The organism is Streptomyces sp. NPDC003393, from assembly GCF_053589015.1.
In genome coordinates this window covers 113,629-169,746 of sequence record NZ_JBSFRB010000001.1, presented here as the reverse complement: position 1 = coordinate 169,746, position 56,118 = coordinate 113,629, and the positions used below count along the sequence as shown (strand labels likewise).

Here is a 56,118-nt window from a genome sequence, read left to right as displayed (position 1 = left end):
CCCGCTTCGCCTGCGCGACGGCCGTGGCCTACATGTACGTCAGCGGCGTGGGCATCGACCCGCCCTACGGCGCGCTCGTCGACCTCGCCCGCGACCTGATGAACGGCAAGACCGACGTCTACGGCGCCGCCGACCGGCTGCGCTCCTGGGAGATCTGACGGCGCGACCGCCCGCGTCACGACCCCGTCCGTCGTGAGGGCCGCCCCCGGGCCGCCGACCGAGGGCGGGAGAAACGGGGTCGGCGGCCGTCGCGCGCAGAAGAGCCGCCGTCCTGCGCGGGGCCCCGGGCGACGGGGCCGGTTCCGAGAGGCCGGCTCCAGTGCACCGCCCGGACGACCGCGCCGGGAGAGTGCGCGGCCCGCCGACGCGTGCGCGTCCTTCACACGGGGCGTGTCCTTCACACAGGCTCACGTGGTGCACACGAGGGCGTGTCCTTCACGCGGCGGCGCGTCCGTCGTGCAGGGTGCACCCGCCACACGGACACCACCGCAGCTTCCGGGACCTCCGGCCCGGGCGGGGGTCAGGCGGGGTCCTCCACCAGATCGGCGGCGCCGACGGTGGCCGGGGCGGCGTGCCCGGAGAGGGCAAGGGTGAGGTCGAACTCCGCGAGCAGACAGCGGATGACGTGCTCCACGCCCGCCTGACCGTCCAGGCCGAGACCGTAGGCGTACGGCCGGCCCAGCAGCACCGCCCGGGCGCCCAGTGCGAGTGCCTTGAAGACGTCGTCGCCGGTGCGCACACCGCTGTCGAACAGCACGGTCAGCCGGTCGCCGGCCGCGTCCACCACCCTCGGCAGCGCGTCGGCGGCGGCGATGGAACCGGCCACCTGGCGGCCGCCGTGGTTGGACACCACCACGCCGTCCATCCCGGCCTCGGCCGCGCGGCGGGCGTCGTCCGGGTGCAGGACGCCCTTCAGGACGATCGGGCCGTCCCAGTTGTCCCGCAGGAACGCCAGATCCGGCCAGGTCTTGCCGGGGTCGGCGAACATGCCGACGAAGTGCAGCACCGCGGCGTTCGGGTCCTCGTGCACCGGCTTGGCCAGGCCCGCGCGGAAGGCCGGATCGGAGAAGTAGTTGGCGGTCCCCACCCCGTGCAGGAAGGGCAGATACGCCTGGTCCAGGTCGCGGGGCCGCCACGCCAGCAGCGGGGTGTCCAGGGTGACCACCAGGACGCTGAACCCGGACGCCTTCGCCCGGTTCAGGAAGCTGCGCGTCACCTCGCGGTCCTTGGCCCAGTACAGCTGGAACCAGCGCTCGGCGTCCCCCATCGCCTCGGCGACCTGCTCCATGGGGGTGCTGGAGGCCGACGACAGGATGAACGGCACACCCTGCGCCGCGGCGGCCCGCGCGGCCGCCGGCTCCGCGTCCGGATGCATGATCGACAGCACTCCGACCGGTGCCAGGGCCAGCGGCGCGGGCAGTGCGCGGCCCAGCACCTCGACCGACAGATCACGCTCGTGCACGTCCCGCAGCATCCGCGGGACGATCCGGCGCCGGTCCAGCGCCGCCCGGTTGGCGCGGGCCGTGCTGCCGTTGCCCGCGCTGCCCGCCACATAGCCCACCGGTCCCGGGCCGAGCCGCCGCTCCGTGAGTTCCTCCAGCCGGGTCAGATCCGTGGGCAGCCGGGGTACCGCGCCCGTCATCCCATTCAGATAGATCTCGTACTGGAAGTCCGCCCAGTGCTTCGCCATCCGTGCCCTCCCGCGTCCGACACCGGTCCGGTCCGGTGCCGCACGCCGACCATACTGGCCGGTAGGCAGGGGTGGGCACCCCGGGGAGGCCTGCCGGCGGCCTCCTTTCGGCCCGGCGGGTGCGCTCCCGGATGCCGGGGAACTCTCGAACGTGAACACAAGGGGTCGCGCAGGGGTTCGCCCGGGGCCCGAGCGGAGTGTTTCAGGCCGATTGACGAACACCGGAGTTTCGGCCAACCGGCCGGAATCCGTGATCGGCGGGCCCGTGGTTCACGGGTTGGAACGTTCGAATTCCGTGACTTCGCGCCACTGATTCAATACGCAATGTTACTGAAACGCGCGGGTCCGATTGGGCGTTCGGCGGCGGACTCGGCAGACTCCCGCTCGCCGGTCCGGCTCCCGTCCGAGTCGGCCCCGGCGTCTCTCATCGAACCTGCGGAAGGAAGCACACAATGCGGAACACCGCGCGCTGGGCCGCCACTCTCGGCCTGACGGCCACCGCCGTCTGCGGGCCCCTCACCGGGGCCGCCCTCGCCACCCCGGCCGGCGCTCCCGCCTCCCTGTACGCCCCGTCGGCCCTGGTGCTCACCGTGGGTCACGGGGACAGCGCCGCCATCGCGACACCGGAGCGTGCGGTCACCCTGACCTGCGCCCCGTCGGCCTCCGGCACGCACCCGGCGGCCGTCGAGGCGTGCGCCGAACTGCGCGGCGCGAGCGGCGACTTCGACGCCCTGACGGTGGGCGGTGACGTGCTGTGCACCAAGGAGTACAACCCCGTGGTCGTCACCGCCGCCGGCGTCTGGCAGGGCAAGCGAGTCTCCTACGAGCGCACCTTCGCCAACGAGTGCGTGAAGAACGCTTCCGTCACCAGCGTCTTCGCGTTCTGACAGACCGGGATCGCGCGGTTCCCGCGCAGCACCGAAGGGACCCGTGACTGGGGAGTGCGGGCCCCGGCGCGGCGATCCGCGGCGATCTCGCACCAGGGGCCGGACGGGCGGAGTGGGGCCGCCCGCCGGCCCCTGGCATCGTCGCGACGACAGCAACCGGCGAGGGGGACTTCGGGTGCCCTACGCCCGCGCGCGGTGACTGGTGTCGCACCAGGGCCAGCGGCGGCTGCGACGGCAGGTGCACAGCGCGACCCGGAACCGGTCGGAGCGGACCGTGGTGCCGTCCTCCAGTTCCACCTCGACCGGGCCGTCGACGAGGATCGGACCACACCGCTGCATCGTCACCCGGCGAGGCGGGCCGGAGCGCCGCTCACCCCGCGGGGCCTCAGAGGGGACGTTCGGCACGGATGACCACCAGCTCTTCCTTCGCGTCGGCCGGGCCCAGCAGGCCCCGCTCCCGCAGCCATCCCTGCCGGGAGCGCAGCACCGGACCGAACGCGATCCAGCGACGGCTCACCACGGCGGCCTTCAGGCCGGCCGCGCGCAGCAGGAGCAGGCTGCGGCCGGGGCCGCTCAGCGCGGAATGGACGAGCAGCAGCACACCGCCGGGCCGCAGGAGTTCGGGTCCGTCCCGGCAGATCCGGTCCAGCACGAGACGCCCGTCGTCTCCGGCGTCCCAGGAGCGGGACCTTCCGTGGAGTGCGCGCCGGGCGTCGGGGGAGGGCATGTACGGCGGATTGGCCAGTACGACGTCGAAGGACAGCCCGCGTACCGGTGCGAAGAGATTGCCCCTGAGGGCGCGGATGCGGACACCCGCCCGCCGGGCGTTGAGGCGGGCCGTCCACACCGCCCGCCGGGACAGGTCCACCGCCGTCACCTCGGCGCCCCGACGCGCGGCCGCCAGCGCCAGCGCGCCGCTGCCGGTGCCCACGTCCAAGACCCGGGCGCCCGGCCGGAACGGTTCACCGGACAGGACTTCGGTCAGCAGCGCGGTGTCGTCCTGGGGGGCGTAGACACCGGGAAGCACCAGTTCAGTCACGGTGCGCGAGTACCCCGCAGATCACGAGATATGGGCTGATTCACGAAATACGCATCGCGCGTTCCGCCGGTGTGCCGAGCGGGACGCGCAACGACGACCGGCCCGCGCGCCAGTCGGCGAGCAGCCGATCGCCGAAGCGGTCCTCCAGATGCCCCGTCGCCTCGATGCCGAAGACGACGTCCGGTGCCAGCCCCGGTTCCTCCTCGAGCAGCCCGGCGATCACCTCGTGGCGTACGACCTGCTCGTGCACGGCGTCGGCCTCGACGTGCTCGTCGTAGAAGAACTCGGCGGCCGGGCCGGCGCCCGTGCGGCGCATCGCCTCGGCCAGTCGCCGGGAGCCGGGGGAGGAGGTTATCTCGACCGCGGCGAAGTGGCCCACCAGGGCGCCGCGCAGCTCCCGGTGCAGACCGAAGAGGGACATCAGGTTCACCGTGGCCAGGGCCTCGGCGGAGGCCGCGCCCAGATAGCGGCCGTACGTCGTGTCCAGGTCCAGGTCGGCCATCAGGTCGGCGAACAGCCGGGCGTGCACCCGGTCGGCCCGGCCGCCGCCGTACTCGTCGAACTCCACCGCCGCCATGGCCGCCTTGGCCCGGCCCCACAGCCGGGGCAGTACCCAGGCGTGCGGATCCGCCTCCTTGAGGTGGTACAGGGAACGCTGGGCCGCGTACTCACGCAACTGCCACAGCTCGCCCTCGTCGCGCAGGTAGTGCGAGACGCCCGTGCCCCGCACCGGCTCCACCAGCAGCTCGGCGAGGGCGTCGTCGAGGCGGGCGTGCCCAGGGGCGCCGGCGCGCAGGGCGGCGAGGAAGCGCTGCTCCAGCGCCGCGCGCACCCGCAGCAGCGCGGGGTCCCACTCGTGGTCCGGGGTGACGTCCGCGAAGCCGCGGTAGTGCAGTTCGTAGCACAGATACAGGGCGAGCTGGAGGTCGTCGCCGTACGCCTCCGCGCCGGCGGCGTCCTCGGCGCGGGGCGGCGGTCCGGCGCCGCGCAGGTACGCCGTCACGGCCGCGGAGAGAGGTCCCCGGGCCGGCGGCAGTGCGGGCCCTCGGTGATCGTGCTCCATGCGACGCGGGTACCCCCGAGGTTCCCGGCCATCCACCGGCCGTCCACGGGGCCGGGTGCGGTGTCCGTCTACCGCCCTTGGTCGCCGCCGGCTTCCGCCCGGGACTCCTCCTGGGCGCGCTCGTTCGGAGTGGTCGCCTCCGCGGCCTCGCCCAGGTGCCGCCGCTCCCGGGAGTCGTCGACGTCCGTCTCGGCGTTCTCGATCTCGTGCAGGATCTCACCGGCCGCGCTGTCGGGGCGGTCCTGGCGCCGCCCGCCGTGGTGCTCACCCATGGCGCTCTCGTCTTCCCTTCGCCGTCGTACGCGCACCGTGCCGGTGCGCTCGGGTCGGTGGGGTACCCGCTGCGGGACCGTCCACGCCCGCGTGGCGGGCTTCCGCCCGTGCGTGCATGCCTTGACGGGAATATAACCGTAGAGGCATATTGGACCGGTGTCCGACGCCGTTCTCTGGTCCGCGCTCGCCGACCCCCATCGGCGCGCCATCGTCGACCTGCTCCTTCGGGGACCGCGGCCGGTCGGCGAGATCGTCCAGGCCTGCGGTCTGAGCCAGCCGAGCACCTCGAAACACCTGCGGGTGCTGCGCGAGGCAGGGCTGGTGCGGGTCCGGCAGGACGCGCAGCGCCGCGTCTACGCCCTCGACCCGGCCCCGATGGCCGCCCTGGACGCCTGGCTCGCCCCGTACCGCACGCTCTGGAACAAGAGCCTCGACGCGCTGGAACGCCGTCTCGACGCGGCACCGGACGACACCGAGAAGCCCCCACCGCACGCCCAGAAGGACTGATCCCATGTCCGCCGACCTCACCGGCACCTACCTCACGCTCGACGACGGCCGCCCCGCGATCCGCTTCAGCCGGACCTACGCTCACCCCGTGGAGCGCGTCTGGCACTTCGTGACCGACCCGGACGAACTGACGGAGTGGTTCCCCGCCCGCGCCGAGATCGACCAGCGCCCCGGCGGCACCGTCACCTTCAGCGGCGACCCGAACCTGCCGGAGTCGACCGGCCGGGTGCTGGCCGTCGACCCGCCCCGGCACCTCTCCTTCACCTGGGGCGGCGACGAACTCCGCTTCGACCTCGAACAGCTCGACGGCGGGCGCACGCGCTTCACCCTCACCCACGTCCTGGCCGCCGAGGACACCGCGGCCCGCAACGGGGCCGGATGGGAGGTGTGCCTGACCGCCCTGGACGCCAGGGCACGCGGTGAGCGCGTCGAGGGCGCGCATGCCGGGCCGAGTGCCGCCTGGAAGGGCTTCTACGACGGCTACGTCGCGGCCGGGGTTCCTGCCGGGGCCTTCGTCCCGGGCATGGACTGACCCGGGGCGCACCCGCCGGGCGGGCCACTCACGCCAGTTGCCGCCGCACCAGCTCGTGCAGCCGGCCGCCGGGGTCCGCGAGCAGTTCCGCGGGCGCGCCCTGCTGGACGATCCGGCCGTCCTCCATCACGACGACCCGGTCCGCGTCCAGCACCGTGGACAGACGGTGCGCGATGACGACGCGCGTGGCGTCGAGCTTGCGCGTGCTCTCGATCACGATCCGCTGTGTGTCGTTGTCCAGCGCGCTGGTCGCCTCGTCGAAGAAGAGGATCCGCGGGCGCCGTACCAGGGCCTGGGCGATCATCAGCCGCTGGCGCTGGCCGCCGGAGACCGCCGAGCCGCCCGAGACGATGGTGTGCAGCCCCATCGGCATCCGCCTGATGTCCTCGGCCAGACCCGCCATCTCCGCCGCCGCCATCGCCTCCTCCGGCGAGCACGGCTCGGTTCCGCGGATGACGTCCAGGATGGAACCGGTGAAGGGCTGGGCGTTCTGGAGCACCACCCCGCACTGCCGGCGCACCGCCGACGGGTCGAGCGCGGCCAGGTCCTGGCCGTCGTACAGCACACTGCCCGACAGCGGCCGGTCGAAGCCGATCAGCAGCCGCAGCAGCGTCGACTTGCCGCAGCCGCTGGGCCCGACGATCGCCACGAACTCGCCCGGCCGCACCCGGAACGACACGTCGTCCAGGACCAGCGGCCCGTCGTCGGCGTACCGGAAGGACAGCCGCCGCGCCTCGATCGCCCCGGACAGCGGACCCGGCCGGGTGCTCGCCGTGCGCACCTCCGGTGCGGCGTCGAGCACCGGCCGGATCTCCTCGAACAGCGGCAGCGCGGCCACCGCGGAGACGAACGCGCCGGTCAGCTGGGTGACCGAGGTCAGCACCATCGTCACCGAGGTGCTGAAGGTCAGGAAGGCCGCCGCCGACATCGAGCCGCGCGCCGGACCGGCCAGCAGCATGAACATCAGCAGGGTGCACACCGGCAGGTACACCGCGCCCAGCACCGTGGTGAGGTTCTTGATCCGGCCCACCTTCTGCTGCAGTTCGCGGCTGTCGGCGAACCGTTCGGCCCAGGCGGCGTACGCGTAGTTCTCGGCCGCCGCCACCCGCAGCTTCGGCAGCCCGCGCAGGGTCTGGAAGGCCTGGTTGTTCAGCTTGTTGGTGAGCACCACCAGCCGCCGCTGCCAGCGCACCTGCCACAGCCCGAGCCCCAGGAACACGGCCGCGATCACCACCAGCATGCCGATCGCCGCCAGCGCCATCGACGCGCTGTACCAGAACAGCAGCGCCAGGTTCATGGCGCCGACGGTCACCGACTGGACGACGACCGGACCGACCCCGGCCAGCAGCCTGCGGATGGCGCTGATGCCCATGGCGGCACTCGCCAGCTCACCGGTGGACCGCTCGGTGAAGAACTTCGTCGGCAGCCGCAGCAGCCGGTCCCACACGGCCGGCTGCAGGGTCGCCTCGATCCGCCCCTCCAGCCGGAGGATGGTCAGGTTCTCCATGAGCATGAAGGCCGCCGCCACCAGGCCGCCGACCATCACCGCCAGGCACACCCGCGCGATCAACCCTTGCTCGGCCCGCGGCACGAACTCGCCCAGCACCTTGCCGGTCGCGATCGGCACCAGCGCCCCGATCGCGACCGTCACCAACCCGCTGACGAGCAGGTTCACCAGATCTCCGCGGGTGCCGCGCAGACTGAAGCGGAGCAGCCCCAGAGGGCCGAGCCGGCCCTCGGGCAGCGGCCGGTAGAACATCACCGCACGGGGTTCGAACTCCTCCGCGTTCGCCTTCTCGATCGGCGTCTCCCGCCCGGTCGCCGGGTGCACGGCGACGTACCCGCCGCGCCGCCACAGCAGCGCGACCGGGGCGCCCGACAAGGCCCGGTGGCCCACCAGCGGCCCGACGTTCTCCCGCCACCAGGTGCCGTGCAGACGCACGGCCCGGGTGCGCACCCGGGAGGCCAGGGCCACCCGCTCCACCGGATCCAGCCGGTCGCCGCCGGTGCCGGACTGCGGCGGAGCGGAGAGCCGGATCCCGGCGGCCAGGGCGACCAGGCGGCAGGCCGCGTACGTGGCGTCCGCGTCCGCGGCCGTGGCGCGCTTGCCCGAGGACCGGCCGATGGAGGCCAGCAGGGTGCGGTCGGCCTGGGCGCGGACCGCCTCGCCGGCCGCGATGCCCGCCGCCGTCCGGCTCTCGTGGGTGCGCTCCAGCTCCTCGATCCAGCGGTCCAGCGAGGTCAGCAGCCGGTACTGCTGGTCCACCATGGACTGCCACAGGCCCGGGTCCATCAGCAGGTCGGCCGCCGCCTCGGCGCCGTACAGCGCCCCGTACTGAACACTGCCCGGCGGCACCTGCATCCAGAACACGTCGTCGTCGGCGGGCGCCGCGGACCGGTCCTCGGCCATCGGGGCCTGGAAGAGGACGGACAGGCTGCGGCCCACGCCCAGTGCGAGCGCGTACTCCAGCGGGCTGGTCGCGGGCGGCACGTACTGGGGGTTGCCGTACTCGTCGTAGGACCAGGTCTGGCCGGCGGCCGGCTGGTACAGCTCGCGCAGCCCGATGCGGTGCACCACGCAGTCCCTGAGCGGGCGTGCCACCAGGGTGTGCCGGGGCCCCGCGACCGGCCCGAGCAGCAGCGAGCCCGCCTCCAGCCGGCCCAGATGGTGCCAGTGGCCCTGCTGCGCCGCGTCCACCGCGAACAGGTCCACCGCGCCGGACGCGACCAGCCACAGCACCTGCGGCCCTTCCAGGTCGAGCCGGTTCAGGCCCGTGCAGTCCACCGGCGTGCCCACGGGCGCCAGCGCCCCGAGGACGAGATCGCCTTCGCCGACGGTCGTCATCTCACCGCTCCCTGACCAGCGCCGCGTACGCGCCGCCGCGCGCCACCAGCTCCTCGTGCCGTCCGCGTTCGACGACCGTGCCGTGCTGGAGCACCACGATCTCGTCGCTGTCGCGCACGGTGGACATCCGGTGCGCGATCACCACGCACGCGCAGCCGCGCCGCCGCAGGCTGTCCATGACCACCTGCTCGGTCTCGGCGTCCAGCGCGCTCGTCACCTCGTCCAGGACGAGGATGCTGGGCCGGCGCACCAGTGCCCGCGCGATCTCCAGGCGCTGGCGCTGCCCGCCGGAGAAGTTCCGGCCGTCCTGCTCGACCCGGCTGTGGATGCCGCCGGGGCGGCGCATCACCACGTCGTACAGGGCGGCGTCGCGCAGCGCCTCCACCACGGCGTCGTCCGGGATCGACGGGTCCCACAGGGCCACGTTGTCGCGGACGGTCCCCTCGAAGAGGAACACGTCCTGGTCGACGAAGGACACGGAGGCGGCCAGGGCGCCGCGGGGGATGTCCTCCAGACGCTGCCCGTCGATGCGGATCACACCTTCCCACGGCGTGTACAGCCCGGAGATCAGCCGCGACACCGTCGACTTGCCGCTGCCCGAACCGCCCACCAGCGCCACCTGCTGCCCCGGCCCCACGGCCAGGTCGAAGCCCGAGAGCAGCGGTTTGTCCAGCGGGCTGTAGCCGAAGCTGATGTTCTGCAACTCCACGTGGCCGTGCAGCCGACGGGTGGAGTCGCCGGCGCCGGGACGGGCGTAGAGCGGGTCCGTGCGGAAGTTCTCCACGTCCTTGAGCCGGGCCACGTCGGCCGCGAAGTCCTGGATACGGCCCGCGACACCGTTGAGGCGGGTCAGGGGCGCGGTGAAGCGGGTCACCAGTGCCTGGAACGCGACCAGCAGACCCACCGAGATGTGCCCCTCGATGGCCCGCATGCCGCCGATCCACAGGATCAGCGCGCTGTTCAGCGTGGCCAGCGTCGGCGCGACCACACCCAGCCAGGCGCTCGGCACCCCCAGCCGCTGCTGCTCCTCCAGCGTGGTGGCGTGCTGCCCGGCCCAGGTGCGGAAGTAGCCGTCCTCACCGCCGGTCGCCTTCATCGTCTCGATCAACTGGAGCCCGGTGTAGGCGGTGTTCGTCAGCCGAGCCGTGTCCGCCCGCAGCTTCGCCGTACGGGTCGCGCGCAGCCGTACGACCACGCGCATCGCCACGATGTTCAGCAGCGCGACACCGATGCCGACGAACGTCAGTTGCGGGTCGTAGGTGTAGAGGAGCACCGCGTACAGCACCACGACCACCGCGTCCACGCCCGCCGCCGCCAGGTCGCGGGCCAGCGTCTCGGCGACCTGGTCGTTGGACTGCAGGCGCTGCACCAGGTCGGCCGGGCTGCGCTGGGCGAAGAACGTCACCGGCAGCCGCAGCAGATGGCGCAGGAAGCGGGCCGCGGCCAGGGTGGAGGAGATCACCCGGCCGTGCAGGAGATTGGCCTGTTGCAGCCAGGTCAGCACGACGGTGAGCAGCACGCACGCGCCCATCGACGCGAACAGCACGCCCAGCAGCGACGTCTGTCCGCCGATCAGGTAGGTGTCGATGTAGGTGCGGCTGAGGGCGGGCACCGCCGCGCCGACCACCACCAGCAGCAGACTCGCCAGCATCGCCGCGGGCAGCGCGCCGGCGGTGCCGCGCAGCCGGGCCGGCAGGGCGCCCAGGATCCCCGGCCTGCGCCCGCCGCGGGTGAAGCCCTCGCCCGGCTCCAGCACCAGCACCACACCGGTGAAGCTGGTGTCGAAGTCCTCCATGGGGACGAAACGGCGGCCCTTGGCGGGGTCGTTGACGAACACCCCGCGCCGGCCCAGGCGGCGGCCCATGCCGTCGTAGACGACGTAGTGGTTGAACTCCCAGAACAGGATGGCCGGCGCCGTCACCTCGGCGAGGGCGGCGGTGTCCATCTGCATGCCCTTGGCCGTCAGGCCGTAACTCCGCGCGGCTTTCAGCAGATTGCTGGCGCGCGAGCCGTCGCGGGACACGCCGCAGGCGATGCGCAGCTCCTCCAGCGGGACATGGCGGCCGTAGTGGCCGAGCACCATGGCCAGCGAGGCGGCGCCGCACTCCACGGCCTCCATCTGGAGCACGGTGGGCGTACGGACGGCACGGCCCCGCCCCTTGGGGACCGGACGCCTGGTCGGGGCGGCGCGGCGGCGGCTCCGGGGCCGGGTGGTGGTCGTCACGGCAGCAGCCAATCGACGGGACGCTGGTCGGCCAGGCGGATCGAGGCCGTGGCCAGGGTCATGGAGTCCGGCCGGAACGGCGGGCCGTCCGCGGACGACCACCGGTAGCCGCTCTTCGTCGCGGGTGCCGCGTTCAGCCGTACGAGTACGGCGACGGGGCGTCCCTTCCTGGCGAACTGCTCACCCAGCTGGCTGTCCCCGAGGTACGCGGCGATCTGCTGGGCCGACTGCGCCGAGCGGTCCACGGACTTCACATGGCCGCGCAGCACGCCGTAGCGCTGGGCCGGAACGGAGGAGACGGTCAGGTCGACGGCGGCGTCGGCGGGGATGGCGGCGGCGTTCTGGGCGGGGACGTAGACGGTGGCGTACAGCGGGTCGGAGGCGTGGGCGACCTTCTCGACGGCGGCGACGTTCGTACCGGTGGAGACGATCTGCCCGACGGTGGCGGCGAGCGTCGTGATCCGCCCCGCGGCGACCGTACGGACGACCGACTCGCCCCGAGCCGTGCGCACCTTCAGCACGGGCGCGTCCGCGGGCAGCCGCCGGCCCTGCTCGGCGAGCACCGCGGTGACCTGCCCGGCGACCGGGCTCTGCAGGACGTAGCTGCCCTGTGCGTGGGTGAGGACGGCCGGCGCGGACACCGTGGAGGCCACGGACCCGGTCACGGCCCACACCGAGGCGGCGGCCATCGCCACGAGCGTGACGGACAGCACCAGCCAGCCCTGCGGGCGGGCGAGCCGCACCGGAAGGTCGAGCTCTTCGGGTGACTGCAGCTTGGCGAGGGCCTGTTGGCGGAACTGCACGGAACCTTCCCTCACCTGGGAGAGATGTCTCAGGGGATGTTTCACGGGGTGTTTCGGGACGCCGGGTTTTCCGGACGCCCGAGAGTCCCGGAACCGGGGCAGGTTCCGGGACTCAGGGATGACGCGGTGCGATCAGAGACCGGCGACCAGGTTGGTGACCGGGGCGGTGTTCAGGCCGGTCACACCCTCGACGGTGCCGACAGCCATGTCGACCAGGCCGGACACCGGGGCGAGGCCGTCCACCAGGCCGCTGGCGGTGCCGAGAGCGTTCACCGACAGACCGCCGGAGACGTTGTCGAGCTCGGCGTCGGAGATCTCGACGGTCTCAACCTGGGGGGTGGAGTTCATGATGGAACGTCCCTTCCTATGGGATTCACAAGGGGGAAGCGGCCCCCTCTGAGGACAGATGGACGGCCGCGACCACGGGTGCCGGACACCGGAATCAGCTGTGTCCGGCGGGCCCCGCGGTGCGATGGATCAAAGCACGCCGCGACCCGTCGGTTCCACTCAACCAGGCCTCTCACCTGGGAACTTGTCGCTCCGCCCACCCCATCCGTGCATGTGCGGACACGACTTGTCGGCCACTTCTTCACATGCCCCACGGCATCGGCGCGTTCAGCCCCTTGCTCCGGTTGCGACGAATCCGGCACTCCGCGCCAATGCCGCCCGAGGGGGCGTGCGGTTGTGCAGATCCACGGCGCACGGTGACTTCGTTGGGCATTCGCTGTGCAGATTCGCTGAAGCCATGCTTCCGCTCTTGATCGACGGCGGTTCGTCGACGGAACGTCGCCGGTCGATCGCCCGGTGTAGTCCGGCCGCCGTGCGCGTCCCGGCCCATGCCCCCGAGCGAGTCGCCGAATCCGCGCGCCGCGAGGCCAGTTGGGAGCGGACCACGGGGCAGGACGGGAAACGTAATTGAACGCCCCGCCCGAGGCCTGCGTACCAACAGCCATCCAGGCGCCCCCAACCCACTGCCGGACGGCGGTCCCGGCCCCGTCCCCAGGAGGTCGAGAAGTTTGAGTCACAAGCGAATCCCGAAGCGCAAGGCCGCGATAGCGGCGGGCGGCGTGGTGGCGCTCGGCGCGGCGGCGATACTGCTCCCCGGCGCCCACGCCTCCCAGGACGGCGCGGCGGACGGCGCCACCCCCAGAACCCTCAAGGCGACGGACGCCTCGGACCTCGCCGCACAGCTGGCCACGTCGCTCGGCGACGCCGTCGCCGGCTCCTACTACGACAGTGCCAGGCAGCAGCTGGTCGTGAACGTGGTGAGCGGCGACAACAACGTGATCGTCCAGGCGAAGAAGGCGGGCGCGGCCGTCCGCCGGGTCGAGAACAGCACCGCCGAACTGACCTCCGCCGCCCGGACGCTGAAGACCCGGGCCACCATCCCCGGCACCTCATGGGCCGTGGACCCGCGGACGAACAAGGTCGTGGTCACCGCCGACCGCACGGTCACCGGCGCCAGGTGGGACAGACTCCGGTCCACCGTCCAGAGCCTCGGTTCCGGCATGGCGGCCCTGAAGAGGTCCGCCGGGACCTTCAAGACCTTCGCCTCCGGTGGCGACGCCATCTTCGCCCAGGCGCAGGGCGGCACGGTCCGCTGCTCCCTCGGCTTCAACGTCACCGCGTCCGACGGCAGTCCGGCGTTCCTGACCGCCGGTCACTGCGGCGTCGCGGCCGAGCAGTGGGCCGACTCCCAGAACGGGCAGCCGATCGCCACGGTGGACCGGGCGACCTTCCCCGGCAGTGACTTCTCGCTGGTCAAGTACGACGACCCCGCCACCCAGGCGCCGAGTGACGTCGACGTCGGCAACGGGCAGACCGTCCAGATCACCCAGGCCGTCGACGCCACCGTCGGCGAGACGGTGTTCCGCATGGGCAGCACCACCGGCCTGCACAACGGGACCGTCACCGGCCTCGACGCCACCGTCAACTTCCAGAGCGAGACCGACCCGAGCGGCGTCGACACCGTGAACGGCCTCATCCAGACGGACGTCTGTGCCGAACCCGGCGACAGCGGCGGCTCACTGTTCACCCAGGACGGGGGCGCGGTCGGCCTCACCTCGGGCGGCAGCGGCGACTGCACCCAGGGCGGCGAGACCTTCTTCCAGCCGGTCACCGCGGCCCTTCAGGCGACCGGAGCGACTCTGGGCGCCGGCAACGGCGGTGGTGGTGGCGGTGCGGGCGACGGCGCCGGGCAGCAGGGTGCCGGTGACCAGGGCGTCGGAGACCAGGGCGTCGATGCTCCGGGCAGCGGGGACCAGCAGGCCGGGGGAGACCGGTCCGGCGCCGGCTCGCAGAGCGCGCCCGGCGACCCGTCGGGCGCCGGGGACGGCACCGGCGCCGCGGACGACCCTGGGGCGGCAGACGGCTCCCGGGGCGCCGGCGGCTCCGGGACGGCCCTGAACCACTGACCGGTACACCCGGCGGTTCCCCACCGGTCAGTGGATCGGTCCGGCCCTCCGGCGGGACGGCCGGACCGATCCGTACCCCCTCGGCCCCGCCACCGCCGTCCCGCCCGCCGCCCGGGCGTCAGCGGTTCCCGCGCGCCCGCAGCAGCAGCACCGCCACGTCGTCGATCCGCTCCCGTACCACCGCCGACTGCTCCACCAGGACGTGGGCCAGCTGACTCAGCGGCACGTCCCCGGCCGCGCCGAGCCGCTGTCCCAGCTCGGCCAGCGCGTCCTCGATGTCCGCCCCGGGCGTCTCGACGAGCCCGTCGGTGTAGAGGACGAGCACCGAGCCGGGGGCGAGGTCCACGCGCGTGGTCGGATACGTGGCGGCCGGGTCGATGCCCAGCAGCGGGCCACCCGCCAGGTCGAGCACGCGCACCCGTCCGTCCGGCCGTCTCAGCAGCGGCGGCGGGTGCCCCGCCCGGGACATCACCGCGGAGCCGTCGGACGCGTCGAGCCGCAGGTACAGACAGCTCGCGAACAGCTCGACCCCGAGGTCCATCAGCAGCCCGTTGGTGCTCCGCATGACGTCCTGGGGTTCCTGCCCGACCGTCGTGTAGGCGCGTACAGCCGTACGCAGCTGTCCCATCAGGCCGGCGGCGGTCACGTTGTGCCCCTGCACGTCCCCGATCACGGCGGCGGCGGTCGGCCGGGCGGGTACCAGGTCGTAGAAGTCGCCGCCGATCTCCATGCCCTGGGTGGCCGGCAGATAGCGGGCCGCCGCGTCGAACCCCGGCAGCCGCGGCAGCGAGTGCGGCAGCAGCGCCTGCTGGAGGCCGTGGGCCAGCCGGTGCTTGGCGTCGTAGAGCCGGGCCCGCTCCAGCGCCTGCGCGATCAGCCCGCCCAGGCTCGTCAGCACCGCCCGCTCCTCCGCGGCGAAAGGGTGCGGGTCGGCGTAGGACAGCACACAGGTGCCCACCGGGCGCCCGGACGCGATCAGCGGCAGGTACGCCCAGGCGGCGAAGCCGTCCCGGATCGCCTGCCGGACCGGATACAGCCGCTCCAACTGCTGCCAGGAGTCGAAGAACGCCGGTGCCCCGGTCGTCAGCACCCGTGTGGTCGGCGCCGGCGCGGACAGCGGAGTCCCGTGGAACTGCTCGACGGCCCGCGGATCCCGGTAGCCGCGGTGCCCCAGCACGTGCAGCCGCCCCGACTGGCAGGCGAGGATCATCAGACCCTGGCTGCCGACGGCCGGGACGATCTCGTCCGCGACCAACTGCACCACGTCCTCCACGCCCACCGCCTCGGTCAGTGCCCCGGCCAGGTTCAGGACCTGGGAGATGGTCACCAGGCTGGGCGCTGCGGAGGCCCCGCCGGACGGGGGCGCGGCGCGGCCGAGCTCCGCCACCGCCCGGGCCCGGCTGATCCGGATGCTCAGCCCGGTGGTGTCGGGGTACATCCGGAACGACAACCAGTCCGCGGGCGGGCGCAGCGCCACGAAGGACGTGACGCGCTGACTGAGCAGCGCGCCACGATACCGGTCCTCGTACATCGGGTCGTTGAGCCACGGCACCGACGCCCACAGCCGGGTGCCGAGCAGTTCGCTGACGGGCAGGCCGAGCAGCTCGGCCGCGGCGGCGTTGGCGTAGGACACCCGGCCGTCCAGGTCGAGCGAGGCCAGTCCGTAGGGCAGGCGGTGCACCATACGGGCCGCCTCGGCCGAGCCCGGGGCGCCGGCCGCACCGACGACCGACGGGACGGCGAGGAGATCCGGCTCCGGCGGCAGCCTGCGGCGCTCGGCCGCCGCCCCCTCCAGACGCAGCGCCAACCGGTCGCAGGCGCCGGTCAGGTGCTCCCGCTCCCAGTCGGCCAGCACCGGAGGGTGCTCGGCGGGCCAGGTCACGAAGATCGCGCCGTACACGGCGGACGGCGTCGCCAGGGGCAGCGCGGCCAGCGCGAAGGGGTAGGGCAGGACCACGGCGACGCGTGGGAAGCAGCGGGCCATCTCCTCCTCCCCGCCGACCCAGACCAGCCCCCGCTCGCGCACCGCCTGGGCGACCGGGACCGGCGCGCTCAGCCCGACCCGCTCCCAGGGCGCGACGAACGCGCGGGGCATGCCCGCCATCACGGCCATCTGCAGCACCGGCTGGTCGGGCGCGAGCAGGTACACGGCACCCGAGTGGGCGTGGACCTCGTCCATCATGGCCGCCAGCGCCAGGGACAGCAGCGGTCGCCCGACCGCTCCGATCCCGGTCGGCGCCGCCGGTCCGGACGGCTGGTCCTCGGCCACGCCGACCACCTCCTCGTACCCGCACGGCTGCGCGACGGGTCCCCCGGATCAAGACTCCCTCCGGAACGCCGGCCGCGCACGGCGGGCGGCGCCCGCGAGCCCGCTTCCGCGGGCCGCGGCCGGCCCCGTCGGCTCGGTGCTCCGCATCCTTTGCCACGGCAGGCCGCCCGGTGCGGCGAGCGCGGGCGCCGGACGCCGGGCCCCCGCGTCCGCGGGCACTTCACGGAACCGTCACAGGGGCTGCGCGACGAGCCGATACGCGCTGTAATGGCCAACGTGGTCAGTGAGGGCGCTACGACACGCAGAACAAGGTCTCTGCGGGCCGAACTTGCCCTCAGGACGGTCGCCGCCACCACCGCCCCGGGCGACCGGTCGCGCCGCGTCCTGGAACAGGCCCTGGTCTTCACCTCGGCGGCCTTCGCCGGCGTCTACACCCGTGCCGAGACCGGTGACGTGCTGTGCCTGGCGGAGTCCGTCGGCGCCCCGCGGACCCTGTACGGGCTGCGGGACACCTACCCCCTGGCCGGGCGGTCCCCGATCACCGACGCCCACCGCACCGGGCGGGCCCAGTGGCTCGGGCCGGAGGAGGTCGCCGACTGTTCCGACGCCCGGCGGATGCCCGAGTGCGACGTCTTCATGGCCGCGCTGCCGCTGCCCGGGGAAGGGCGCGGCTGCCTGCTCGCGGTCACCGAGAGCCCCGGCGGCTTCGACAGCGAGGACCGGGAGTGTCTGGAGCGGGTCGCCGAGGCGGTCGCCTGCCCCGCGCCCGACGAGGCCGCACCGGGCGAGGAACTGCCGCCGAACGCGTTCAGCCTCGCCATGGACACCGGCCGGGTCGAGGTCGGCGACGACCTCCTGGCCCTGTTCGGCATCGACCGCGCCGACTTCGACGGCAAGGTCGAGACGCTGCTCGCGCTGACCGTGCCGGAGGACCTGCCCGCGCTGATGTCCGTGGTGGAGGCCGACCACATGACCATCGGCGATCGCGAGCTGGAGTTCCGCGTCCTGCTGCCCGAAGGGCCGCCCAGGTGGCTGCGGCTGCGCGGCCGGCTGGTGGCGGGCGGCGAGGGCCGCCCGCCCCGCCTGGTCGGCACCGTCGCCGACGCCTCCACCCTGCGTCCCGGCGTCACCGACGTGGCCCGGGTCCAGCGTCTGGCCGCCGCCCTGGCGACCGCGGGCACCGTCCGTGACGTCAGCCAGGCCGTGGTCACCGCGCTGCGCAAGCCGCTGCGCGCGGACCGGATCGCGCTCGCCGAACTGGAGAACGACCGGCTGGTCGTCACCGTCCTCGACCCGCCCGAACCGGGGGCCTGGCCCGAGATGTGGCGCCAGGAGTGGCGCAGCGAGTGGCCGGACGCGCCGGTACGGTCCATGCCCACCCTGGCCGCGGCCCTCAGCGAGGGCCGCGCCCAGATCTGGCCCGCCGGGACCGCGCTGGAGCCCGCCCTCGCCGACGTCGGCCCCGGCGGCCTCGCGGTGCTGCCGCTGCCCGCCGCCGGCCGGATGGCCGGCGCCTGCCTGATCGGCTGGGACGAGCCGCACGAATTCGGCCCCGACGAACGCGCTCTGCTCACCGCCTCGGCCGGCCTCGCCGGCCAGGCCCTGATGCGCGCCCACGCCTTCGACGCCGAGCACGAGCTCGTCGGCATGCTCCAGCGGTCCCTGCTGCCCCGCCGGCTGCCGAAACTGCCCGGGGCGGAGGCGGTGGCCCGCTATCTGCCCGCGACGGCCGGCCTGGAGGTCGGCGGCGACTGGTACGACGTGATCCCGCTGCCGGACAACCACGTCGCCCTCGTCATCGGCGACGTCCAGGGCCACAGTGCGGGCGCGGCCACTCTGATGGGCCAGATGCGCACCGCGCTGCGCGCCTACGCCGCCGAGGGCCACCCCCCGGACGTGGTCGTCTCCCTCGCCAACCGGCTCCTGCTGGACATGGAGACCGACCTGTTCGCCACCTGTGCCTACGTCGACGTGGACATGGAGGCCGGCACGGCCTGGTGCGTACGCGCCGGGCACCTGCCCCCCGTACTGCGATACCCCGACGGCCGCGTGGAGATCGCGGAGGCGGAGGGCGGGCCGCCGCTCGGCGTGCTCGGCCAGGCCGACTTCCCGATGAATCCGCTGCGCCTCCAGCCCGGCACGGTGCTCGCCCTGACCACGGACGGTCTCGTGGAGTCACCGACCTCCGACATCGACCAGGGCATGGCCCGCTTCGCCGCCGGCCTGGCCGCCGCCGACCCCGGCCACCTCGGACTGGTCGCCGACACCCTGCTCACCGACGCCGGGCGGAACGACGACATCGCGCTGCTGTTGATCCGCTACGAGGGCCTGGCCGTACGGCCGCTCAGGGAGACCTGGACCGTGTGGCGGGTGCCCGAGGCGGTCAGCCACGCACGCCGCTTCACCCGGCGCACCCTGCGGGCCTGGCAGGTGACCGAGGAAGCCGACACCGTCCTGCTCGTCGTCTCCGAACTGGTCACCAACGCCCTCGTGCACACCGACGGACAGGTGCGCCTGGACCTCGCCCTCGTCAACGACCGGTTGCGCATCGCGGTCGCCGACACCTCGCCGCGTACGCCCGTCAAACCGACCCGCATCGGCTGGGAGGCCACCGGCGGCCGGGGCATCCTCCTCGTCGAGGCGGTGTCGGCCGCCTGGGGCACCCTGCCGGTCAGCGGCGGCAAGCAGGTGTGGTGCGAGCTGGCCCTGGGGGAGTGACCGGCACCCGCGCCCGTGACCTGAACCTGACGGTGACTCGTCACCTGAACCGCGACTGTGACGGTGACTCGTCACCTGAACCGCGACCTGACCCGTGACCGGACCCAGCACGTCGCCGGCCGGCGGGCGGCTCGCACGGACCCGCCACACGGGTGTGCCGCACCCGGCCCCCGGCAGGTCTGAGCAGCCGCGCGGCCCTGTCCTGTCTAGGGTCCTGGGGTGTGTCACACACCTTCGAAGAGCTTGTCGCGAAGCAGCGCGCGGCCGACGAGGCGCACACCCGGGTCGAGCAACTGCGGCAGAACTACGGGCCGCCCGCACAGGAGCGGTGGACCGGACTGCAGAGCGAGACGTACGAGACGGCCTGGCGCGCCTGGCGCGACCTCGCGCGCGATCTGCAGACCGCCCTGAACGAGTACGCGAGCGACGAGGGCAGGCCCCGCACCGAGGTGGAGGCCGACGTGGAGCGGGCCGCGCGGCCGGCCGGGGACGACGGCGGCAGCGGGCCGCGGGAGCCGTGAACGCAGGTCCGGACCGGCCGTCGGGAATCCGCAGGCCCGGGCCGGGTACCCGCCCGACATGGACACCACTGGATATGAAACGGTCGCGGCGAGCACGGGCTACGGGGTCGCCGCCTTCGTCATCGGCGGCCTGGTCGTCGTCGGTGTGCTGATCTGGGCCGTGCGGCTCGGCATCAGAGTGATGCGGAGCGAATCGAGGACCCCCCGTGGCGGCGAACACCCGACACTGCCGGACTCCGGGCCCGTCCACGAGACCCGGCAGCGGCGCGAGGCGGCCGAGGTCCCGCGTGCCGAGGAGACCGGCCGCCGCCTGACCCCGCACGAACTGGGTTCGTCCGGCAGCAGGCGCAGCGACGACCAGAGCCGCCCGCGCTGGAACACCGGATCCAGCGGCTCCTTCGGCGGCGGGGGCCCGGGCGCGACCTGAGCCCGCGAGTTTGTCCCCGGGGCGCCCGGGGACCCGAAGACCGCGGGACCGCAGGGTTCCGGTCGCCGTCCGAACCGGCGGGACCGGAACGGATCGGACAGCTCCCGACAGACCGGACAGGACCGGACGCAGAAGGAAGATGAGCGTCGTGACCGCGCACACCACGGACAAGCCGATGACCCACCGTCTTGAGGAGACAGGTTGGGCGGAGGCCCGCCGACGGGCGGAGAACGGTGTGCGCACCTGCCTCCCGGCGGTCGAGGACCGCGGCGGTCAGCGCGCGGACCACGGCGGTGCCGACTGGAACATCGTGCGAGGCGAGGACTGACCGGCCGGAGGGGCGACCGACGACACCGCGCGGGGCGAGGACCGAGCCGTCCGCGCTCGACCTCGCCCCGCCGCGGGCGCTCAGCCGTGGGTCTTGGCCAGCTCCAGGATCTCCGCGGTGCTGCCCGTCTCGCCCAGGCGCGGGAAGATCCGCTGGAGGCTGTTCGTGTGGGCCTCCGCGTCCAGATCGCTCATGGCGTCGGCGGCCAGCGTGACGTGGTAGCCGTGCTCATGGGCGGCGCGGGCGGTGGACTCCACGCCGATGCTGGTGGCGATGCCGGCCAGCACGATCTGGGTCACTCCCCGCCGGCGCAGCTGGACATCGAGATCGGTGCCGTGAAAGGCGCCCCAGTTGTGCTTGGTGACGGTGATGTCACCGGGGTGGCCCGCCAGTTCGGGCACGATGACGTCCCAGCCCTCGGGCCGCGCCCGCCCGGAGCCGGCCGCTTCGGTGCGCCCGGGCGGCACGTCCCGGAAGTCGGGGGAGAAGGAGACCCGGACCAGCACGACCGGCAGGTCATGGGCGCGGAAGGCGTCGGCGAGCTCCACGGTGCGCGCGACCACGTCGGTGCCGGAGTGGGGAGCGGTCGGCGAGGCGACGATGCCCGCCTGGAGGTCGATCACGACGAGGGCGGTACGCGGGTCGAGGGCGGTGACTGCCATGGTGTCAGGCCTTTCGGGTCTTGCCGGGGATCTCGGTCTTGCTGTTGGTCTCGGTGGTGCCGAGGGTTTCGGTGGTGCCGGGTGTTCCGGCCGCGCGGCGGACGAGAGGGGCGAGTGATCGGCCGGGCACGGTGCTCACCAGGAGCAGGGCCGATCCGGCGATCATGAACAGGGCCAGGCCGTGCAGCCCGGCCGTGTCGGCGCGGTGCGGGAAGTAGCCCGCGGTGCCGGCTGACGCCGCCAGCGCGCCGAGGTACATGAAGGTGCGCAGCAGCCCCGCCGCCGAGGCGATCCGCGCCGGATCGGCCTGCCGGTAGAGCGCGTTCTGGTTGGCGAGGCCGATCAGCCCCTGCGGGACTCCCATCACGGCCCCCGCCGTCAGCAGCAGCCACAGGGGGCTGCCGGAGCCGACCAGCAGCAGGACGGCACAGGCGACGACCTGGACGGCGGCTCCGACGACGAGCTTCACCCGTACGGCCTCGCGGCGTCCGGTCAGGCCCGAGACGGTGAGCGCGGCGGCCGACAGGGGAAGCATCACCAGTCCGGCCGTGGAGGCGCTGAGCCCGTGGCCCTCCTCCAGCCACTGCGCGTAGCCGTACATGAAGGCGTAGGAGGTCGTGTAGCCGAGCAGTTGGCGCACGTACGTGGCCAGCAGCGGCACATTGCCGGCCAGTACCCGCAGGTCGACGAAGGGCCGCGCGACCCGCAGCTCCCGCGCCGCGAACGCGGCGCCGGTGGCGGCGGCGAGCAGCAGCAGGTGCCAGTGATCGGCCCGCGGTTCCATGAGGAACAGCATCAGTGACACGAGCATCCCGGCGAACAGCGCCATACCGAGCGGATCCACGTCCCTGCGGCGGGCGGGCACGGTGCGGCGCTCCCTCGGCAGTCGCGACACGCCGAGGATCAGACAGGCCGCGGAGAGCGGCACGTTGACCGTGAACACCGCGCGCCAGCCACCGACGCCGATCAGCAGGCCGCCGAGCGCCGGGCCGACCACGGCCACCGTCTGGTTGGCGACGGCCAGTGCCGTCAGCACGCCCGTCGGACTGTCCCGGCCCGTTCGTTCGGCCTCGCGCCGGGTGAGCTGCATGGCGGCCGGGTACGCCGCCGAGGTCCCGAACCCCAGCAGCACGCGTGCGCCGACGAGGGCGCCCAGCGTCGGGGCGAGGGCGCCCAACAGCCCCGCCGCCCCCACCAGGGCCGTACCGATGAGGTAGAGCCGGCGGGGCCCGTACATGTCGACGAGCCGCCCGATGACGGGCTGGCCCACGGCGGTCGCCAGATAGAGCGCCGAGACCAGCCAGACCGTGCGGGCCGGCGGTGCCCCGAAGGCGGCGCCGATCGGGACGAGGGCCACCGCGATCATGGAGGAGTTGATCGGGTTGAGGACCGAGCCCAGGACCATCGGGGCGATCAGGCGGCGGTCGAAGGCACCGGGGGGCGGGGCCGTCGCGCCCCTGGTGTCCCCGGGGCGGCCCTCGGCGCGGGCGTGACCGCGCCTCACGGCCGCGTCAGCCGTTCCAGCAGCGTCAGCGCCTCGAGGAGCGTCTGCCGCTCGTCCTCGCTGTACCGGTCCTCCAGGGCCCGGGCCAGCCACTCCGCGCGGACCTGCCGGTTGCCCTCGATGCGCTCGCGGCCGCCGTCGGTGAGGGTGACCAACTGCCGCCTGCCGTCGTCGGGGTCGGGGCTGCGGCGGATCAGTCCGTGCTGCTCGAGGGCGGCGAGGGTGGCGGCCATCGACTGCGGCCGGACCCCCTCGGCCGCGGCGAGGGCGCTGGCCGTGGCGGCCCCGTGCTTGCCCACCAGGGTGAGCGCCGACACCTGGGAGGGCGTGAGGTCCTCGTCCTGCGCCACCTCGCGGATCCGGCGCCGCAGCCGGCTGAACACCACCCGCAGGTCGCGCGCGGCCAGGGCGGCGGACACGGAGACGCCCTCGGGCACCTCGGCGGTCTGGTGATCCATATGGTTCACCGTAAAACCATCAGGTGAAACTGTCCAGTCTGGACTGAACAGTTTCACCTGGAGGTCTTGTGCGGAGACCTTGCGTGAAGACTGTGCGCGGAGACGTTGCGCGGAGATCTCGCCGCGGATCTCCGGCGGATCCGGGACGCGACCCCGGTGGTGCCGCACTACGCTGACCGCGTGCGCCTGCTCCTGACGTCCGACACCCATCTGCCCAAGCGGGCCAAGGAGCTGCCCGCGCCGCTCCTCGCCGAACTCCCCCGGGCCGACGCCGTCCTGCACGCCGGGGACTGGGTCGACACCGCCACGCTGGACCTGCTGGAGAGCCGCAGCCGCCGGCTGATCGGCGTGTACGGCAACAACGACGGCCCCGCGCTGCGCGCCCGCCTGCCGGAGGTGGCCCACGCCGAACTCGGCGGGCTGCGCTTCGGCGTCGTCCACGAGACCGGGCCGGCCCAAGGCCGCGAGCGCCGCTGCGCCGCCCGCTTCCCCGACCTGGACGTGCTGGTCTTCGGCCACAGCCACATTCCCTGGGACACCACCGCCGCCTCGGGGCTGCGGCTGCTCAACCCCGGTTCGCCGACGGACCGCCGTCGCCAGCCGTACTGCACTTATATGACGGCGGAGGTCGCCGACGGCCGCCTCGCGCGGGTGGAGCTGCACCGGCTGCCGCGCCGATGAGGGCGCCGCCCGTCACGGCTGTGTCCGGCGGGGACGGAGTGATTCATTCCGTCATTGTTGCCTCTGTGGCCTGCGAGTTTGCGAAATTTCCCAGGTTTGCCGGATTCGATGGTTGGGTTCCCTCCAGGAGGGTAGGCGGCCGTCAACGGATGAGGCACGCATGCGACGCCTCGCAGCACATGTGCAGCACTTCCTGTCTGGAAGGAGGTCCGTGAGAGCGCATACTCGCAGCTCCCGGGCCGCCACCGCGCACGGAGCGGCCCGGATCTCGCCGAGAAGTCGGAAACGAGAAAGGGAAGAGTGACCCTGGGGCGGCCCGCGATCGGGCCGCCCTCCTGGTGCCCGGCGTGCGACGGTCAGCGGCGCCTCAGCCGCCGTACGCCGACCACGACGAGGGCCACCAGTACGACGGCCCCGGCCGCCGCCCCGGCGCGCTTGGCGACCGGCACCCCGGCGGCGCGCAGCAGGTCGAGCGGTTCCGCCTCCTCGCGGCCCGCCGTGAGGTCCGTCCCGCCGGCCGCCGCGGGAGCCCCGCCCTTCTGCGCGGGGCCGGCCGCCGCCCGGGCTGATCCGGTACCGGGCTCCTCGGTGACCTGCGGCGTCGTAGCGGCCAGCCGCTGCGACAGACAGTCCGCGAACTGCCCCACCAGCCGGTCGCCCACCTCCGCCAGCACCCCGCGCCCGAACTGCGCCGGGCGCCCGGTCACCGTCAGATCGGTGCGCACCGACACCGCCGTGCCGCCCTCGCGCTCCTCCAAGGTGCCCGTGACGGTGGCCCGTGCCGTGCCCTGCCCGCGGGTCTCCCGGCCGCTCGCCACGAGCACCATGCGCCGGGCCGCCTCGTCCTGTTCCTCGAAGATTGCCGTGCCCTTGTACGTCACGGTGATCGGCCCCAGCTTCACCTTGACCGACCCGGTCACCGTCTTGCCGTCGTACTCCTCCACGCTGGCCCCCGGCAGACACGGCGCGACGCGCTCGATGTCGAGGAGCGCCCGCCAGGCGTCGTCGACCGGTACGGGCACCGTGAACGCGTGGTGCAGTTCCATGACGTCCTCCTCGTCCAGCTCGTCGTCCGGCTCGTCGTCCGGGCTCGTCCATGCTCTCGTTCGGGCGGCGCCGGTCGCGGTTCAGGCGAAGCCGGTCGTGTGAATGGCTCCGGCGGTCGCGGTCAGGGGCGCCCCGGTGCCGCCCCAGCGCAGGGAGATGATCTCGGCCGCGACGGACACGGCCACCTCCTCCGGCGTACGGGCCCCCAGGTCGAGGCCGACCGGGGAGCGCAGCCGGGACAGCTCGTCCTCGGTCAGCCCGGCCTCGATCAGCCGCTGCATGCGGTCGTGATGGGTGCGGCGGCTGCCCATCGCCCCGATGTACGCCGCCGGCCGGCGCAGCGCCTCCTCCAGCAGCGGCACGTCGAACTTCGGATCGTGGGTGAGCACGCAGATCACCGTGCGCTCGTCGGTGTCCGTGGCGTGCAGATAGCGATGCGGCCAGTCCACGACGACCTCCACGGGCTCCGGGAACCGCTTGGGTGTGGCGAAGACCGGGCGGGCGTCGCACACCGTGACCCGGTAGCCGAGGAAGGAGCCGATCCGGGCCACCGCGGCGGCGTAGTCGATCGCTCCGAACACCAGCATGCGCGGCGGCGGGGCGAAGGAGTGCAGGAACACCGTGACGGCGTCCTCCCGCCGCTCGCCACGGGGCCCGTAGTGCCTCAGCCCCGTCGCGCCGCGGGCCAGTTCGCCGCGGGCGTCCGCGGTGACCGCCACGTCCAGCCCGGACGCGCCGAGCGTCCCGGCGACCGTCGTGGGCCAGACCACGAGCGTCGCCCCGCGCGGCGCCGGCCCGTCGACGACGGTCGCCACGGTCACCGGCTCACCGGCGGCCACCGACGCCGCCACCGCGCCGAAGGCGGGGTCCGACTCGGGCGTCACGGGCCTGACCAGCACGGTGATCTCGCCCCCGCAGGTCAGCCCGACCGCGAACGCGTCCTCGTCGCTGTAGCCGAAGGTCTCCAGGCACGCCTCGCCGTTCGCCACGACCTCCTGGGCCAGCTCGAAGACCGCGCCCTCCACACACCCCCCGGACACGCTGCCGACCACCTCGTCGTCCGGACCGACGGCCATCGACGCGCCGGGCTCGCGCGGTGCGCTGCGGCTGACCGAGACGACCGTGGCGAGCCCGAACGGCACCCGCGCCGCGTACCAGCGCTCGAGCGCCGGAAGAATGTCACGCACGCTCCGCTCCTCTCCTGCGGGCTGTTCCGTTCCGCCAAGGGGCCTCACTGCACGGTACGGCGCTCGCCCCCGGTACGCCCGTACCCGACCGCCACCGTGCCGGGGCCGGCCCTCACGGCGGTCGCCGCGGCCCGCCACCGGCGACGGGCGGCGCCGGCACGGACGCGACCGGCGCCGCCGGCCCACCGGTCGCATCCGTGCCGGCGCCCCGTACCACCGCTGCCAGGTGCTCCAGAGCGGCGAGACTGTGGCCCTCGACGAAGGCGTCCACGTGCGGCAGGGCCGCGGCCATGCCCGCGGCGAGCGGGGCGTAGCCGGGGCGGGCCTTGCGGGGGTTGGCCCAGATCACCCGGTGCGCCAGCCGGTGCAGCCGGGTCATCTGGGCGGCGAGCAGCACCGGATCGCCCCGCTCCCAGCCGTCGGACAGCAGCACCACGACGGCGCCGCGCGCCATGCCCCGCTGCCCCCACCGGTCGAGGAAGTCCCGCAGCAGCTCCCCCAGCCGGGTGCCGCCGCGCCAGTCGGGTACCGCCTCGGCCACCGCGGCCATCGCCAGCTCCGGGTCCCGGTGGGACAGCTCCCGCGTCACCCGGGTCAGCCGGGTGCCGATGGTGAACACCTCCGTGCGCCGCCTCCGGGCCGCCGCGTGCGCGAACCGCAGCAGCGCGTCCGCGTACGGGGCCATGGAGCCGCTGACGTCGACGAGCAGCACCACCCGGCGGGGCCGGTCCACGCGCGCGTGCCGCCGGAGCAGCGCGGGTTCGCCGCCCCGCCGCAGCATCTCCCGTACGGTGCGATGCGGATCGACGGGGCCGCTCCGGGCCGGCCGCCGCCGCGCGCTGCGCCGCGACTGCCCGCGCAGCGCGAACGCGGCCAGCAGCCGGCGCACCTGTGCCCGTTCGGCCGGACCCAGTTCCGCGACGTCGCGGTGGCGCAGCACCTCCACCGAACTGGCGAGCGAGGCGACGGGCGGGCCCTGCGGCTCGTCGTCCGGGCCGCCGGTGCGCGTACGGGGGGCCGCCTCACGCACCGTCGCCCGGAGCCTGGGCCGGGGAGCGGTCCGTACCGGCCGGGCCGGGGGCCCGCCTGGGCCCTGCCCGAAGTACGCGCCGAACACCCGCTCGTAGCGGTCCAGGTCGTCCCGGTCCCCGCACAGCGTCAGCCGTCCCGCCCAGTACACGTCCGCCCGCACGCCGGGCCGCAGCGCGTCCACCGCCCGCAGGAAGGCGTGCACCCGCTCGGCGCTCACCCCCACCCCCGCCGTGCGCAGCGCCCGCGCGAAGCCCAGCAGCGCGGCGTCGGCGCCTCGGAGCGTGCCCGTACGCGTCACGTCCCTCCCGCCCCCCGCCCCGCGAGGATCGCCGCGAAGTCCAGGCCCCGGGCCCGGACCGTGTCCTCGCGGTACTTCAGCACCGACCCGAGCGTGGCCACCGCCAGTTCGGCGTCGGCCTCGGTCGCGCCGAGCGCGTCCAGGGCGGCTGCCCAGTCGAGCGTCTCCGCCACGCCCGGCGGCTTGAGCAGGTCCTCGGCGCGCAGCGCCTGCACCAGCGCGGTCACCTGCTCGGCCAGCCGCGCCGACACCCGCGGCAACCGGCGGCGGACGATGGCCAGTTCGCGGGCGAAGCCGGGGTGGTCGAACCAGTGGTACAGGCAGCGCCGCTTCAGCGCGTCGTGCACCTCCCGGGTCCGGTTCGAGGTGAGGACGACCACCGGCGGCACCTCGGCCCGCACCGTGCCCAGCTCGGGAATGGTCACCTGGAACTCCGACAGCACCTCCAGCAGGAACGCCTCGAACTCGTCGTCCGCCCGGTCGATCTCGTCCACCAGCAGCACCGACGGCTGCGTCTGCAACGCCCGCAGCAGCGGCCGGGCGAGAAGGAACCGCCGGTCGTACAGCTCGTGCTCCAGCCGGTCGGCGTCGGTGACACCGGCCGCCTCGGCGGCCCGCAGATGCAGCAGCTGACGGGGGAAGTCCCAGTCGTACAGCGCCTGCGAGGCGTCGATCCCCTCGTGGCACTGGAGCCGGATCAGCGGGGCGCCGAACGCCTCGGCGAGAGCGGACGCCAGCGCCGTCTTGCCGACGCCCGCGTCGCCCTCGCAGAAGACCGGCCGGTGCAGCCGCAGCGCCAGGAAGCAGGCGACGGTGAGCCCTTCGTCGACGAGGTAACCGGTCGCCTCCAGACGGGAACGCACCTGCTCGGGGCTGTCGACGGTGATGATCGGCGCTCACCCCATCCCGGCCGCGGCCAGCACCGCCCGTTTGGTGAGTACACGGGCGAGGTGCGCCCGGTACTCCGGTGAGGCCGAGGCGTCCCCGGACGGCCGGGTGCCCTCCGCGGCCGACTGGGCCGCCCGGGCCACCGCGTCCGGGTCCCCGGCGCCGGCCAGCGCCTGCTCGGTCGCCGGGGCCCGCAGCGGGGTCGCGCCCATGTTGGTCAGGGCGATCCGGGCCTCGGCGATGTGCCCGTCGTCCCGGCGGACCAGCGCGGCCACACCCACCATCGCCCACGCCTGAGCCACCCGGCTGAACTTCTCGTAGTGGAAGCCCCAGCCGTCCCGTTTCGGCACCCGGATCTCCACCAGGAGCTCGTCCGGGGCCAGCGCGGTCTGCAGATAGTCGGCGAAGAAGTCGCGCGCCGGGATGGCGCGCCGCCCGCCCGGTCCCACGGCGACCAGTTCCGCGTCCAGGGCCAGCGCCACCGCGGGCAGGTCCCCGGCCGGATCGGCGTGCGCGAGCGAGCCGCCGAGGGTGCCCCGGTGGCGTACGGCGGGATCGGCGACCTTCTGCGTGGCCCGGGCCAGCAGGCCCGCGTGCCGCCGCACCAGCGGATCACGGATCACGTCGTGGTGCGTGGTCAGCGCGCCGATGGCGAGCGCGTCGCCGTCCTCGCGCACGCCCCGCAGCCCGGGGATCCGCCCGATGTCGACGAGGAGTTCGGGGAAGGCGAGGCGCAGCCGCAGCAGCGGCAGCAGGCTCTGCCCGCCGGCCAGCACCTTGGCGTCCTCGCCGGCGTCGGCGAGCGTGCGTACGGCCTCCTCCACGGTGGCCGGCCGGGCGTAGTCGAACGCGGGGGGAATCATGCCGAGGCCTCCTTGTCCGCCGTCCCGGACGACTGCGCCGCCGTGACCGCCTCCCAGACCCGCTCCGGGGTGCAGGGCATCCGTACGTCGTGCACGCCCAGCGGGCGCAGCGCGTCCACGATCGCGTTGACCACGGCGGGCGTGGAGGCGATCGTGCCCGCCTCGCCGACGCCCTTGACGCCGAGCGGGTTGTCCGCGGGTGTCTCGGTCCGGTCGGTGACGAAGTCGGGCAGGTCCACCGCCGAGGGCACCAGGTAGTCGGCCATCGTCCCGGAGACCAGGTTGCCCTCCGTGTCGTACACCGCCTCCTCGTACAGGGCCTGCGCGATGCCCTGGGCGAGCCCGCCGTGCACCTGCCCCTCGACGATCATCGGGTTGATCACCCGGCCGACGTCGTCGACGCAGACGTAGGAGCGGATACGGGTCCGCCCGGTCTCGGTGTCGACCTCGACCGCGCACAGGTGGGTGCCGTGCGGATAGGAGAAGTTCTCCGGGTCCAGCACGTGCTCGGCGTTGAGGGTCGGTTCCATGCCGTCGGGCATGTCGTGCGAGGTGAACGCCTCGAAGGCGATCTCCTGGATGGACTTGCGCGCTTCGGGCGATCCCTTCACCGAGAACACGCCGTCCTTGAACTCCAGGTCCCGCTCGCTGGCTTCGAGCAGGTGGGCCGCCACCTTCCGCGCCTTGTCCACCACCTTCTCGGCGGCCCGGTGCACCGCCGACCCGCCCACGACCAGCGAGCGCGAGCCGTAGGTGTCCATGCCCTGCGGGGCGACCTTGGTGTCCCCGTGCACCACCTCGACGTCCTCGAACGGCACACCGAGGACGTCCGCCGCGATCTGGCTCCAGCAGGTCACGTGCCCCTGCCCGTGCGGGCTGGTGCCGGTGACCACCTCGACCTTGCCGGTGGGCAGCATGCGGATGCTCGCCGCCTCCCAGCCACCGGCCGCGTACCTCAGGTCCCGCAGCACCCGGCTGGGCGCCAGGCCGCACATCTCGGTGTACGTCGACACCCCGATGCCCAGGCGTACCGGGTCCCCGCGCTCGTTGCGCTTGCGCTGCTCGGCGCGCAGGTCCTCGTACCCGAACAGGGCGAGGGCCTTGTCGGTCGCCGCCTCGTAGTTGCCGCTGTCGTAGGTCAGGCCGGCGATCGAGGTGTAGGGGAACTCCTCGTGCCGGATCCAGTTGCGCCGCCGCACCTCCACCGGGTCCAGGCCCACCTCGGCGGCCAGTTCGTCCATGGCCCGCTCGATCGCGTACGTGGCCTCCGGGCGTCCGGCTCCCCGGTAGGCGTCGGTCGGGGTCTTCGTGGTGAACACGCCGGTGCAGTTGAACTCGTAGGAGTCCATCTTGTAGATCGCCGGGTACATGAACGCACCCAGGATCGGGATGCCCGGGGTGACCAGCATCAGGTAGGCGCCCATGTCGGCGAGCAGGTCGACCTTGAGGCCGAGCAGCTTCCCCTCGCGGGTCGCGGCGATCTCGATGTCCTGGATCATGCCGCGGCCGTGGTGGGTGGCGAGATAGCCCTCGGAGCGGGACTCGGTCCACTTCACCGGCCGGCCCAGCTTGCGCGCCACCGCCAGCGCGAGCGCCTCCTCGCCGTACACCTGGAGCTTGGAGCCGAAGCCGCCGCCCACGTCCGGAGCGACGACCCGCAGCTTGTGCTCGGGCACGCCGGTGACCGTGGAGAGCATGATGCGCAGGATGTGCGGGATCTGGGTCGCGGAGTACACCGTGTACTCGCCGGAGGCGGCGAGCGGGGTGACGACGACCGCGCGCGGCTCCATGGCGTTGGGGATGAGGCGCTGCTGGTGGTAGCGGCGCTTGAGCACGACGTCCGCGCGCTGCCGGACGGCTTCGAAGTCGTCGCCCGTCCTCAGCGGCCAGACGTAGGCGCGGTTGGTGCCCTTGTCGGCGTGGACGAGCGGAGTGCCCTCGGTGAGCGCGTCCTCCAGGTCGAGCACCGGGGGCAGGGGCTCGTAGTCGACCTCGATCGCCTCCAGCGCGTCGGCGGCGGCGTACCGGTCGCGGGCCACCACCACGGCCACCGGGTCGCCGGCGTGACGGACCTCGTCGAGCGCGAGCGGCGGGTGGTCCGGCAGCACCATGTCCTCGGTGACGGGCCAGGCACAAGGCAGCGAACCCAACCCGTCGGCGAGGTCCCGGCCGCTGTACGCGGCGAGCACGCCGGGGCGCTGCAGGGCGGGGGAGACGTCGACCCGCTCGATGCGGGCGTGGGCCATGGGGCTGCGCAGGATCGCCATGTGCAGCAGCCCGGTGACGGTGATGTTGTCGGTCCAGTTGGTCTGTCCGGTGATCAGCCGGGCGTCCTCCTTGCGGAGCCTCGCCCTGCCCACCTCACGCTCGACGGCCTGGTCCGTCATGCCGTCACCTCCTGCGTGGGGGTGGCCTGCCGGCCGGCGGCGGTCTCCTCCCCGGCGACCGCGAGCACCGCACGGACGATGTTCTGGTAGCCGGTGCACCGGCACAGATTGCCTTCCAGCGCCCCGCGCACCTCGTCGGCGGTGGGATGCGGGTTCTCGCGCAGCAGATCGCGCGCCGCCATGATCATTCCGGGTGTGCAGTAGCCGCACTGCAGCGCGTGCCGCTCGTGGAACGAGCGTTGCAGCGGGGTCCACTCGCCGTCCGGTGCCAGCCCCTGGACGGTGGTCACCTCGCCGCCGTCCGCCTGTACGGCCAGCACCGTGCAGCTCTTGACGCTCGTGCCGTCCAGCTCGACCGTGCAGGCCCCGCAGTTGGAGGTGTCGCAGCCGATGGGGGTGCCGGTCAGGCCGAGCCGGTCACGCAGATAGTGGACCAGGAGGAGACGGGGCTCCACCTCGTCCTCGTACATCGTGCCGTCCACCGTGACCGAGATATGCGTCATGTGCCCTCCAGAGACCGAATGGGCGTACGTGAGGGAGTCCAGCGACCAGCGTGGTGTACGTCACTCTATGGCCGAGCCCCCGGCACGGCGAGTGGTGCGACGGGGTTTGTTGACCATTAATCCATTGCCGCCGGGTGCGCCGCCCTGCTGCACTGTCCGTGAGCCGACGCCACCCGACGAGGAGCATCCATGCGCACTGCGTCCATGTCCGCCCAGGAAGGAATCCCGCCCATGCAGAAGGACATGACGCTCAGTGCACTTGCTCAACCTCGGCATCCTCGCGCACGTAGACGCCGGTAAGACCAGCCTGACCGAGCGGCTGCTGCACTCCGTCGGCGTGATCGACGAGATCGGCAGCGTCGACGCCGGCAGCACCCGGACCGACACGCTCGCCCTGGAGCGGCAGCGCGGCATCACGATCAAGTCCGCCGTCGTCTCCTTCCCGGTCGACGGCATCACCGTCAACCTCATCGACACGCCCGGCCACCCCGACTTCATCGCCGAGGTGGAACGCGTCCTCGGCGTGCTCGACGGCGCGGTCCTCGTGATCTCCGCGGTCGAGGGCGTCCAGGCGCAGACCCGGGTGCTGCTGCGCACACTCCAGCGGCTGCGTATCCCGGCCCTGCTCTTCGTCAACAAGATCGACCGGCGGGGCGCCCAGGACGAGACCTTGCTGCGCGCCGTCGCACGGCGGCTCACGCCCGACGCCGTGCCCATGGGGCGCGTCGAGGGGCTCGGCACCCGCGCGGCCCGCCTCGTCCCCGGTCTCGGCCCGAACGCCGCCGACGTCCTCGCCGGCCACGACGACGACCTGCTGACCGCCTACGTCGAGGGCGCCCTCGGCGACGACCTCCTGCACACGGCCCTCGCCGCCCAGACCCGACAGGCCCTCGCGCATCCGCTGTACTTCGGGTCCGCGATCACCGGAGCCGGTGTGGACGCGCTGATCGGCGGCGTCAGGGACCTGCTGCCCGCAGCGGAGGGCGATCCCGGCGGGCCGGTCTCGGCCGGCGTGTTCAAGGTCGAGCGGGGACCGGCGGGGGAGAAGGTGGCCTACGCGCGGATGTTCTCCGGCACGCTCCGCGTCCGCGACCGCGTCCGTTACGGAGAATCCCGCACGGAGGGCCGCATCACCGCGATCGGCGTCTTCGACCACGGCACGGACGTCCGCGCCGACGCCGTCCCCGCCGGCCGGATCGCCCGGCTGTGGGGCCTGACCGACATCAGAATCGGCGACGCCGTCGGCGAGCCGCTCAGGACACCGGAGCGCCACTTCGCACCGCCGACCCTTCAGACCGTCGTCGTTCCGGGCCCCGGAACCGGTCGCGGGGCCCTGCACCTCGCGCTCACCCGGCTCGCCGAGCAGGACCCCCTGATCGGGCTGCGTCACGACGAGGTGCGCCGGGAGACGTCGGTGTCGCTGTACGGGGAGGTGCAGAAAAAGGTTCTCCAGGCCACGCTCGCCGACGAGTTCGGGCTGGACGTCACCTTCCGCGAGACCACCCCGCTGTGCATCGAACGGCCGGTGGGCAGCGGAGCGGCCGTGGAGTTGAACAAGAAGGACGGCAACCCCTTCCTCGCCACGGTCGGGCTGCGCGTCGACCCCGCCCTGGCCGGCTCCGGGGTGGACTTCCGGATGGAGGTGGAGCTGGGCTCGATGCCGTACGCCTTCTTCAAGGCGGTGGAGGACACCGTGCGCGAGGCGCTCGGGCAGGGCCTGCACGGCTGGCAGGTCACCGACTGCACGGTGACCATGACGCACTCCGGCTACTCGCCCCGCCAGAGCCACGCCCACCAGGGCTTCGACAAGAGCATGTCCAGCACCGGCGCCGACTTCCGCGGGCTGACCCCGCTGGTCCTGATCGAGGCGCTGCGGCGCGCGGGCACCCGTGTTCACGAGCCGATGCACCGCTTCCGCGTCGAGGCGCCCGCGGACACCCTCGGCGCGCTGCTGCCGGTGCTGGCCGCGCTGCGGGCCGTGCCCCGCACCACCCGGACCCGTGGCAGCGACTGCGTCCTGGACGGCGAGATCCCGGCCGCCCGGGTGCACGCGCTGGAGCAGCAACTGCCGGGACTGACCCGCGGCGAGGGCGAACTGGAGACGGCCTTCGACCACTACGCCCCGGTCACGGGCGGCACGGTTCCCGAGCGCCCGCGCACCGACCACAACCCCCTGGACCGCAAGGAGTACCTGCTCAACCTGACCCGCCGGGTCGGCGGATGAGCCCCCGCGATTGACCCTGCCCTCACGTCAGGCTTCAGGCTGTACCCGACGAAAGGGCAGGAGCATGAGCTACTCCGTCGGACAGGTGGCGGCCTTCGCCGGGGTCACGGTCCGCACACTGCACCACTACGACCGGGCCGGACTGCTGTCACCCAGCGCGCGCAGCCGGGCCGGGTACCGGCTCTACGACGACGGTGACCTCGCTCGCCTCCAGCAGATCCTCTTCTACCGCGAACTCGGGTTCGCCCTCGACGAGATCGCCACCATCCTCAAGGATCCTCAGGCCGACGTGCTCGAACACCTCCGGGCCCGGCAGCTGCGGCTGCGCGAGGAGACAGCGCGGCTGCAGCGGCTGGCCGAGGTCGCCGAACGCGCCATCGAGGTCCAGCAGACCGGCGTGTCCCTCACCCCTGAGGAGCGCTTCGAGGTCTTCGGCGAGATCACCTTCGATCTCAGCTACGCCACCGAGGCCCAGCTGAAATGGGCCGACTCCGAGGGACACCGGGAGTCCATGGCGCGGGCCGCCGCGCACACCAAGGAGGACTGGCGCCTGCTCATGCGCGAGGCGGCGGCCTGGCGCGCCGAACTGCTCGCCGCCTTCGACGACGGTGAGCCCGCCGACGGCGAGCGGGCCATGGACCTCGCCGAGGAGCACCGCCTGCACATCTCGCGCTGGTTCACCACGTGCCCGCCGGACATGCACCGGCGCATCGCGGACGACATGGCCGCCGACCCGCGCGCCTTCGCCCTCGTCGTGCCGCCGTCGCAGCAGCGCCCCGGCCTCGCCGCCTACCTGGCCAAGGCGGTGCACGCCAACGCCTCCCGCCGCACCGACCCCGAGGGGAACCGATGAGGATTCTGCTGGCCGCCGCCGGCTCGAGAGGGGACGTCGATCCCTACACGGGTCTGGGCGCCGGACTGCGGCGGGCCGGACACGAGGTCACCGTCGCCGCGCCGGAGCCCTTCGGGCCCCTGGTCCGCCGGGCCGGCCTGGAGTTCCGCGGGCTGCCCGCGCGGCCCGAGGCCCAGGACGGCGCCACCGGCCGGCGCGCCCTGATGCGTGCCGCCGCCTTCGTCACAGAGGTCGGGCGCGGCTTGACCGACGTCATGGACGACGCCACGGAGCTGCTGGTGCTGTCCACGACCACGGCCCCGCTCGGCCGGCACCTCGCCGAGGCCACGGGCACCCCCAGCCTCGGCGCCTATCTCACGCCCACGCACCCCACCGGCGACTTCCCACCCGTCGTCACCGGCACCCGTTCCCTGGGCCGCCTCGGCAACCGTACGGCCGGACGGCTCGCCCTCCGCATGGCCGACCGCCTTTATGAGAGGGCGGTCGCCGAACTGCGCGGCCGACTCGGCCTGGCGCCACTCGGTCCCGCAGCCGACCGCCGCCGGCAGGAGGCGGCGGCCTGGACCGTCCTGTACGGCTTCAGCCCGACCCTCGTGCCCCGACCCGCCGACTGGCGGCCCGGCCTGGAGGTCGTCGGCACCTGGTCGCCGTACGTCGATCCGGCCGAGAGGCTCCCCGCCGAGCTGGAGGACTTCCTCACGGCCGGGCCGCGGCCGGTGTTCATCGGGTTCGGCTCCATGGCGGGCGGGCACGGCGAGCGGCTGAGCGAGCTGGCCGTGGCGGCATTGCGGCGCGCCGGGCTGCGCGGCGTGCTCCAGTCCGGCAGGGCCGGGCTCGCCGCCGAGGGGGACGACGTGCTGACCGTCGGTGATGTGCCGCACGCGCTGCTCTTCCCGCGCGTGGCCGCCGTCGTGCACCACGCCGGCGCCGGCACCTCCGCGGCAGCGCTGCGCGCGGGGGTGCCTTCGGTGCCGGTGCCGGTGACGGCCGACCAGCCGTTCTGGGCCGCACGACTGGCCGCCCTCGACGCGGCCACGGACCCGGTGCCGTTCGGGGAGCTCACCGCCGAACGACTGGCCGACGCCCTCGTCCGCGCCGCCCGGGACGGGCGCCACGCCCACGCCGCCGCCACCGCTGCCCGCGCCATGGCGGGCGAGGACGCGGTGGGGCGGACCGTGGAGGTCGTCGAGCGGGTAGAAGGGCCGACGGGCCGAGGGGGCCGTGTGAGCGGTCCGGGGGACGAGGCCGTTCGCCGCTAGGCTAGCCGGCGGACGGCCCGGTCCAGTCGGCCGGGACATGGCCCAGGCGCACCCGCTGCGGATGGTCACCGACCGCCACCGAGGCGGTTTTGCGGCCGGTGGCGAAGTCGATGGCCGTGACCCGGTCGGCGCCGCTCTCGGAGATGACGCAGTCCTTGCCGTCGCCGCTGACGGTGGCCCAGTACGGCTTGACCGCGGGGACCAGCGGGCCCTCCTGAAGGCTCGAACGGTCCACGACCGTGGCGTAGTCGTCCATGGTCCCGGCGACGCAGAGCCTGGTCCCCTCGGGGTTCATCGCGATGCCGTGGTGGCGCGAGTCGAGGAGCCAGGTGGTGCGGTCGGGGTCGGTCCCGGGGTTGCCCGGCAGGGTCTTGACCCGGGTGATCCGGTCGGTGGCGACGTCGTACTCCAGGAAGCCGTTGAAGAAGGAGACCTGGAAGTACAGCTTGGACCAGTCGGGGGAGAAGGCGGCCGGGCGGACCGCGTCGGAGAAGTCCTTCAAACCGATCGCGTTCAGCCGGTCCCGCATGTCGATGGTCCGGACCTGCTGGAAGGTGGTGGCGTCGACGACGGTGATGTGCCGGTCGCCCTTCGTCCAGTCCCATCCCGGGCTGTCGAGCGAGGTGGTGACCTCGCCGATCGACATGTTCCAGATGTACCGGCCGCCGTCGGTGAAGACGTTCTCGTGCGGCTTGTCGCCGGTGGCGAACTCGCCCACCTTCCTGCCGGTGTCGATGTCCAGGACCTGCACCTTGTTCGCGGTGGAGGCGGACACGGCGACCCGGGTTCCGTCGGGGGAGACCGCCATGTGGTCGGCCCGGTAACCGGCCACCGGAAAGCGCCAGTTGACCCGGCCGGTGGCCAGGTCGATGGAGACGACGTCGGCGAAGCTCGGCCGGGAGACCACCACCGACCTGCCGTCCGGAGTGGAGTACATGTCGTCCACGTACTGGTCGTGGCCCTCGCCGACCTGGTCGCGGACGGAGGTGTAGAAGATCCACTTGATCGGGTCGGCGTAGATCTCCGCGAGCCGCTGCTGCTTGTCGGGGATCACATCGACGCGGCCGATCCTCGCGAAGTCGCCGGTGGACCGGATCACGTCGGCGGTGCCGTCCCAGTTGTCGCCGACGAACAGCACCTCGCGCAGCCCGTCGGAGGAGCCGGTCGCGGCGGACGCGGCGGTCGCCGGCCCGGCCACGGTCATCACGAGTGCGGCGGCCAGGGAGCACAGGTGCCTGGTTCTGGAGGCAGGCATGACTGCTCTCCTTCCTCGGGTTCCACGGGTGATCCGAACACGGGCCCGTCCAGGTGAACTTACCGAAAAGTAAGGAAGGTTGAGCTCCTCGACAAGATGTGTTCACGACAAGAATGGTGATCGGGTGACCGTTGGGCCGGATGATTCGAAAGTTTCGAGCCAAGATCGACCGACTTGCGGTCGACCTTCGTGAACGTCCGTGCACGCCCCCGCAGTGGCCCCCGTGGGCTCTCAGGGTGCGAAATGGCCTTGTGCACATGCCTTGACCCTGCCGAGCGGTCGCCCTTACATTCCCTCACGTAATTCGTACTCTTGATGCACGTTCATGTATGTGATTGAGCATCGGATGGGGTCACCATGCTTCAGGGCGTTCTTTTCTTTCCTGTCACTCCGTTCGCCGCAGATGGGTCGGTCGACACGGCGAAACTTTCGATCCATCTGGAGTCCGGCATCGAAGCCGGCGCGGGCGGGGTGTTCGTCGCCTGCGGAACGGGGGAGTTCCACGCGCTGGAGGTGGGGGAGTTCGCCGCCGTGGTGTGCACCGCCGTCGAGGTGGCCGGCGGTCGCGTCCCGGTCTTCGCCGGCGCGGGCGGCTCGCTGCCCCTCGCCCGCCAGTACGCGCGCGCGGCGGAGGAGGCCGGCGCGGACGGGCTGCTGCTGATGCCCCCGTACCTGGTGGCCGGCCCGCCGGCCGGACTGGTCGCCTACGTGCGCCAGGTGGTGGCCGCCGGCTCCCTGCCCGTGATCGTCTACCAGCGCGGCACGGCCCGGTTCGACGTCGCCGCGGCCCTCGAGGTCGCCCGCCTGCCGCAGGTGGTGGGTCTGAAGGACGGCACCGGCGACCTCGACCTCCTCGGCCGGATCGTGACCGCCGTCCGGGCCGATCCGGCCACCGGCGGCGGCGACTTCCAGTTCTTCAACGGGATGCCCACCGCCGAGGGCACCGTACTCGCCTACCGGGGCATCGGCGTCGGGCTCTACTCCTCGGCGGTGTTCTGCTTCGCCCCCGAGATCGCCCTGGCCTTCCACCGGGCCGTCACGGCCGGGGACGACGAAACGGTGCAGCGGCTGCTGGCGGGATTCTTCCACCCTTTGATCGCGCTGCGCGACCGCGTCCCGGGCTACTCGGTCGCCCTGGTCAAGGCGGGCGTCCGGCTGCGGGGCCTGGACGTGGGCGGCGTACGTCCGCCGCTGACCGACCCCGCGCCCGAGGACGTGGCCGAGCTGGAGGCGCTCGTCGCGAGGGGCTCGGCCCTGCTCACCGAGACCCTCCCGGCCGACGGAACCGGGTACACCGACGAGGCCGAGAAGACCTCCGCCGCCGAGGCGGTGGCCCGATGAGCGAGGCACTGCGGATCGCCCGCGTCGACATCACCCCCGTGGCGTTCAAGGACCCCGCCCTCCTCAACGCCGTCGGCGTCCACGAACCCTACGCGCTGCGCGCCGTCGTCGAGGTGACGACCGATCAGGGCGTCAGCGGCCTGGGCGAGACCTACGCCGACGAGGGCCACCTGCGCAGGCTGCGCACGGCCGCCGACGCGATCACCGGCATGGACGTCCACGAACTCGGCCCGATGCACCGGCGGATCGCCGAGGCGCTCGGCGGGGACAGCGGCGGCGACGGGCACGGACTGACCGGCATGATCACCACCAGCAGCACGACGGACCGGGTCTTCTCCCCGTTCGAGGTGGCCTGCCTGGACATCAGGGGCCGCGCCGCCGGCCGCCCGGTCAGCGATCTCCTCGGCGGGGCCGTCCGCGACCGGGTGCCGTTCAGCGCCTACCTCTTCTACAAGTGGGCCGGCCACCCGGGGCACGAGCCCGACGACTGGGGCACCGCCCTGACGCCGGAGGACATCGTGGCGCAGGCCCGGCGCATGGTGGACCGGTACGGCTTCGAGGCGATCAAGCTCAAGGGCGGGGTGATGCCCCCCGAGCAGGAGGTCGAGGCCGTACTGGCGCTGCGGGAGGCCTTCCCCGACACTCCGCTGCGCCTGGACCCCAACGCCGCCTGGACCGTCGAGACCTCGCTGAAGGTGGCCCGCGACCTCGAAGGGGTCCTGGAGTACCTGGAGGACCCCACACCGGGCCAGGAGGGCATGGCCCGGGTCGCCCGAGAGGCCCCGATGCCGCTGGCCACCAACATGTGCGTGGTCGCCTTCGACGAACTGCCCTCCGCGGTGCGCGCCGACGCGGTCCAGGTCGTGCTCTCCGACCACCACTACTGGGGCGGTCTGCACCGCTCCAAGCTGCTCGCCGGGATCTGCGACACCTTCGGCCTGGGCCTGTCGATGCACTCCAACTCCCACCTCGGCATCAGCCTGGCCGCGATGACCCACCTGGCCGCCGCCACGCAGAACCTCACCTACGCCTGCGACACGCACTGGCCGTGGAAGGACCCGGCGGAGGACGTGATCGCCCCCGGTGCGCTCGGCTTCCGCGACGGCTCGGTCGCCGTGCCGCGCGGCCCGGGCCTCGGCGTGGAGCTGGACCGCGACGCGCTGGCCCGGCTGCACGAGCAGTACCTGCGCTGCGGCCTGCGCAACCGGGACGACACCGGCTACATGCGCCGGCTGGACCCGACGTACGAGAAGAAGTCCCCGCGCTGGTGACACCGGGCGGCGCCGGTCCGCCGCCCGCTCCCCGAACGCCCCCACGTTCCCGACCCCGTGACAAGAAGGTCCTGGTATGCACTGGCTCGACTGGGCCGCCGTCTGCGGCTACTTCCTGGTGATGCTCCTCATCGGCGTGTGGTCGCACCGGCGTGTCAACGACGTCTCCGACTACTTCACCGGCGGCGGCAAGATGCCCTGGTGGCTGACCGGCATCTCGCACCACATGTCCGGCTACAGCGCCGCGGTGTTCGTCGCCTACGCGGCCGTCGCCTACAACTACGGCATCACCGTCTACGTCTGGGCGTTCCTGCCGCTCGCCCTCGGCACCGGCGTGGGCGCCTGGCTCTTCGCCCCCCGGTGGAACCGGCTGCAACGGCGTTTCAAGGTCGCCTCGCCGCTGGAGTACCTCGCCCGCCGCTACAACATCCCCGCCCAGCAGGCACTGGCCTGGAGCGGCGCCCTGCTCAAGGTGTTCGACGTCGCCGCCAAGTGGGCGTCGGTGGCCGTGCTCCTGAAGGTCTTCACCGGCATGTCGATGACCAACGGCATCCTGCTCACCGGCGTCGTCACCCTGCTGTACTGCACGGTCGGCGGGCTGTGGGCGGACGCCTTGACCGAGTTCGGCCAGTTCGTCATCCAGGGCGTGGCCGCGCTGTCGATGATGTGGGTGGTCCTCGACCGGCTGGGCGGTGTGTCGAGCCTCGGCACCCTGTGGCACCGGCTGCCGTCCGGGCACACCGACCCGCTCGTCGGCCCCTACACGGCCGGCTTCCTCACCGCGTACGTCGTCGTGAAGCTCTTCGAGTACAACGGCGGCATGTGGAACCTGGCCCAGCGCTACATGGCCACGGACTCCCCGCGCGCCGCCCGCCGCTCGGCGGGACTGTCGGCCGCCCTGTACCTGATCTGGCCGGCCGTGCTGCTGCTGCCCGCGGTCGCCGCGCCGGTCCTCATGCCGCACATCGCCGACCCGCAGCAGACGTACGCGCTGATGGCGCAGTCCTACCTGCCCATGGGCCTGGTGGGTCTCACCCTCGCCGGGATGTTCTCCCACACCATGGCCATGGCCTCCTCCGACGCCAACGCCATCTCGGCGGTCGTCACCCGTGACATCCTGCCCGCCCTCCTCCCCGGCTTCCGGGACGCGAGCACCGAGCGGGGGCTGCGGGTGGCGCGGGTGGTCACGGTGGTCTTCATCACCGTCTCCATGGTCGTGGCCATCGAGGCCGACCACTTCGGCGGCGTCCTCGGGATCATCGTCGGCATGGTCGCGGCCGTCATGGGCCCGATCTCCATCCCGATGCTGCTGGGCCTGCTGCCGGCGTTCCGCCGCTGCGGCTCCCGGGCGGCGCTGACCTCCTGGGCACTCGGCCTCGGCGGTTACTTCCTCGTCAAGTACGGCCTGGACGGGGCCTCGCAGACCACCGTGGTCGTCACCCCGCTGGTCACCTCGCTCGTCGTGTACATCGGCCTCGGCCTGCTGCTGCCGGAGCCGGACGCGGAGGCCGACGCCGTCGTCGCGGCCGTCTCCGGTCCGGAGCCCGGCCCCGAGGCCGCCGCCCTGAAGCCGGTGGCGGAGCAGGCCTGATGCGGCCCGGCTCCGGTCACCGACACGCGCCCACCGAGAACGGACAGCACAGACCGACCGAGAACAGATGGAGGTAATCCGCGGATGAAGAGATCCTCGCTGGTGAGCGTCGCCGTCGCCCTGGTCGTGGGCACGGCGGGTCTCACCACGCACACGGCGTCCGGTGCACGCGACGCCGCGCCTCGGCCCGCGCGGGCCGCCGCCGCGACGAGCGACGCCGGCGGCCACTGGGTGGACACCTGGGCGTCCATGCCCCAGCTGACCGAGCCCGGCAACATGCCGCCCGCGCCCTTCACCCAGGCCGACCGCGTGTTCGAACACGCGACGCTGCGCCAGACCGTGCACATCGGGGTGAGCGGGCAGCACCTGCGGCTGCGCTTCTCCAACGCGTTCGGCGGCACCGACCTGCCCGTCACCGGCGTCACCGTGGCACGCCCGGCCGACGGCAAGGCGGGCGTCGACACGATCGTGCCGGGCACCTCCCGGACGGTGACGTTCGTCGGGCACCGGGGCATCGACATCCCGATGGGCGCACAGGCGGTCAGCGACCCGCTGGACTTCGACGTGCGGGCCGGAACCGACCTCACCGTGACCCTCTACCTCGCCGACGGCCAGGCCTCCACCTCCCTCACCTCGCACCCCGGATCGCGCACCACGTCCTACATGCTGGCCGGCGAGCACCTGGACGACACGGCACTGCCCGGCGCCACCACCGCTGACCACTGGTACTTCCTCAGCGGCCTGGAGGTGTGGTCGAAGAACCCGACGTCCGCCACCGTCGTGCTCGGCGACTCGCTCAGCGACGGCCGCGGGTCAACGACCAACGGCAACGACCGCTGGCCGGACCAGCTCCAGGACCGGCTGCGGTCCGGCCCCGGCACGGCGGGCATCGCGGTCATCAACGAGGCGGCCGGCGGAAACCGGGTCCTCCACGACGGTCTGGGCCCCAATGCCCTGGCCCGCCTCGACCGCGACGTTCTCGCCCAGAGCGGCGTCGACCGGCTCATCGTCTTCGAGGGCGTCAACGACATCGGCACGGCCGACGCGACCGGGCCGGCGATGAAGCAGGTCACGGACGACCTCATCAATGCCTACCAGCAGATCGTCACCCGTGCCCACGCCCAGGGCATCCGCGTCTACGGTGCCACCCTCACCCCCTTCGGCGGCAACGGCTACGACGACCCGGCCGGCCTCCGCGAATCGGCCCGGCAGGCGGTCAACCGGTGGATCCGCACCAGTGGCCGGTTCGACGCCGTCATCGACTTCGACCGGGCGGCCCGTGACCCCCGAGACCCGCGCGCACTGCTGCCCGCCTACGACACCGGCGACCACCTCCACCTCGACCCGGCCGGGTACAAGGCCCTGGCCGACACGGTGCCGGTGCGCCTCTTCCAGCAGCGTCCGCAACCGGGGAACGGGGGTGTCGGCCCGGCCTGACGGGACCCGGCGCCGCACACGGCGTGACCAGGTGACCGCGTAGGACACTGCCGACGGCACCGCGACACACCCGCCGGCGACGGACGAGACGACCGGTCACGGACGAGACGGCCGGCGACGGTCGAAGGCGGCCCGTGACGGACGAAGGCGGCCCGCACCTTCGTCCGTCACGGGCCGGTCAGCCCGCCAGCCGGTCCACGGCGGCGAGTACCGGCGCGACGCCGTCCTCCTCGCGGATCCGGGCGCCCAGCGCCTGGGCCCGTCGCAGGTGGGCGGCGTCCCCGGTGGCCCGGGTGAGCGCGGCGGAGAGCGCGTCCGCGGTGAGCCCGCGCAGCGGGACGGCGCACGGGGCCACCCCGAGACGGATCAGGCGCTGCGCCCAGAACCCCTCGTCGAACTGGACCGGCAGCGGCACCGCGGGCACCCCGGCGCGCAGCCCGGCCGCCGTCGTGCCCGCCCCGGCGTGGTGCACCACGGCGGCCATGCGCGGGAACAGCGCCGAGTGCGGGACGTCGTCGACGGTCAGCATGTCGTCACCGGCCGCCGCCAGCCCGGCCCAGCCCCGCTGCACCACCCCGCGCAGTCCGGCCCGGCGCAGCGCGCGCACGATCGTTTCGCTGAGCCGGACGGGGTCGGGCACGGTGGCGCTGCCCAGCCCGACGAACACCGGGGGCGGCCCCGCCTCCAGGAACTCCCGCAGGTCGCCCGGGAGCCGGGCGTCACGGTCGTACGGCCACCAGTACCCGCCCACCTCCAGACCGGCCCGCCAGTCACGCGGCCGGGGCACCACCAGCGGGCTGAAGCCATGGTGCACGGGCAGCCGCAGCCCCGCGCGGATGCGGCGGGCGGTGCCGATGCGCGAGGCGGGCAGCCCCAGCCGCGCCCGCACGGCGGGCACGGCCGCCGAGAAGACCCGCTCCACGGCGAGGTTCACCCCGTGCCCGGCGAGGCGGTTCACCGGCGCGCCCCAGTGACCGCCGCCGAGCAGTGGAGGGGCGAACTCCCGGGTGGGCGACAGAGGTTGCAGATGGGCGCCCATGCAGGGCAGGCCCAGCGCCTCGGCGATGGCATGCCCGACCGGCCCCAGGGAGCCGGAGAGCAGCAGCACGTCGCTCTTCTCCGCCGCCGCGATCAGCTCGTCCGTCATCTGTGCCAGCGCCGCCCGCGCCAGGCCGACCGCCCGCAGCATCTTGCCCGCACCGGTCGCACTGCGGTGCAGGCTCCGTCCGCGCCGGGACCCGAGCTCGGCCCGTGGATCCACCGGCAGCGCGTGGAAGCCGAGTCCCGAGCCCGCGACCAGCGGCTCGAAGCGCCCGTGGGTGACCAGGGTGACGGCATGCCCCGCGCGGGCCAGGCCGTGCCCCAGTCCCGTGAAGGGGGCGACGTCTCCCCGGGAACCCGCCGTCATGATCGCTACGCGCACGACGGTCAGTATGGCCGCGCCGGAGCCGGCCGCCGGTGAACGACCCGGCGGATCCGGAGGCGTTCACTCCGCGCCGGTCACACGCCGAGCTGCCGGGCGGCCGCGTCCACCGTCTGCTCCAGGAGCGTGGCGATGGTCATGGGGCCGACACCACCGGGCACCGGCGTGATGAGCGAGGCCCGCTCCACGGCCGAGTCGAAGTCGACGTCGCCGACGTTGCCCTCGTTGTAGCCCGCGTCGATCACGACCGCGCCCGGCTTGATGTCCTGGCCGCGGACGAGCCGCGGCCGGCCCACGGCGGCGACCACGACGTCCGCCTCCCGGACCACGGAGGAGAGGTCACGCGTCCGCGAGTGGCAGTACGTCACCGTGGCGTCCCGGGCGAGCAGCAGCATGCCCACCGGCTTGCCGAGGATCGCGCTGCGCCCCACGACGACGGCCCGCTTGCCGGCCAGGTCGACGTCGTACGCGTCGAGCAGCCGCAGGATGCCGCCGGGCGTGCAGGAGACGAACCCCGGCAGGCCGAAGCTCATCGTGGCGAAGGAGGCGAAGGTGACACCGTCGACGTCCTTCTCGGGCGCGATCGCCTCGAACGCGGCCCGTTCGTCGATGTGGTCGCCGACCGGGTGCTGGAGCAGGATGCCGTGGACGGAGGGGTCCTGCGACAGGGAGCGCAGCGTGCCGACCAGTTCCTCGGTGGTGGTCTCGGCGGGCAGCGCCACACGGCGGGAGTCGATGCCGGCCTTGCGGCACCGGTTCTGCTTCATCCGGACATAGGTGACGGAGGCCGGGTCCTCGCCGACCAGCACCGTCGCCAGACAGGGTGCGGTGCCCGTGCGGTCGGTGAGGTCGGCGGCCTTGCGCGCGGTCTCCTCGACGATGCGTCGGGCGAGCGCGGTGCCGTCCATGAGCCGGGCCTGGGACATGGTCCACTCCTGAGCGTTCGACGGAATCACCCAGGCGCGCGGCTACGACTCGCGGGGGCCGCTCCCCGGTGGTGCTCCACCTCAGCGCCAGTCACGGCCCCGCCCCAGCCTAGCCGAACCCACCCGCCGGCCCGGCCGGACCCGCGGCCCGCGGGCGCGGGTCCGGGGCCGTACCGCGTGCAGGAGGGACCTCACCAGAGCGGCGGAGGCCAGCCGCTGCGCCGCGGAGGCGGCCCGCGAGGGCCGCAGCCGGGCCGAGTGCGACCCGCCCACTCCGGCGCGGGCCGAGAAACTCCATGTCAGCCGGGAGCTGACCTGGACCCGTGCGGCCTTCCTGCCTACGCGTCCCATGTCCTGATCACGATCCGACCGGTGATCCCGCCGTCGCGCGGCGCTCCGGTGCCGCGGGCCGGGCGTGCCGTGGTCGCCATGTGACCTCCCACGAAGCCGTGGCCCGGCGGGAGCGGGCCGTCACGGGCCTGTCCTTCGAGCGTCCCCCGTGTGCGCGGGCCGGGCAAGCCGACCGGCCCCGCGCACGCGGATGGTGCCGCCGGCACGCGGGGTCGGACGTGCGGCCGGTGTGCGGGGTCGGGCCTACGTCCGGTGCGCGCCGTGCCGGATCCAGGAGTTCGCGGTGAACGCCCCGTCCGTCCGCCGCGTTCTCGTCCCCGCCGCGTTCTCGCCCTGTCGGGTGAGCGAGGGTGCCAGGCCGTGTCCGGGTGGGGGCGGCCGCGTTGCTGAGGACATGATCTCCACCCGACGTATCGTCACCGTCGTCGCTCTCGCCGCCTCCGCCACGGGTCTCGCCGCGCTGCCGGCGAGCGCCGCCGACGCCGGGGTCCCGGTCGCCGGCAGGCTGGTGCCGCTCGACGCGGTCGACTCGCTCGCCCGCACCGGCCTCCCCGCCGAGCAGCGGAACGCGGTCCCCTCGGTCTCCGAGCAGCTCTCCTCCCTGAACCGCGCGCGCGACCTCGACCGACTGAACCAGCTCAGGCAGGTCACCGGTCTCGCCTCCCCGCTCTTCGGGCTGGTGCCCGGCATCCACTGATCACGCGGGCGCGGCGACCGGCGCGACCACGCCTGTACCGGGTGGCCGCCGGTAGGGTCGGAACCACGGACATCGGTCGACGGAAGGGACCACCACCATGGCCCAGGAAGTGCGCGGCGTGATCGCACCGGGGAAGGACGAGCCCGTACGGGTCGAGACGATCGTCGTGCCGGACCCCGGGCCCGGAGAGGCCGTCGTACGGGTCCAGGCCTGCGGCGTCTGCCACACCGACCTGCACTACAAGCAGGGCGGCATCACCGACGAGTTCCCCTTCCTGCTCGGGCATGAGGCCGCCGGGGTGGTGGAGTCGGTCGGCGAGGGGGTCACCGACGTCGCGCCCGGCGACTTCGTGATCCTCAACTGGCGTGCGGTGTGCGGGAAGTGCCGCGCGTGTCTGCGCGGACGCCCCTGGTACTGCTTCGACACCCACAACGCCCGGCAGAAGATGACCCTGACCGACGGCACCGAGCTCTCCCCGGCCCTCGGGATCGGTGCCTTCGCCGAGAAGACGCTGGTGGCCGCGGGCCAGTGCACCAAGGTCGACCCGTCCGTGTCTCCTGCCGTCGCCGGGCTGCTGGGCTGCGGTGTGATGGCCGGCATCGGCGCGGCGATCAACACCGGAGGGGTCGGCCGGGGCGACTCGGTCGCCGTGATCGGCTGCGGCGGGGTCGGCGACGCGGCCGTCGCCGGATCGTACCTGGCGGGCGCCGGGAAGATCATCGCGGTCGACATCGACGACCGCAAGCTCGAGACCGCCCGGACCATGGGCGCCACACACACCGTCAATTCCGCTGACACCGACCCCGTGGAGGCGATCCGCGAGCTCACCGGCGGCTTCGGCGCCGACGTCGTCATCGATGCCGTCGGCCGCCCGGAGACCTACCGGCAGGCCTTCTACGCTCGCGACCTGGCCGGCACGGTGGTGCTGGTCGGTGTGCCGACCCCGGAGATGAAGCTGGAGCTGCCGCTGCTGGACGTCTTCGGGCGCGGTGGGGCGCTGAAGTCCAGCTGGTACGGCGACTGCCTGCCGTCCCGGGACTTCCCGATGCTCATCGACCTGCACCTCCAGGGCCGCCTGCCGCTGGACAAGTTCGTCACCGAGACCATCCGGCTGGACGAGGTGGAGAAGGCGTTCGAGCGGATGCACGGCGGCGACGTGCTGCGTTCGGTGGTGGTGCTCTGATGGCCGCACGCATCGAACGCCTCGTCACCGCCGGGCAGTTCACGCTCGACGGCGGCACCTGGGACGTCGAGAACAACGTGTGGATCGTCGGCGACGACCACGAGGCGATCGTCATCGACGCCGCCCACGACGCCGAGGCCATCGCCGAGGCGGTCGGCGACCGCCGGCTGACCGCCATCGTGTGCACCCACGCGCACAACGACCACATCGACGCCGCACCCGCCCTCGCGGACCTCACCGGCGCGACGATCTGGCTGCACCCCGACGACCTGCCGCTGTGGAAGATGACCCACCGCGACCGGGACCCCGACGAGCACCTGTCGGACGGTCAGGTCCTCGAGGCGGCCGGGGCCGACCTCACCGTCCTGCACACCCCCGGCCATGCCCCGGGCGCGGTCTGCCTCCACGACCCCGGGCTCGGCGTCGTCTTCACCGGCGACACCCTCTTCCAGGGCGGGCCGGGCGCCACCGGCCGCTCCTACTCCGACTTCCCGACGATCATCGACTCCATCCGCGACCGCCTTCTCACCCTGCCGCCCGAGACGAAGGTCCTCACCGGCCACGGCGACGCCACGACCATCGGCGCGGAGGCCCCGCACCTCCAGGAGTGGATCGCCCGCGGTCACTGAGCGGCGCGGACGCGACCGACAGAAGGACAGAAGAAGGACAGCAGCAGAAAGCCGACAGTGGATGTCCGGCTTCCGCGCCACCCTCGACGAGGACACCGCAGGAAGACGCACAGGAGGCCGGACATGGCACGCCCACACCCGCGTTCACTGGAAGGCAAGGTCGCGCTGGTCGCGGGGGCGACACGGGGCGCCGGCCGCGGCATCGCCGTGGAACTCGGCGCGGCCGGCGCCACCGTGTACGTCACCGGACGCAGCACACGCGACCGGCGCTCCGAGTACGACCGCCCCGAGACCCTCGAGGACACCGCCGACCTGGTGACCGAGGCCGGCGGCCGCGGCATCGCCGTACCCACCGACCACCTGGAACCCGACCAGGTCCACGCCCTCGTCGAGCGCATCGCACACGACCAGGGCCGCCTGGACGTCCTCGTCAACGACATCTGGGGCGGCGAGAAGCTCTTCGAGTGGGACACCCCCGTCTGGGAGCACGACCTGGCGGCCGGCCTCAGGCTGCTCCGCCTGGCCGTGGAGACACACGCCGTCACCAGCCACCACGCGCTGCCCCTGCTGCTGCGCCGGCCCGGCGGCCTGGTGGTGGAGATGACCGACGGCACCGCCGAGTACAACCGGGACACCTACCGCGTCAACCTCTTCTACGACCTCGCCAAGGCGTCCGTGCTGCGCATGGCCTTCGCCCTGGGCCACGAACTCGGCCCGCGCGGCGCCACCGCGGTCGCGCTCACCCCCGGCTGGATGCGTTCGGAGATGATGCTCGACCACTTCGGGGTGCGGGAGGAGAACTGGCGTGACGCCCTGGAGCAGGTGCCCCACTTCGCCATCTCCGAGACCCCGCGCTACGTCGGCCGGGCCGTAGCCGCCCTCGCCGCCGACCCGGACGTGGCGCGCTGGAACGGGCAGTCGCTGTCGAGCGGGGGGCTCGCCCAGGTGTACGGCTTCACCGACGTGGACGGCAGCCGCCCCGACGCCTGGCGGTACCTGACGGAGGTGCAGGACGCGGGCGAACCGGCGGACGCGACCGGCTATCGGTGAGCGGAATCAGGCGACCGCCTCGGCCGGCAGCGGCACGCACGGCGGCCGGCGCGGCGGCAGCGGTACTCACGGCGGCCGTCCGTACCGGCAGCGGTACTCGCCCCGCCGTCCTCCCCGCTGCCCAGCACGATCAGCGTCTCGCCCCGATGAGGGCGGGCAGTTGCTCCACGAACGCGGACATGACCGTACGGCATCTGCCCGAACGGCCGCCGCGACGGTAGGTTCTGTGCATGACGGACACGAAGCGGTTCGAGGGACACGGAGTGCTCGTCACCGGCGCGGCCCGCGGCATCGGCGCGGCCATCGCCCGGCGACTGGCCGAGGAGGGAGCACGGGTCCTGGTCACCGACGCCGACGGGCCGGAGGCGGAGAAGACCGCGGGGACCCTGCGCGAGCGTGGACTGGCGGCCTGGGCGCACCACTGCGACGTGGCCGACCGGGACTCCGTGGAGGCGGCCGTGGCGCACGCGGTCGAGGTGTTCGGCAGGCTCGACGTGCTGGTCAACAGCGCGGCCCACTGCACCCCCGACACCCCGCTGTTCGAGGACGGCACGGACGAGGTCTGGGCGCGCGACCTCGACGTCACCCTGACCGGCGCCCACCGCTGCTGCCGTGCCGCCCTGCCCCACCTGGTGGCGTCCGGCCGGGGCGCGATCGTCAGCATCGGCTCCGTCAACGGCACCCAGGACTTCGGCAACCACGCCTACAGCGCCGCGAAGGCGGGCCTGGTCTCGCTCACCCGGACCCTCGCCGGGCACGCCGCCGCACGGGGCGTACGCGTCAACCTCGTGATGCCGGGGACGGTGCGCACCTCCGCCTGGGAGGGACGCGAGGCCGAACTCGACCGCGTCCGCGGCCTGTACCCCCTCGGCCGTGTCGGCGAGCCCGATGACATCGCCGCCGCCGTCGCCTTCCTCGCCTCCCGGGACGCGGCCTGGATCACCGGCACCACATTGACGGTCGACGGCGGCCTCACCGCCGTCAACACCGGCTTCAACGCGGCGCTCCGCGAGCGCTGAACCACCCCTCAGGCGCGGACCACCGCCAGCACCTCCTCGCGCAGCCGGGCCATCGTGTCGGCGTCCCCGGCCTCCACGTTGAGCCGCAGCAACGGTTCGGTGTTGGAGGGCCGCAGATTGAACCACCAGCCGGCGGCGCTGATCGTCAGCCCGTCGAGCTCGTCGGCGACCGCACCGTCCCGGCCGGCGAAGGCCGCGCGGACCGCGGCGAGCGTGCGTCGCTGATCGTGGACCACGCTGTTGATCTCCCCGGACGCCTCGTACCGTCGGTACTGTTCCACCAGCGTCGACAGGGGTGTCCGCGTGCCGCCGAGAGCGGCGATCACATGCAGGGCCGCCAGCATGCCGCTGTCGGCGGACCAGAAGTCGCGGAAGTAGTAGTGCGCCGAGTGCTCGCCGCCGAACACCGCGCCCGTGCGGGCCATTTCGGCCTTGATGAAGGAGTGCCCCACCCGGGTGCGCACCGGGACGCCGCCGTGCTCGCGCACCACCTCCGGCACGGCGCGCGAGGTGATCAGATTGTGGATGACGGTGCTTCCCGGGTGCTCGGCCAGCAGACGGGTCGCGATCAGGGCGGTGACGGTGGACGGAGCGACCGCCTCGCCGCGCTCGTCGACGACGAAGCAGCGGTCCGCGTCACCGTCGAAGGCCAGGCCCAGGTCGGCACCGCTCTCCCGCACCTCGCGCTGCAGGTCGACGATGTTCTTCGGATCCAGCGGATTGGCCTCGTGGTTCGGGAAGGTGCCGTCCAGCTCGAAGTACATCGGCACGACCTCCACCGGCAGGTCACGGAAGACCGCGGGCGTGGTCAGGCCCGCCATGCCGTTGCCCGCGTCCACCACGATCTTCAGCGGGCGAACGGAGGAGAGGTCCACCAGCTTCAGCAGATGCGCGGCGTAGTCGCCGAGCAGGTCCCGCCGGGTGACGCGGCCCGGGGTGCGCCCGGTGGCGGGCAGCCCGCCGGCCGCCGACCACCGCTCGGCGAGCGCGCGGATCTCCCGCAGACCGGTGTCCTGGCCCACCGGCCGTGCGCCCGGCCGGCACATCTTGATGCCGTTGTAGCGGGCGGGGTTGTGGCTCGCGGTGAACATCGCGCCGGCGAGGCCGAGGGCGCCGCTGGCGAAGTACAGCCCGTCCGTGGAGCACAGGCCGGTCTCGGTCACGTTCGCGCCGCGCGCCGCCGCGCCCTCGGCGAAGGCGCGCGCCAGCCCCGGGGAGCTGGGGCGCATGTCGTGCCCGGTCACGACGGCGTCCGCGCCGGTCGTCTCGACGAACGCGGCGCCGATCAGCCGGGCGAGGTCCTCGTCGAGCTGATCGGGCACGATGCCGCGGATGTCGTAGGCCTTCACCAGGCCGGAGAGGTCGATGCCGGGCCGGTCACTCACTGTCGTACTCCTTGTGCGTCATCCATACGGTCGTGTCCTGCGGGATGCTGCGGCCATCGAGGGGTGCGCTGGACAGCAGCACCTGGGCATCGTCGTCCAGGTGCAGCGGCCGTGCGCCGAAGTTCACCAGGCACCACAGGCCCGCCCCCCGTTCGAAACCGAACCACGCCCCGTCGTCCGGCCCGTCCAGCTTCAGTGCCGCGTCCGATGCCGGGTGGGCCCGGCGCAGCCGCAGCGCCGTACGGTAGAGCGACAGCATGGAGCCGGCCTCCGCGTCCTGTGCCCTGACCGACAGTCCGGCCCAGTCGGCGGGCTGCGGGAACCAGCAGTCCGCCGGGTCGGCGGTGCTGAACCCGTACGGGGCGGCGTCGCCCTCCCAGGGCAGCGGCACCCGGCTTCCGTCCCGCCCGCGCTCCCGGTGACCGGAACGCTCCCACAGCGGGTCGCGCAGCCGGTCGTCGGGCAGTTCGGCCTGCGGCAGGCCGAGTTCCTCTCCCTGGTAGACGTACGCGGCGCCGGGCAGCGCGAGCATCAGCAGCGCGGCGGCCCGCGCCCGCCGCTCACCGGCGGGGCCGCCGCCGTAGCGGGTGACCGGCCGGACCGCGTCGTGGCTGGAGAGCACCCAGGTGACCGGGGCGTCCACCGTCTGCATGGCGGCCACGGACCGCTCGATCACCTCCCGCATGCCCGCTCCGTCCCACGGGGCTTCCAGGAACGCGAAGTTGAAGACCTGCTGCATCTCGCCGGGGCTGACGTAGCGGGCCAGCCGCTCGCGGTCGAAGATCCCCGCCTCGGCCACCATGACCCGCTCGCCCGGGGGCACGGCACCGGCGAGGGCGGGGTGGCGGTCCAGCAGCCTGCGCCAGTCGCGGAACAGCGGATGCAATTCCTCCTGGTCGTAGTACGGCATCAGGTGGTTGCGGTGGGCGTCCTGGTGCTGGCCCGGGCCCGCGTCGGGCAGGTCCCACGCCTTGAACAGGGCGTGGGCGACGTCGACGCGGAAGCCGTCGACGCCGTGGTCCAGCCAGTGCTTCATGATCCGTTCGAACTCGGCGACGACCTCGTGGTCGCGCCAGTTCAGGTCCGGCTGCTCCGGCGCGTGCAGGTGCAGGTACCACTCGCCCGGCCCGCCGTCCGGCTCGCGGACCCTGGTCCAGGCGCTGCCGCCGAACGCGGACTGCCAGTCGTTGGGCGGCAGTTCGCCGTGCTCGCCACGGCCCGGCCGGAAGACGTAGCGCTGCCGGACCCGCGAGCCCGGCCCGGCGGCCAGCGCCTGACGGAACCAGGGGTGCCGGTCGGACGTGTGGTTGGGGACCAGGTCCACCAGGACCTTGATGCCCAGGGCGTGGGCCCGGTCCACCAGCGCGGCGAAGTCCGCCGGGGTTCCCAGGTCCGGGGCCACGCCCGTGTGATCGGCGATGTCGTAGCCACCGTCGGCCAGCGGCGAGGGGTAGAACGGGGTGATCCACACCGCGTCCACGCCCAGGGTGCGCAGATGCCCGAGCCGCGACGTGGCCCCCGGCAGGTCGCCGACGCCGTCCCCATCGCCGTCGGCGAAGGAGCGCGGGTAGATCTCGTAGCAGACGGCGTCCCGCCACCAGGGGGCACCGGACCCGGTCGTCATACGCCCGCTCCAGGGGCCGTCGGGGACGGGACCGTCACGGGCACGGTACGGCCGGTCCGCGCCGACCGCGTCGCCGCCTCGGCCACCGCGACGGCGGCCAGGCCCGCGCGGGCGTCGGCCACCGGTGTCCCGCCGTGTGCCGCACAGTGCAGCAGGTCGGTCATGGCCGCCCGTACGCTCTCCCGGTAGACGTAGGGCTTGCGTGCCTCGCCGCCCAGATCGATGACGCAGTCGACCCGGTGCGGGACGACCCGCTCGACGCCCCGGCCGCGGGCCGGGCGGTCGGAGCCGGCCCCGCGGGTCACCGACACCGCGACCCGCTCCTCGCCGTGCGGACGCAGGCCCGGGACCGCGAGGAGTTCGGCGGCCCGCCCGGGCAACCGCTCCCAGCGGGCGGCTCCGACGTCGTCGGTCCAGGCGGTGAGCGTCGCGAAGGTGGGGATCCAGCCGGTGACCCGCGCCTCGGCGAAGCCGTGGTCCAGGCGCATCAGTTGGCGCTCGGCGCGGTGGGCGTGGGTGAAGGAGTGGGTGTGGGTCGCCACGGCTCCGCCGGGATGGGTGGCGGTGGCCACCACGATGTCCACCGGGCCGCCGGGCCGGCGCACCGCCGTGCCCTGCACCTCGACCGGGTCGCTGCCCATCAGGGCGCTCGCCGCGTCGAAGAAGTGCACGCCGTGCTCGACGAGGATGCCGCCGCTGCGCGCCGGGTCCCAGAACCAGTGGTCCGGCCCCAGGTCCTCGTCGGAGGCGTCGTTCTCGAAGGCGAACCTGCGCACCGGGTCCAGCAGCCCCTCCTCGACGAGCCGCTGGAGCATGCGCAGGACCGGGTTGTACCGCAGCACGTGGTCGACGGCGAACACGCCCGGCGCGCGGGCGGCCTCGGCCGCGACGCGCGCCGCGTCCTGAAGGCCGACGGCGATCGGCTTCTCGCAGAAGACATGCTTGCCCGCGCCCAGGGCGTCGACGGCCGCGTCCGCGTGGGCGGCCGGCGGGGTGGCCAGGACCACCACGTCGACCCCGGGGAAGTCCATGGCCTCCCCGGCGCTCGTGACGACCGCCGCGCCGTGCCGCCGGGCCAGTGCCGCGGCCCGCTCCCGGTCGGGGTCGGCGCACACCGCGATCCGCAGTCCGGGGATGTCGCGCACGGCGTCCAGGACGAAGGCGCCGAAGCCGCCGCAGCCGATCAGCGCCAGCCCGAGGCCCGGGGTGGGTTCGGCGCTCACTCGGCCCGGTCCAGACGGGCCACGCCGATGTGCGCGTCGGCCATGCCGTAGAAGACGTAGCGCACGCCGTCGATCTCCTCGACGGCGGTGGGGAAGACGACGTTCGGCACGGTCCCCGAGCGCTCCTCCTCGGTCTCCGGGGCCATCAGCGGCTCCGCGGTGCGGGCCAGGACCCGGGCCGGGTCGGCGGGGTCGAGGATCATGGCGCCGGCCGCGTAGTGGACCGTCTGGGTCTGGACGAAGGGGTCGTCGATGGTGCCGGAGACCCCGTGGTGGATGAGCAGCCAGCCCTCGTCGACACGGATCGGGGCCGGGCCGGCGCCGATCTTCAGCGCCTCCCAGGGGAACTCGGACAGGGCGACCAGGCGGTGGTGGCGGGGCCGGGTCAGGGCACGGATGTCCCGCTCGGCCTCGTCGACGGGGACGTAGGAGATCCAGATGCCCGGGCGTTCGTCGGTCACGCCGGCGGGCAGGTGGACGCCCTCCCCGGGGCGGAACCAGCCGAGGTCCCACATGGGGCGGTGCAGCATGGCGAAGTACATCCCCCCGTCCGGGCCCGGCACGGGCTCGGGGAAGTGCACGACGTCCTTGTTGGGGAAGAGGTTGAGGTCGGTGTCCAGCCCGGGCTGGTACTCGAACTGGAGCGGGCCGAGGCGCTCCCAGTGCACCAGGTCCTCGGACACGGCGAGGGCCGGCTTGGGGCCGAGCGGACCGTAGGCCACGTACGACATCACATGCCGGCCCAGCGCCTCGATCCAGGTGGTGCGGGGGTCCTCCACACCGGCGTTGTTCTTGCCGCGCTCCCAGCCCGCGTCCGGGGCCAGGACCACGCCCCGGCGTTCGACGCCGGTGGGGACGCCGTTCTCGACGACGACCTCGGCGAGCCCGACCCGGGAGACGTTGCCCTCGGCGACCAGCCGCGGCAGCAGGTGCAACCGGCCGTCCGGGGTGCGGCCGGACGCGGGGTTGAGCACACCCTCCACCTCGTCGGCCGCGCCGGGCAGCGGGGACATCACGACGCCGACCCGGGTGAGGCGGTAGGGGATGGGGGTGGTGGTGCTGTGGGACACGGGGGTTCAGCCCTTCGTTGCTGAGTCGAGGTCGGTGGAGGTGAAGCGGTGCTGGAAGACGATGTAGAGCGCCACGGCGGGCGCCGCCAGCACACAGGCGCCGGCGAGGATGGTGCCGAACGGGTTCGCGGCGGCCGCGGAGACGGTGCTGATGTAGTTGGCCAGCGAGACGGCCAGGGGCTGCATGTCCTGGCGCTTGGTGACCAGGAACGGCCAGAGGAACTCGTTCCACGGCCCGGTGAAGCTCAGGAGCACCA

At 73.4% G+C, this 56,118-nt stretch carries 50 protein-coding genes and 1 riboswitch (2 of these 51 cut by a window edge); of the genes, 22 read left to right on the top strand and 28 right to left on the bottom strand.

Annotation, left to right across the window (positions count from 1 at the left end):
* Positions 1-158, top strand: partial view of a toxin Doc gene (locus ACWDUZ_RS00730; protein WP_451629565.1) — the end only. It extends 220 nt beyond the left edge of the window; the window shows 158 of its 378 coding nt (coding positions 221-378); the start codon falls outside the window, past its left edge; the stop codon is at positions 156-158.
* A 362-nt stretch (positions 159-520) separates the two neighbouring features.
* On the opposite strand, the gene ACWDUZ_RS00725 is transcribed toward ACWDUZ_RS00730, so the two are convergent.
* Positions 521-1,690 (bottom strand): lactate 2-monooxygenase, encoded by a 1,170-nt coding sequence (locus ACWDUZ_RS00725; RefSeq protein WP_451629564.1) that lies wholly within the window; start codon positions 1,688-1,690, stop codon positions 521-523.
* A gap of 452 nt (positions 1,691-2,142) precedes the next feature.
* On the opposite strand from ACWDUZ_RS00725, the gene ACWDUZ_RS00720 reads away from it, so the two are divergent.
* Positions 2,143-2,577, top strand: coding sequence for a protease inhibitor (locus tag ACWDUZ_RS00720; RefSeq protein ID WP_451629563.1), 435 nt, complete (start codon positions 2,143-2,145; stop codon positions 2,575-2,577).
* Between the two features lie 180 nt (positions 2,578-2,757).
* On the opposite strand, the gene ACWDUZ_RS00715 is transcribed toward ACWDUZ_RS00720, so the two are convergent.
* The 4 genes from ACWDUZ_RS00715 to ACWDUZ_RS00700 all read right to left on the bottom strand — a co-directional run bounded on the left by ACWDUZ_RS00715 (position 2,758) and on the right by ACWDUZ_RS00700 (position 4,951).
* The gene (locus ACWDUZ_RS00715) at positions 2,758-2,982 is read right to left on the bottom strand and encodes a CDGSH iron-sulfur domain-containing protein (protein ID WP_451629562.1); all 225 of its coding nucleotides are present in this window, start codon (positions 2,980-2,982) and stop codon (positions 2,758-2,760) included.
* A complete protein-coding gene (locus ACWDUZ_RS00710) occupies positions 2,963-3,616 on the bottom strand; it encodes a HemK2/MTQ2 family protein methyltransferase (RefSeq protein ID WP_451629561.1) in 654 nt (217 codons plus the stop codon). Before ACWDUZ_RS00710 ends, ACWDUZ_RS00715 begins: the two co-directional genes overlap by 20 nt.
* Before the next feature lie 40 nt (positions 3,617-3,656).
* The gene (locus ACWDUZ_RS00705; protein ID WP_451629560.1) at positions 3,657-4,679 is read right to left on the bottom strand and encodes an iron-containing redox enzyme family protein; all 1,023 of its coding nucleotides are present in this window, start codon (positions 4,677-4,679) and stop codon (positions 3,657-3,659) included.
* A gap of 68 nt (positions 4,680-4,747) precedes the next feature.
* On the bottom strand, positions 4,748-4,951 hold the full coding sequence (locus ACWDUZ_RS00700) for a hypothetical protein (protein WP_451629559.1): 204 nt from the start codon (positions 4,949-4,951) through the stop codon (positions 4,748-4,750).
* 157 nt (positions 4,952-5,108) lie between these two features.
* Here ACWDUZ_RS00700 and ACWDUZ_RS00695 point away from each other — a divergent pair, with 157 nt between their 5' ends.
* Positions 5,109-5,459, top strand: a complete 351-nt coding sequence (locus tag ACWDUZ_RS00695; protein WP_451629558.1) for an ArsR/SmtB family transcription factor — start codon at positions 5,109-5,111, stop codon at positions 5,457-5,459.
* A 4-nt stretch (positions 5,460-5,463) separates the two neighbouring features.
* On the top strand, positions 5,464-5,991 hold the full coding sequence (locus ACWDUZ_RS00690) for an SRPBCC family protein (protein ID WP_451629557.1): 528 nt from the start codon (positions 5,464-5,466) through the stop codon (positions 5,989-5,991).
* A gap of 28 nt (positions 5,992-6,019) precedes the next feature.
* Here ACWDUZ_RS00690 and ACWDUZ_RS00685 read toward each other — a convergent pair whose 3' ends face one another.
* The 4 genes from ACWDUZ_RS00685 to ACWDUZ_RS00670 form a co-directional block, all read right to left on the bottom strand.
* On the bottom strand, positions 6,020-8,836 hold the full coding sequence (locus ACWDUZ_RS00685) for an NHLP bacteriocin export ABC transporter permease/ATPase subunit (protein ID WP_451629556.1): 2,817 nt from the start codon (positions 8,834-8,836) through the stop codon (positions 6,020-6,022).
* 1 nt (position 8,837) lies between these two features.
* On the bottom strand, positions 8,838-11,060 hold the full coding sequence (locus ACWDUZ_RS00680; RefSeq protein ID WP_451629555.1) for an NHLP family bacteriocin export ABC transporter peptidase/permease/ATPase subunit: 2,223 nt from the start codon (positions 11,058-11,060) through the stop codon (positions 8,838-8,840).
* Positions 11,057-11,863, bottom strand: coding sequence for an HlyD family efflux transporter periplasmic adaptor subunit (locus ACWDUZ_RS00675; RefSeq protein ID WP_451629554.1), 807 nt, complete (start codon positions 11,861-11,863; stop codon positions 11,057-11,059). The genes ACWDUZ_RS00680 and ACWDUZ_RS00675 overlap by 4 nt, the downstream gene beginning before the upstream one ends.
* Positions 11,864-11,995: 132 nt before the next feature.
* The gene (locus ACWDUZ_RS00670; protein WP_451629553.1) at positions 11,996-12,211 is read right to left on the bottom strand and encodes a type A2 lantipeptide; all 216 of its coding nucleotides are present in this window, start codon (positions 12,209-12,211) and stop codon (positions 11,996-11,998) included.
* A 668-nt stretch (positions 12,212-12,879) separates the two neighbouring features.
* On the opposite strand from ACWDUZ_RS00670, the gene ACWDUZ_RS00665 reads away from it, so the two are divergent.
* A complete protein-coding gene (locus ACWDUZ_RS00665) occupies positions 12,880-14,277 on the top strand; it encodes a S1 family peptidase (RefSeq protein WP_451629552.1) in 1,398 nt (465 codons plus the stop codon).
* 118 nt (positions 14,278-14,395) lie between these two features.
* Here the strand turns inward: ACWDUZ_RS00665 and ACWDUZ_RS00660 are convergent, their stop codons facing one another.
* Positions 14,396-16,555 carry a SpoIIE family protein phosphatase gene (locus ACWDUZ_RS00660; protein WP_451629551.1) on the bottom strand — a complete coding sequence of 720 codons (2,160 nt, stop codon included), beginning with the start codon at positions 16,553-16,555 and terminating at the stop codon, positions 14,396-14,398.
* Positions 16,556-16,813: 258 nt separating this feature from the next.
* On the opposite strand from ACWDUZ_RS00660, the gene ACWDUZ_RS00655 reads away from it, so the two are divergent.
* The 4 genes from ACWDUZ_RS00655 to ACWDUZ_RS00640 all read left to right on the top strand — a co-directional run bounded on the left by ACWDUZ_RS00655 (position 16,814) and on the right by ACWDUZ_RS00640 (position 20,540).
* Positions 16,814-19,264, top strand: coding sequence for a SpoIIE family protein phosphatase (locus ACWDUZ_RS00655; RefSeq protein ID WP_451629550.1), 2,451 nt, complete (start codon positions 16,814-16,816; stop codon positions 19,262-19,264).
* Positions 19,265-19,485: 221 nt separating this feature from the next.
* Entirely contained in the window at positions 19,486-19,785 is a 300-nt protein-coding gene (locus ACWDUZ_RS00650; RefSeq protein WP_451629549.1) for a hypothetical protein, read from the top strand.
* A gap of 58 nt (positions 19,786-19,843) precedes the next feature.
* Positions 19,844-20,212: a DUF6479 family protein gene (locus tag ACWDUZ_RS00645; protein WP_451629548.1), complete on the top strand. Its 369-nt coding sequence runs from the start codon at positions 19,844-19,846 to the stop codon at positions 20,210-20,212.
* Between the two features lie 139 nt (positions 20,213-20,351).
* Positions 20,352-20,540 carry a hypothetical protein gene (locus ACWDUZ_RS00640; RefSeq protein WP_451629547.1) on the top strand — a complete coding sequence of 63 codons (189 nt, stop codon included), beginning with the start codon at positions 20,352-20,354 and terminating at the stop codon, positions 20,538-20,540.
* An 80-nt stretch (positions 20,541-20,620) separates the two neighbouring features.
* Here ACWDUZ_RS00640 and ACWDUZ_RS00635 read toward each other — a convergent pair whose 3' ends face one another.
* Genes ACWDUZ_RS00635 through ACWDUZ_RS00625 form a run of 3 tightly spaced genes read right to left on the bottom strand, consistent with a single transcriptional unit; the run spans position 20,621 to position 23,164 of the window.
* Positions 20,621-21,202 carry a hydrolase gene (locus ACWDUZ_RS00635; protein ID WP_451629546.1) on the bottom strand — a complete coding sequence of 194 codons (582 nt, stop codon included), beginning with the start codon at positions 21,200-21,202 and terminating at the stop codon, positions 20,621-20,623.
* A gap of 4 nt (positions 21,203-21,206) precedes the next feature.
* Entirely contained in the window at positions 21,207-22,706 is a 1,500-nt protein-coding gene (locus ACWDUZ_RS00630) for an MFS transporter (RefSeq protein ID WP_451629545.1), read from the bottom strand.
* A complete protein-coding gene (locus ACWDUZ_RS00625) occupies positions 22,703-23,164 on the bottom strand; it encodes a MarR family transcriptional regulator (protein ID WP_451629544.1) in 462 nt (153 codons plus the stop codon). Before ACWDUZ_RS00625 ends, ACWDUZ_RS00630 begins: the two co-directional genes overlap by 4 nt.
* Positions 23,165-23,344: 180 nt before the next feature.
* On the opposite strand from ACWDUZ_RS00625, the gene ACWDUZ_RS00620 reads away from it, so the two are divergent.
* A complete protein-coding gene (locus ACWDUZ_RS00620) occupies positions 23,345-23,845 on the top strand; it encodes a metallophosphoesterase family protein (protein WP_451629543.1) in 501 nt (166 codons plus the stop codon).
* Positions 23,846-24,201: 356 nt separating this feature from the next.
* On the opposite strand, the gene ACWDUZ_RS00615 is transcribed toward ACWDUZ_RS00620, so the two are convergent.
* From ACWDUZ_RS00615 to ACWDUZ_RS00585, 7 genes are all read right to left on the bottom strand, one after another.
* The gene (locus ACWDUZ_RS00615) at positions 24,202-24,891 is read right to left on the bottom strand and encodes an SRPBCC family protein (RefSeq protein WP_451629542.1); all 690 of its coding nucleotides are present in this window, start codon (positions 24,889-24,891) and stop codon (positions 24,202-24,204) included.
* Positions 24,892-24,972: 81 nt separating this feature from the next.
* On the bottom strand, positions 24,973-26,079 hold the full coding sequence (locus tag ACWDUZ_RS00610) for an XdhC family protein (RefSeq protein ID WP_451629541.1): 1,107 nt from the start codon (positions 26,077-26,079) through the stop codon (positions 24,973-24,975).
* 112 nt (positions 26,080-26,191) lie between these two features.
* The gene (locus ACWDUZ_RS00605) at positions 26,192-27,409 is read right to left on the bottom strand and encodes a vWA domain-containing protein (protein WP_451629540.1); all 1,218 of its coding nucleotides are present in this window, start codon (positions 27,407-27,409) and stop codon (positions 26,192-26,194) included.
* The gene (locus tag ACWDUZ_RS00600) at positions 27,406-28,299 is read right to left on the bottom strand and encodes an AAA family ATPase (RefSeq protein WP_451629807.1); all 894 of its coding nucleotides are present in this window, start codon (positions 28,297-28,299) and stop codon (positions 27,406-27,408) included. Before ACWDUZ_RS00600 ends, ACWDUZ_RS00605 begins: the two co-directional genes overlap by 4 nt.
* 6 nt (positions 28,300-28,305) lie before the next feature.
* Positions 28,306-29,160, bottom strand: a complete 855-nt coding sequence (locus ACWDUZ_RS00595) for an FAD binding domain-containing protein (RefSeq protein ID WP_451629539.1) — start codon at positions 29,158-29,160, stop codon at positions 28,306-28,308.
* Positions 29,157-31,547 (bottom strand): xanthine dehydrogenase family protein molybdopterin-binding subunit, encoded by a 2,391-nt coding sequence (locus ACWDUZ_RS00590; RefSeq protein WP_451629538.1) that lies wholly within the window; start codon positions 31,545-31,547, stop codon positions 29,157-29,159. The genes ACWDUZ_RS00595 and ACWDUZ_RS00590 overlap by 4 nt, the downstream gene beginning before the upstream one ends.
* Positions 31,544-32,050 carry a (2Fe-2S)-binding protein gene (locus ACWDUZ_RS00585; protein WP_451629537.1) on the bottom strand — a complete coding sequence of 169 codons (507 nt, stop codon included), beginning with the start codon at positions 32,048-32,050 and terminating at the stop codon, positions 31,544-31,546. The genes ACWDUZ_RS00590 and ACWDUZ_RS00585 overlap by 4 nt, the downstream gene beginning before the upstream one ends.
* A 253-nt stretch (positions 32,051-32,303) precedes the next feature.
* Between ACWDUZ_RS00585 and ACWDUZ_RS00580 the strand changes: the two genes are divergently transcribed.
* The 3 genes from ACWDUZ_RS00580 (at position 32,304) to ACWDUZ_RS00570 (ending at position 36,386) form a co-directional block, all read left to right on the top strand.
* Positions 32,304-34,274, top strand: coding sequence for a GTP-binding protein (locus tag ACWDUZ_RS00580; RefSeq protein WP_451629536.1), 1,971 nt, complete (start codon positions 32,304-32,306; stop codon positions 34,272-34,274).
* 64 nt (positions 34,275-34,338) lie between these two features.
* A complete protein-coding gene (locus ACWDUZ_RS00575; RefSeq protein WP_451629535.1) occupies positions 34,339-35,127 on the top strand; it encodes a MerR family transcriptional regulator in 789 nt (262 codons plus the stop codon).
* On the top strand, positions 35,124-36,386 hold the full coding sequence (locus tag ACWDUZ_RS00570) for a glycosyltransferase (protein ID WP_451629534.1): 1,263 nt from the start codon (positions 35,124-35,126) through the stop codon (positions 36,384-36,386). The genes ACWDUZ_RS00575 and ACWDUZ_RS00570 overlap by 4 nt, the downstream gene beginning before the upstream one ends.
* 1 nt (position 36,387) lies before the next feature.
* On the opposite strand, the gene ACWDUZ_RS00565 is transcribed toward ACWDUZ_RS00570, so the two are convergent.
* Entirely contained in the window at positions 36,388-37,641 is a 1,254-nt protein-coding gene (locus ACWDUZ_RS00565; RefSeq protein ID WP_451629533.1) for a YncE family protein, read from the bottom strand.
* 357 nt (positions 37,642-37,998) lie between these two features.
* Here ACWDUZ_RS00565 and ACWDUZ_RS00560 point away from each other — a divergent pair, with 357 nt between their 5' ends.
* From ACWDUZ_RS00560 to ACWDUZ_RS00545, 4 genes are all read left to right on the top strand, one after another.
* Positions 37,999-38,982 (top strand): 5-dehydro-4-deoxyglucarate dehydratase, encoded by a 984-nt coding sequence (locus ACWDUZ_RS00560; RefSeq protein ID WP_451629532.1) that lies wholly within the window; start codon positions 37,999-38,001, stop codon positions 38,980-38,982.
* Positions 38,979-40,253 carry a glucarate dehydratase family protein gene (locus tag ACWDUZ_RS00555; protein ID WP_451629531.1) on the top strand — a complete coding sequence of 425 codons (1,275 nt, stop codon included), beginning with the start codon at positions 38,979-38,981 and terminating at the stop codon, positions 40,251-40,253. The genes ACWDUZ_RS00560 and ACWDUZ_RS00555 overlap by 4 nt, the downstream gene beginning before the upstream one ends.
* Before the next feature lie 76 nt (positions 40,254-40,329).
* Entirely contained in the window at positions 40,330-41,844 is a 1,515-nt protein-coding gene (locus ACWDUZ_RS00550) for a sodium:solute symporter family protein (RefSeq protein WP_451629530.1), read from the top strand.
* Positions 41,845-41,928: 84 nt separating this feature from the next.
* Entirely contained in the window at positions 41,929-43,281 is a 1,353-nt protein-coding gene (locus ACWDUZ_RS00545; protein WP_451629529.1) for an SGNH/GDSL hydrolase family protein, read from the top strand.
* 178 nt (positions 43,282-43,459) lie between these two features.
* Here ACWDUZ_RS00545 and ACWDUZ_RS00540 read toward each other — a convergent pair whose 3' ends face one another.
* The gene (locus ACWDUZ_RS00540; protein WP_451629806.1) at positions 43,460-44,689 is read right to left on the bottom strand and encodes a glycosyltransferase; all 1,230 of its coding nucleotides are present in this window, start codon (positions 44,687-44,689) and stop codon (positions 43,460-43,462) included.
* A gap of 92 nt (positions 44,690-44,781) precedes the next feature.
* The gene (locus tag ACWDUZ_RS00535) at positions 44,782-45,630 is read right to left on the bottom strand and encodes a bifunctional 5,10-methylenetetrahydrofolate dehydrogenase/5,10-methenyltetrahydrofolate cyclohydrolase (protein WP_451629528.1); all 849 of its coding nucleotides are present in this window, start codon (positions 45,628-45,630) and stop codon (positions 44,782-44,784) included.
* A 21-nt stretch (positions 45,631-45,651) separates the two neighbouring features.
* Positions 45,652-45,735, bottom strand: a riboswitch (ZMP/ZTP riboswitch).
* A gap of 640 nt (positions 45,736-46,375) precedes the next feature.
* Here ACWDUZ_RS00535 and ACWDUZ_RS00530 point away from each other — a divergent pair.
* The 5 genes from ACWDUZ_RS00530 (at position 46,376) to ACWDUZ_RS00510 (ending at position 50,559) form a co-directional block, all read left to right on the top strand.
* Positions 46,376-46,678 carry a hypothetical protein gene (locus ACWDUZ_RS00530; RefSeq protein WP_451629527.1) on the top strand — a complete coding sequence of 101 codons (303 nt, stop codon included), beginning with the start codon at positions 46,376-46,378 and terminating at the stop codon, positions 46,676-46,678.
* 97 nt (positions 46,679-46,775) lie between these two features.
* Positions 46,776-47,861, top strand: a complete 1,086-nt coding sequence (locus ACWDUZ_RS00525) for an S-(hydroxymethyl)mycothiol dehydrogenase (protein ID WP_451629526.1) — start codon at positions 46,776-46,778, stop codon at positions 47,859-47,861.
* On the top strand, positions 47,861-48,490 hold the full coding sequence (locus tag ACWDUZ_RS00520; RefSeq protein ID WP_451629525.1) for an MBL fold metallo-hydrolase: 630 nt from the start codon (positions 47,861-47,863) through the stop codon (positions 48,488-48,490). Before ACWDUZ_RS00525 ends, ACWDUZ_RS00520 begins: the two co-directional genes overlap by 1 nt.
* Positions 48,491-48,613: 123 nt before the next feature.
* Entirely contained in the window at positions 48,614-49,540 is a 927-nt protein-coding gene (locus ACWDUZ_RS00515) for an SDR family oxidoreductase (protein WP_451629524.1), read from the top strand.
* Between the two features lie 230 nt (positions 49,541-49,770).
* Positions 49,771-50,559, top strand: coding sequence for an SDR family NAD(P)-dependent oxidoreductase (locus ACWDUZ_RS00510; protein ID WP_451629523.1), 789 nt, complete (start codon positions 49,771-49,773; stop codon positions 50,557-50,559).
* Positions 50,560-50,567: 8 nt separating this feature from the next.
* Here the strand turns inward: ACWDUZ_RS00510 and ACWDUZ_RS00505 are convergent, their stop codons facing one another.
* The 5 genes in view from ACWDUZ_RS00505 to ACWDUZ_RS00485 are tightly spaced (at most 6 nt apart) and all read right to left on the bottom strand, a layout consistent with a single transcriptional unit that may run on beyond the window.
* Positions 50,568-51,944 (bottom strand): phosphomannomutase/phosphoglucomutase, encoded by a 1,377-nt coding sequence (locus tag ACWDUZ_RS00505; protein WP_451629522.1) that lies wholly within the window; start codon positions 51,942-51,944, stop codon positions 50,568-50,570.
* Positions 51,937-53,568 (bottom strand): glycoside hydrolase family 13 protein, encoded by a 1,632-nt coding sequence (locus ACWDUZ_RS00500; protein ID WP_451629521.1) that lies wholly within the window; start codon positions 53,566-53,568, stop codon positions 51,937-51,939. Before ACWDUZ_RS00500 ends, ACWDUZ_RS00505 begins: the two co-directional genes overlap by 8 nt.
* Positions 53,565-54,791: a Gfo/Idh/MocA family protein gene (locus ACWDUZ_RS00495; protein WP_451629520.1), complete on the bottom strand. Its 1,227-nt coding sequence runs from the start codon at positions 54,789-54,791 to the stop codon at positions 53,565-53,567. The genes ACWDUZ_RS00500 and ACWDUZ_RS00495 overlap by 4 nt, the downstream gene beginning before the upstream one ends.
* Positions 54,788-55,861: a glycoside hydrolase family 130 protein gene (locus ACWDUZ_RS00490; RefSeq protein WP_451629519.1), complete on the bottom strand. Its 1,074-nt coding sequence runs from the start codon at positions 55,859-55,861 to the stop codon at positions 54,788-54,790. The genes ACWDUZ_RS00495 and ACWDUZ_RS00490 overlap by 4 nt, the downstream gene beginning before the upstream one ends.
* Positions 55,862-55,867: 6 nt before the next feature.
* Positions 55,868-56,118, bottom strand: the 3' end of a protein-coding gene (locus ACWDUZ_RS00485) for a carbohydrate ABC transporter permease (RefSeq protein ID WP_451629518.1). 643 nt of this gene lie beyond the right edge of the window; only the last 251 of its 894 coding nucleotides appear in the window; its start codon lies off the right edge, out of view; the stop codon is at positions 55,868-55,870.

Excerpts from the sequence above, each read along its gene's own strand:
- ACWDUZ_RS00530 (WP_451629527.1), top strand. The coding sequence starts at position 46,376 with ATGATCTCCACCCGACGTATCGTCACCGTCGTCGCTCTCGCCGCCTCC.
- ACWDUZ_RS00625 (WP_451629544.1), bottom strand. The coding sequence starts at position 23,164 with ATGGATCACCAGACCGCCGAGGTGCCCGAGGGCGTCTCCGTGTCCGCC.
- ACWDUZ_RS00510 (WP_451629523.1), top strand. The coding sequence starts at position 49,771 with ATGACGGACACGAAGCGGTTCGAGGGACACGGAGTGCTCGTCACCGGC.
- ACWDUZ_RS00560 (WP_451629532.1), top strand. The coding sequence starts at position 37,999 with ATGCTTCAGGGCGTTCTTTTCTTTCCTGTCACTCCGTTCGCCGCAGAT.
- ACWDUZ_RS00515 (WP_451629524.1), top strand. The coding sequence starts at position 48,614 with ATGGCACGCCCACACCCGCGTTCACTGGAAGGCAAGGTCGCGCTGGTC.
- ACWDUZ_RS00645 (WP_451629548.1), top strand. The coding sequence starts at position 19,844 with ATGGACACCACTGGATATGAAACGGTCGCGGCGAGCACGGGCTACGGG.
- ACWDUZ_RS00550 (WP_451629530.1), top strand. The coding sequence starts at position 40,330 with ATGCACTGGCTCGACTGGGCCGCCGTCTGCGGCTACTTCCTGGTGATG.
- ACWDUZ_RS00570 (WP_451629534.1), top strand. The coding sequence starts at position 35,124 with ATGAGGATTCTGCTGGCCGCCGCCGGCTCGAGAGGGGACGTCGATCCC.
- ACWDUZ_RS00690 (WP_451629557.1), top strand. The coding sequence starts at position 5,464 with ATGTCCGCCGACCTCACCGGCACCTACCTCACGCTCGACGACGGCCGC.
- ACWDUZ_RS00635 (WP_451629546.1), bottom strand. The coding sequence starts at position 21,202 with ATGGCAGTCACCGCCCTCGACCCGCGTACCGCCCTCGTCGTGATCGAC.
- ACWDUZ_RS00595 (WP_451629539.1), bottom strand. The coding sequence starts at position 29,160 with ATGATTCCCCCCGCGTTCGACTACGCCCGGCCGGCCACCGTGGAGGAG.
- ACWDUZ_RS00720 (WP_451629563.1), top strand. The coding sequence starts at position 2,143 with ATGCGGAACACCGCGCGCTGGGCCGCCACTCTCGGCCTGACGGCCACC.
- ACWDUZ_RS00685 (WP_451629556.1), bottom strand. The coding sequence starts at position 8,836 with ATGACGACCGTCGGCGAAGGCGATCTCGTCCTCGGGGCGCTGGCGCCC.
- ACWDUZ_RS00725 (WP_451629564.1), bottom strand. The coding sequence starts at position 1,690 with ATGGCGAAGCACTGGGCGGACTTCCAGTACGAGATCTATCTGAATGGG.
- ACWDUZ_RS00640 (WP_451629547.1), top strand. The coding sequence starts at position 20,352 with ATGAGCGTCGTGACCGCGCACACCACGGACAAGCCGATGACCCACCGT.
- ACWDUZ_RS00540 (WP_451629806.1), bottom strand. The coding sequence starts at position 44,689 with ATGACGGCGGGTTCCCGGGGAGACGTCGCCCCCTTCACGGGACTGGGG.
- ACWDUZ_RS00525 (WP_451629526.1), top strand. The coding sequence starts at position 46,776 with ATGGCCCAGGAAGTGCGCGGCGTGATCGCACCGGGGAAGGACGAGCCC.
- ACWDUZ_RS00555 (WP_451629531.1), top strand. The coding sequence starts at position 38,979 with ATGAGCGAGGCACTGCGGATCGCCCGCGTCGACATCACCCCCGTGGCG.
- ACWDUZ_RS00500 (WP_451629521.1), bottom strand. The coding sequence starts at position 53,568 with ATGACGACCGGGTCCGGTGCCCCCTGGTGGCGGGACGCCGTCTGCTAC.
- ACWDUZ_RS00590 (WP_451629538.1), bottom strand. The coding sequence starts at position 31,547 with ATGACGGACCAGGCCGTCGAGCGTGAGGTGGGCAGGGCGAGGCTCCGC.
- ACWDUZ_RS00545 (WP_451629529.1), top strand. The coding sequence starts at position 41,929 with ATGAAGAGATCCTCGCTGGTGAGCGTCGCCGTCGCCCTGGTCGTGGGC.
- ACWDUZ_RS00535 (WP_451629528.1), bottom strand. The coding sequence starts at position 45,630 with ATGTCCCAGGCCCGGCTCATGGACGGCACCGCGCTCGCCCGACGCATC.
- ACWDUZ_RS00700 (WP_451629559.1), bottom strand. The coding sequence starts at position 4,951 with ATGGGTGAGCACCACGGCGGGCGGCGCCAGGACCGCCCCGACAGCGCG.
- ACWDUZ_RS00655 (WP_451629550.1), top strand. The coding sequence starts at position 16,814 with ATGGCCAACGTGGTCAGTGAGGGCGCTACGACACGCAGAACAAGGTCT.
- ACWDUZ_RS00705 (WP_451629560.1), bottom strand. The coding sequence starts at position 4,679 with ATGGAGCACGATCACCGAGGGCCCGCACTGCCGCCGGCCCGGGGACCT.
- ACWDUZ_RS00585 (WP_451629537.1), bottom strand. The coding sequence starts at position 32,050 with ATGACGCATATCTCGGTCACGGTGGACGGCACGATGTACGAGGACGAG.
- ACWDUZ_RS00615 (WP_451629542.1), bottom strand. The coding sequence starts at position 24,891 with ATGGAACTGCACCACGCGTTCACGGTGCCCGTACCGGTCGACGACGCC.
- ACWDUZ_RS00670 (WP_451629553.1), bottom strand. The coding sequence starts at position 12,211 with ATGAACTCCACCCCCCAGGTTGAGACCGTCGAGATCTCCGACGCCGAG.
- ACWDUZ_RS00575 (WP_451629535.1), top strand. The coding sequence starts at position 34,339 with ATGAGCTACTCCGTCGGACAGGTGGCGGCCTTCGCCGGGGTCACGGTC.
- ACWDUZ_RS00565 (WP_451629533.1), bottom strand. The coding sequence starts at position 37,641 with ATGCCTGCCTCCAGAACCAGGCACCTGTGCTCCCTGGCCGCCGCACTC.
- ACWDUZ_RS00520 (WP_451629525.1), top strand. The coding sequence starts at position 47,861 with ATGGCCGCACGCATCGAACGCCTCGTCACCGCCGGGCAGTTCACGCTC.